This window comes from Verrucomicrobiota bacterium, from assembly GCA_037139415.1.
GTDB lineage: Bacteria > Verrucomicrobiota > Verrucomicrobiia > Limisphaerales > Fontisphaeraceae > JBAXGN01.
Window position 1 is genome coordinate 1 of the sequence record JBAXGN010000020.1, and the last position, 54,594, is coordinate 54,594.

The 54,594-nt window shown below is 56.6% G+C and carries 35 protein-coding genes and 1 pseudogene; 10 read left to right on the plus strand and 26 right to left on the minus strand.

Annotated features, from left to right (window positions below):
• The 3 genes from WCO56_05405 to alaS all read right to left on the minus strand — a co-directional run.
• Positions 1-2,475 (minus strand): hypothetical protein (locus WCO56_05405; protein MEI7728983.1); only part of this gene is annotated, 2,475 nt, incomplete at its 3' end.
• A gap of 865 nt (positions 2,476-3,340) precedes the next feature.
• Positions 3,341-3,883, minus strand: coding sequence for an N-acetyltransferase (locus WCO56_05410; protein ID MEI7728984.1), 543 nt, complete (start codon positions 3,881-3,883; stop codon positions 3,341-3,343).
• A gap of 75 nt (positions 3,884-3,958) precedes the next feature.
• On the minus strand, positions 3,959-6,985 hold the full coding sequence (gene alaS / locus WCO56_05415; protein MEI7728985.1) for an alanine--tRNA ligase: 3,027 nt from the start codon (positions 6,983-6,985) through the stop codon (positions 3,959-3,961).
• 350 nt (positions 6,986-7,335) lie between these two features.
• Between alaS and WCO56_05420 the strand changes: the two genes are divergently transcribed.
• A complete protein-coding gene (locus WCO56_05420; protein MEI7728986.1) occupies positions 7,336-8,358 on the plus strand; it encodes an alginate lyase family protein in 1,023 nt (340 codons plus the stop codon).
• A gap of 5 nt (positions 8,359-8,363) precedes the next feature.
• Here the strand turns inward: WCO56_05420 and WCO56_05425 are convergent, their stop codons facing one another.
• The 3 genes from WCO56_05425 to WCO56_05435 form a co-directional block, all read right to left on the minus strand.
• Positions 8,364-9,842 carry a Gfo/Idh/MocA family oxidoreductase gene (locus WCO56_05425; protein MEI7728987.1) on the minus strand — a complete coding sequence of 493 codons (1,479 nt, stop codon included), beginning with the start codon at positions 9,840-9,842 and terminating at the stop codon, positions 8,364-8,366.
• A 189-nt stretch (positions 9,843-10,031) separates the two neighbouring features.
• Positions 10,032-10,307 (minus strand): hypothetical protein, encoded by a 276-nt coding sequence (locus WCO56_05430; protein ID MEI7728988.1) that lies wholly within the window; start codon positions 10,305-10,307, stop codon positions 10,032-10,034.
• Positions 10,308-10,604: 297 nt separating this feature from the next.
• Entirely contained in the window at positions 10,605-12,431 is a 1,827-nt protein-coding gene (locus WCO56_05435; protein MEI7728989.1) for a chloride channel protein, read from the minus strand.
• A gap of 200 nt (positions 12,432-12,631) precedes the next feature.
• On the opposite strand from WCO56_05435, the gene WCO56_05440 reads away from it, so the two are divergent.
• Positions 12,632-13,816 (plus strand): aminotransferase class I/II-fold pyridoxal phosphate-dependent enzyme, encoded by a 1,185-nt coding sequence (locus WCO56_05440; GenBank protein ID MEI7728990.1) that lies wholly within the window; start codon positions 12,632-12,634, stop codon positions 13,814-13,816.
• Positions 13,817-13,958: 142 nt separating this feature from the next.
• Here the strand turns inward: WCO56_05440 and WCO56_05445 are convergent, their stop codons facing one another.
• The 5 genes and pseudogenes from WCO56_05445 to WCO56_05465 form a co-directional block, all read right to left on the minus strand.
• The gene (locus WCO56_05445; protein ID MEI7728991.1) at positions 13,959-15,131 is read right to left on the minus strand and encodes a nucleoside-diphosphate kinase; all 1,173 of its coding nucleotides are present in this window, start codon (positions 15,129-15,131) and stop codon (positions 13,959-13,961) included.
• Positions 15,132-15,221: 90 nt separating this feature from the next.
• Positions 15,222-15,362, minus strand: a pseudogene (locus tag WCO56_05450) (DUF5679 domain-containing protein).
• 197 nt (positions 15,363-15,559) lie between these two features.
• Complete coding sequence (eboE, locus tag WCO56_05455) at positions 15,560-16,747, minus strand: metabolite traffic protein EboE (protein ID MEI7728992.1); 1,188 nt, start codon at positions 16,745-16,747, stop codon at positions 15,560-15,562.
• 126 nt (positions 16,748-16,873) lie between these two features.
• Positions 16,874-17,107, minus strand: coding sequence for a ferredoxin (locus WCO56_05460; protein ID MEI7728993.1), 234 nt, complete (start codon positions 17,105-17,107; stop codon positions 16,874-16,876).
• 328 nt (positions 17,108-17,435) lie between these two features.
• Positions 17,436-18,803, minus strand: coding sequence for a hypothetical protein (locus WCO56_05465; GenBank protein MEI7728994.1), 1,368 nt, complete (start codon positions 18,801-18,803; stop codon positions 17,436-17,438).
• Between the two features lie 173 nt (positions 18,804-18,976).
• Between WCO56_05465 and WCO56_05470 the strand changes: the two genes are divergently transcribed.
• The 3 genes from WCO56_05470 (at position 18,977) to WCO56_05480 (ending at position 22,295) form a co-directional block, all read left to right on the plus strand.
• On the plus strand, positions 18,977-19,534 hold the full coding sequence (locus tag WCO56_05470; GenBank protein MEI7728995.1) for a DUF1802 family protein: 558 nt from the start codon (positions 18,977-18,979) through the stop codon (positions 19,532-19,534).
• Positions 19,535-19,543: 9 nt separating this feature from the next.
• On the plus strand, positions 19,544-20,119 hold the full coding sequence (locus tag WCO56_05475) for a Maf family protein (GenBank protein ID MEI7728996.1): 576 nt from the start codon (positions 19,544-19,546) through the stop codon (positions 20,117-20,119).
• Between the two features lie 100 nt (positions 20,120-20,219).
• The gene (locus WCO56_05480; GenBank protein MEI7728997.1) at positions 20,220-22,295 is read left to right on the plus strand and encodes a thioredoxin domain-containing protein; all 2,076 of its coding nucleotides are present in this window, start codon (positions 20,220-20,222) and stop codon (positions 22,293-22,295) included.
• A gap of 9 nt (positions 22,296-22,304) precedes the next feature.
• Here the strand turns inward: WCO56_05480 and WCO56_05485 are convergent, their stop codons facing one another.
• From WCO56_05485 to WCO56_05510, 6 genes are all read right to left on the minus strand, one after another.
• Positions 22,305-23,597, minus strand: coding sequence for a hypothetical protein (locus WCO56_05485; protein ID MEI7728998.1), 1,293 nt, complete (start codon positions 23,595-23,597; stop codon positions 22,305-22,307).
• 75 nt (positions 23,598-23,672) lie between these two features.
• Positions 23,673-24,833, minus strand: a complete 1,161-nt coding sequence (locus tag WCO56_05490; protein MEI7728999.1) for a class I SAM-dependent RNA methyltransferase — start codon at positions 24,831-24,833, stop codon at positions 23,673-23,675.
• Positions 24,834-24,905: 72 nt separating this feature from the next.
• Positions 24,906-26,084 carry a DUF4340 domain-containing protein gene (locus tag WCO56_05495; GenBank protein MEI7729000.1) on the minus strand — a complete coding sequence of 393 codons (1,179 nt, stop codon included), beginning with the start codon at positions 26,082-26,084 and terminating at the stop codon, positions 24,906-24,908.
• Complete coding sequence (locus tag WCO56_05500) at positions 26,081-27,976, minus strand: Gldg family protein (protein ID MEI7729001.1); 1,896 nt, start codon at positions 27,974-27,976, stop codon at positions 26,081-26,083. The genes WCO56_05495 and WCO56_05500 overlap by 4 nt, the downstream gene beginning before the upstream one ends.
• Positions 27,977-27,994: 18 nt before the next feature.
• Positions 27,995-28,741 carry an ABC transporter permease gene (locus tag WCO56_05505; GenBank protein ID MEI7729002.1) on the minus strand — a complete coding sequence of 249 codons (747 nt, stop codon included), beginning with the start codon at positions 28,739-28,741 and terminating at the stop codon, positions 27,995-27,997.
• Positions 28,741-29,700 carry an ATP-binding cassette domain-containing protein gene (locus WCO56_05510; protein ID MEI7729003.1) on the minus strand — a complete coding sequence of 320 codons (960 nt, stop codon included), beginning with the start codon at positions 29,698-29,700 and terminating at the stop codon, positions 28,741-28,743. Before WCO56_05510 ends, WCO56_05505 begins: the two co-directional genes overlap by 1 nt.
• A gap of 259 nt (positions 29,701-29,959) precedes the next feature.
• Between WCO56_05510 and WCO56_05515 the strand changes: the two genes are divergently transcribed.
• The 3 genes from WCO56_05515 (at position 29,960) to WCO56_05525 (ending at position 40,843) form a co-directional block, all read left to right on the plus strand.
• Positions 29,960-31,102 (plus strand): hypothetical protein, encoded by a 1,143-nt coding sequence (locus tag WCO56_05515; protein MEI7729004.1) that lies wholly within the window; start codon positions 29,960-29,962, stop codon positions 31,100-31,102.
• Between the two features lie 145 nt (positions 31,103-31,247).
• Complete coding sequence (locus tag WCO56_05520) at positions 31,248-32,207, plus strand: HEAT repeat domain-containing protein (GenBank protein MEI7729005.1); 960 nt, start codon at positions 31,248-31,250, stop codon at positions 32,205-32,207.
• 857 nt (positions 32,208-33,064) lie between these two features.
• A complete protein-coding gene (locus WCO56_05525; GenBank protein ID MEI7729006.1) occupies positions 33,065-40,843 on the plus strand; it encodes an immunoglobulin domain-containing protein in 7,779 nt (2,592 codons plus the stop codon).
• An 84-nt stretch (positions 40,844-40,927) separates the two neighbouring features.
• On the opposite strand, the gene hemB is transcribed toward WCO56_05525, so the two are convergent.
• The 3 genes from hemB to WCO56_05540 form a co-directional block, all read right to left on the minus strand.
• Positions 40,928-41,929, minus strand: a complete 1,002-nt coding sequence (hemB, locus tag WCO56_05530; protein MEI7729007.1) for a porphobilinogen synthase — start codon at positions 41,927-41,929, stop codon at positions 40,928-40,930.
• Between the two features lie 59 nt (positions 41,930-41,988).
• Positions 41,989-42,870 (minus strand): DMT family transporter, encoded by an 882-nt coding sequence (locus WCO56_05535; protein MEI7729008.1) that lies wholly within the window; start codon positions 42,868-42,870, stop codon positions 41,989-41,991.
• A gap of 546 nt (positions 42,871-43,416) precedes the next feature.
• Entirely contained in the window at positions 43,417-45,555 is a 2,139-nt protein-coding gene (locus tag WCO56_05540; protein MEI7729009.1) for a right-handed parallel beta-helix repeat-containing protein, read from the minus strand.
• 344 nt (positions 45,556-45,899) lie between these two features.
• Between WCO56_05540 and WCO56_05545 the strand changes: the two genes are divergently transcribed.
• Positions 45,900-46,136 (plus strand): DUF4160 domain-containing protein, encoded by a 237-nt coding sequence (locus WCO56_05545; GenBank protein ID MEI7729010.1) that lies wholly within the window; start codon positions 45,900-45,902, stop codon positions 46,134-46,136.
• Positions 46,117-46,413 carry a DUF2442 domain-containing protein gene (locus WCO56_05550; protein ID MEI7729011.1) on the plus strand — a complete coding sequence of 99 codons (297 nt, stop codon included), beginning with the start codon at positions 46,117-46,119 and terminating at the stop codon, positions 46,411-46,413. Before WCO56_05545 ends, WCO56_05550 begins: the two co-directional genes overlap by 20 nt.
• Positions 46,414-46,623: 210 nt before the next feature.
• Here the strand turns inward: WCO56_05550 and WCO56_05555 are convergent, their stop codons facing one another.
• The 6 genes from WCO56_05555 to WCO56_05580 all read right to left on the minus strand — a co-directional run.
• Positions 46,624-48,585, minus strand: coding sequence for an alpha-L-fucosidase (locus WCO56_05555; protein MEI7729012.1), 1,962 nt, complete (start codon positions 48,583-48,585; stop codon positions 46,624-46,626).
• A gap of 91 nt (positions 48,586-48,676) precedes the next feature.
• Entirely contained in the window at positions 48,677-49,444 is a 768-nt protein-coding gene (locus tag WCO56_05560; protein ID MEI7729013.1) for an ABC transporter ATP-binding protein, read from the minus strand.
• The gene (locus tag WCO56_05565) at positions 49,437-50,708 is read right to left on the minus strand and encodes an ABC transporter permease (protein ID MEI7729014.1); all 1,272 of its coding nucleotides are present in this window, start codon (positions 50,706-50,708) and stop codon (positions 49,437-49,439) included. The genes WCO56_05560 and WCO56_05565 overlap by 8 nt, the downstream gene beginning before the upstream one ends.
• A gap of 134 nt (positions 50,709-50,842) precedes the next feature.
• Entirely contained in the window at positions 50,843-53,044 is a 2,202-nt protein-coding gene (locus tag WCO56_05570) for a glutamine amidotransferase (protein MEI7729015.1), read from the minus strand.
• Positions 53,045-53,052: 8 nt separating this feature from the next.
• A complete protein-coding gene (gene fabD, locus WCO56_05575; protein ID MEI7729016.1) occupies positions 53,053-53,982 on the minus strand; it encodes an ACP S-malonyltransferase in 930 nt (309 codons plus the stop codon).
• Positions 53,983-54,414: 432 nt separating this feature from the next.
• Positions 54,415-54,594, minus strand: a 180-nt coding sequence (locus tag WCO56_05580) for a hypothetical protein (GenBank protein ID MEI7729017.1), incomplete at its 5' end; no start/stop codon positions are given.

The following is a 54,594-nucleotide window of genomic DNA, read 5'->3' on the forward strand; positions in this document are numbered from 1 at the left end:
ACCACTCCCTGAGATTCGGAGCACGCTATTGCTGGTGATCGTCACCAATCCGTTGATTGCAATCGTGCCACTGATCCAATCCACCGCCCCAACGAACGTGTTGGTCCCTGCGATGGCGGCTCCTGCCCAGACCATATTGGGGCATTGGATTAGTCCGTCGAACAGAATGGTCCCGGAAGCCATTCGATTGGTGCCAGCACCAGAAAAAACCGTGCCTTGAGCAAAGGTACTCCCATCGGCATAGGACAAAGTTCCGGCCTGAATTTCCAACGTGCCGGTGTTTTTCAACGGGATACCCGCAAAATCCGTCGTCCCGATGCCTCCGGATTTACGCAAAACGCCTTCATTTACAAATAACGGAATGCCCGTTACGCGATAGAAGGTGACATCGTTCTGAATGTCGAAGATCGCTCCAGCCAGGTTGGCCACCGTCCCGCCATAAAACTGCAGGGTTCCCCCTGACCAAGCTACCAGACCCGCATTCGTTAGCACTCCATATAAATTCTTAGCACCACTTCCCGAGATTCGGAGCACGCTATTGCTGGCGATCGTCACCAATCCGTTGGTTGCAATTGTGCCACTGGTCCAATCCACCGTTCCGACGAAGGTGTTGGTCCCTGCGATGGTTCCTGCCCACACCATATTTGGGCATTGGATCAGCCCGTCGAACAGAATCGTCCCGGAAGCCATTCGATTAGTACCTGTACCAGTAAACACCGTGCCTTGAGCAAAGGTACTCCCATCGGCATAGGACAAAGTTCCAGTCTGAATTTCCAACGTGCCGGTGTTTTTCAGCGGAATGCTTGAGAGCGACGTAGTCCCAGTGCCACCACTTTTGCGCAGGATACCCGCATTCGAAATCAATGGGCTGCCAGAGGCATAACTGACTGTCACATCGTTTTGAATATCAAAGATCGCGCCGTTCTGGTTTACCACCGTCCCTCCATAGAACTGCATGGTTCCCCCGGATAAGGCCACGAGTCCCGCATTGGTCAGTATCCCATACAAATACCGATAGCCACTCCCCGGCATTCGGAGCACCCCATTGGTTGGCACCGTTACCATGCCATTGGTCGCAATCGTGCCGCTGGTCCAATCCACCGCCCCGACGAACATGTTGGTGCCGGTGATGGTCGCACCTGACCAAACCATGTTTGGGCACTGAATGATACCGTCGAATAGAATGGTTCCAGAAGACATCAGGTTGGTGCCCGCTCCCGAAAAAATTGTTCCGCCGGCGAACGTGCTCCCGCCAGCATACGACAACGTTCCGGACAAAATCTCCAAAGCACCGCTGTTTTTCAGCGGGATGCTTGACAAATAGGTCGTTGCAACGCCGCCGCTTTTGCGCAGAATTCCCGTATTCAAAATCAAAGGGCTGCCAGAGGCATAACTGACTGTCACATCGTTTTGAATGTCAAAGATCGCACTGCTTTGGTTTACCACCGTCCCTCCATAGAACTGCAGGGTTCCCCCGGATAAGGCCACGAGTCCCGCATTGGTCAGTATCCCATACAAATACCGATAGCCACTCCCCGGCATTCGGAGCACCCCATTGGTTGGCACCGTTACCATGCCATTGGTCGCAATCGTGCCGCTGGTCCAATCCACCGCCCCGACGAACATGTTGGTGCCGGTGATGGTCGCACCTGACCAAACCATGTTTGGGCACTGAATGATACCGTCGAATAGAATGGTTCCAGAAGACATCAGGTTGGTGCCCGCTCCCGAAAAAATTGTTCCGCCGGCGAACGTGCTCCCGCCAGCATACGACAACGTTCCGGACAAAATCTCCAAAGCACCGCTGTTTTTCAGCGGGATGCTTGACAAATAGGTCGTTCCAACCCCGCCGCTTTTACGCAGAATTCCCGCATTCAAAATCAACGGATTGCCGGTGGCCAGGCTGATGGAGACATCGTTCTGAATGTCGAAGATACCACTGGCAAGATTCACCAAGGTGCCGCCATAGAATTGCATTCCACCATTGGTCACGGTGACCAACCCCGCATTGGTCAGAGGCCCATTTAAGTACTTGGTGCCACTCCCTGATATGCGAAACACCCCATTAGTCGCGACGGTCACAGACCCATTGTTTGCAATCGAACCCCCGCTCCAAATCACGGTGCCACTGAGCATGTTGGTCCCCGCCAAAGTGCCGCTGGTGAGATTGAATTGACCATGGCTGCTGACCATCAGCGGCCCATTCAGCGTGAAGATGGGACCGCTGAGGGTAAAGGTTTGGCTGCCGTTCGCGCCACCAATCTCCAATCCGCTTACGTTGGCGTTGACATCCAGGTTAACGGTGTACGTTCCGCTGTTGGTTATGAGAACCGTATCCGCAGCTCCTGGCACCTGGTTGGGGCTCCAGTTTACGGCCGCGCTCCATGATCCGCCGCTCTGGTTGGTCCAGCAGACCGTGGTGGCGAACGCCCCTGATCCACTGAAGAAAAACTGGCTGAGGATGAATAGCGCCATCCATACCCGACACGGGGTAGTGGCAGCAACCATGTTCCGGCTTGTGAGCATGATGCGGAGGCTACGCGACTCGGCCAATTGTGTCAAGGAATTGCAGCTTCGAATTGCAGCTTCGAAGGCCAGTTCTTCAGGGCTGCATCAAGCTCAGTTTGGTTCAAGCTGGAAGCGGCGGTTCGGGTGTTCCCATGGCCACGGAATTACCCGAAAGCAAGTGAAGCGATTAAGCCGATTCCCTCAGCCGGATAATGAAAATCCTCTCCCCGAGGGAGAAGATACCGGTGAGACTTCCCTGAACCAAAGACTTTCGCTTTTTGAACCCATGAACCTTTGGATAAAGTGCCTCTGCGACAACTGTTTACAGAAAATGGCGATCAAAATTCAGAGGGTGATAACGGTAACCAGTTGAGCCTGTTTAACTTATAACCGGACAGTTGTGACCTTTTATATTTTATGGCTGAAGCACCAAAAATCGCCGAGGAAATCAAATCCATGGAGTACGAGCCGCTGCTACCCGTGGAAAAGAAACTGATCGCCTGAAGCCTGGGTATTGGCTTTGCGTTGCTGATCATCCTGTTCTTTGTCAGCCGCCTGATCCTCATCGCACACTGATTGGACGCGCTTCGAACGGTTAACCTCGTAACTGTTTCAGGCTCTCGGATTACGTAACACGATCAACCACGCCACGCCACGTCGCACAGGAATGCGTTCTTGCGGCTTGATTTTGGCAGATCGCATAATAGGGGAAATTGCAGGGGAAAGAAACCTTGCTGCTCAAACAATCGCACGACGCCTTTCTAGCGTTGCTCCGCAACCGCTTCTGGAAAAACAAACCCCGCAATTTCAAGGGCCTGAACTAAGCGCCATTCTAGTCCGTCCCTTTGCCATGATAATCATCCAGGTTCTTGGAGAGATAAACGTGTTTAATTTCCTGGCCGAACCCGCTTTTACGGAAAAAGAGCAGCGCGTCGCTGTTGTCTTCATCGGTATCCACCAGCATGATGCGCGCTTCCTTCTGCACGAATAAATCGGTCAGTTGGGTCACCAGCCGCTTGGCCACACCCCGCCCCTTCTGGGACGGTTCGACGCCCAGCCAGAGCAACCATCCGTAGCGCCACGCGCTCTGCGGTTTTTCCATCACGCGCCCGAGCGCAAACCCGAGAATGCGCCCGGCTTTTTCCGCTACGAGACACAGATCGCCCTCGGCACTGAAAAGCTGGGCCAGTTCATGGTCATCCCAGGAACGGTAGAGCGTGGGCAGTTTCTCCGCGGTGAAAATCTTCTGCCCCAGCTCAAACACGGCGGGGATATCTTCCAGCCTCATCTCGCGGATCACGACGGGCGAGGCGCTGGCGCGGGGGCGGCGTCTCCGGGGTTTCTCAGGTTCGTTGGCAACGGCGACTTCGGACATATAAAATCTCCAGATGAAGAATGCTCGCCAGGGCGGCACGGGCCGCCCTGACAAATTTTCTCTCGCGTTGGGAGGTTAGATCAGCGAAGCCGCCTTTTGCAGCGCCTCGTCCACCTTGCTGGCATCCTTGCCGCCGCCCCGGGCGCCATCCGGCTTGCCGCCGCCCTTGCCGCCGACGATGGGGGCAATCGTTTGAACGATCTTGCCCGCTTGAATTTTGGCCGTAAAAGCCGGGGACACGGAAGCCACGATGGTCACCGCATTATTCGCCGCCCCCGCAAAGACAATGACGCCCTGGAACTGGCCCTTCAGCTCGTTGACCATGCTCTGCAGCGTGTCGCCATCGGCATCCACCCGCTCGATCAAAGCTGGCACGCCATTGAGCGTGCGCGCCTTGGCGAGCAAACTGCGGGCCTGCTCCGCCGCCTGCTTCTGCTGCATCGCCTTGAGCTGTTTTTCCAAATCCCGTGATTGCGCGAGCACGGCCTCGATCTTCTTTTCCAGTTCGCCGAGGGGTGAATTGACCTTGCCGGCCACACTCTTGATCAGTTGCAGCTCCTCGTTGGCCTGGCGATACGCCTCCAGCCCGGCCACCGCTTCAATGCGCCGCACGCCGGCGGCAATGGCGGATTCCGCCACGATGCGGAACAGCCCGATCTCGCCGGTGGCGCGGGTGTGCGTGCCGCCGCAGAGTTCCATGGAGTAGCCGTCCAGCGAACCGGCCTTGCCGCCGATCTGCACGACGCGGACGACGTCGCCATATTTGTCGCCGAAAAATTGCATCACGTCTTTGCGGCCCTTGACGTCGCCGTAGGGTACCTCGCTCCAGCTTACGCCGGCATTTACGAGGATGCGCTCATTGACCAGCGCCTCGACATCCGCCACCTGTTGCGGGGTGAGTGGCGCGCAGTTAAAGTCGAACGTCAGCTTCTCCGGTCCGACAAACGAACCTTTCTGCGAGGCCTCGCGGCTGACGACTTCGTGGATGGCCCAGTGCAGCAAGTGTGTGACTGTATGATGGCGTTGGATGGCGTTGCGGCGCGCCTGATCCACAGTCAACGCGATTTCCTGCCCCACGGTGGGAGCGTCCTTGTCCGCCAATAAGTGCAGCCAGGTATTCCCGGACTTCTGAGTGTTGGCGACGCGCCAAAGCTGGCCGCCTGCGGTGATCTCTCCCGTATCACCGACCTGGCCGCCCATTTCCGCGTAGCAGGCCGAGGTGTCCAGAATGACTGCCGTCTTATCCTTAATGTTGACCACTTCCAACACTTTGGCCACCGTTTGCAAATTCTCGTAACCCACATAACGCGTGGGAGCGGTGGTTTCGATCTGGGAAAGTTCGATGACTTCCTTCTTCTGCGAGGCGCGCGCCCGGGCGCGCTGCTCTTCCATGAGCTTGTTGAAACCGGCGACGTCCACCGTCAGTCCGCGCTCGCGGGCCATGAGTTCCGTGAGGTCGAGCGGGAAGCCGTAGGTGTCGTAGAGAACAAAAGCGGCCCGGCCTGGAAACAGGCTGTTCCGAGCAATTTGGTTCTTCGCTGAAGTCAATAAATCTGCCGCATTACTTCTGAAATTCGTCCATGCGGATTGATCTGAACCTGTAATAATCTGGCCAAGTGTTTGGTCGCCGTATCGGAATAGGTTTAAGTGCCTCGCGAGTGTTTCAATTTGGCTAGGCTCTCTCCCAAAGAACTTGAAAAAGTCTAAATGAACGATACTTCTGGTTTCATCAAAAATCGTCTGCAATTCATTCTCTTCTGATTTGACAAAGTCCCTCAATGGAGTCTCTGAAGCGAATCCAGAGCTGGCGCGTTTGTTTAGTGACTCTATTCGAGGAAAACCGGTGTCGCAAACCTCAGTCAGTTCATTTAGACGAGCTAAAACTAACTCAAAGACCTCGATTCCCTCGCTCAACGTCTTGTTAAACGCCTCTTCCTCGATGCGGATCACATCCCGGACGTGCTTCTGCTTGGCGCGAATTTCGGGGAACACTTCGCCCATTGTCTCCGCCAGCACATCCACCAGCTTGTAAAAGAATGGTTCATGGAAGCCCAGTGTGCGGCCGTACCGCACGGCCCGGCGCAGAATGCGGCGCAGGACGTAATTACGGTCGTTGTTGCCGGGCTGGATGCCGTCGGCAATGGCAAAACTCAGCGTGCGGATATGATCGGCCACCACGCGGAACGCCACATCAATACGCTCCTGCTCAGTATCGCCCGTGGAACCCGCCTTAGGCAGCGTGGAGCCATAGCGTTTGCCGGACTGCTTTTCGATCGCGGCAAAGATCGGATGGAAAATGTCGGTCTCGTAATTGGAAATGATCCGGCTGAAGTCGGAGAACCCTTTGGTATTCTGCATGATGCCGGTCACCCGTTCAAAACCCATGCCGGTATCCACGCTCTTGGCGGGGAGCGGGGAGTAGGTGCCGTCCGGATTGGCGTTAAACTGCATGAACACCAGGTTCCAGATTTCAATGCAGGAGGCGCTGCCTTGGTTGACGAGCGAACCCCGGGTGTCGCCGTTGGGCGTCAGGTCCACGTGGAGTTCCGAGCAGGGGCCGCACGGGCCGGTCTCGCCCATCATCCAAAAATTATCCTTTTTGTTGCCGTAGCAGATATGAACCTTGGGGTCCATTCCGGCCGCTTCGAAGATCTTCGCCCAGATATCATAGGCTTCCTGATCGAACTCGCTGGGATCGCCGGGCCCCGGCTTGTAAACCGTCGCGTACAGGCGGTTGGCAGGGAACTTCCAAACGCCATGCACCAGCTCCCAGGCCCATTCAATGGCCTCTTTCTTGAAATAATCGCCGAAGCTCCAGTTCCCGAGCATTTCGAAGAACGTATGGTGATAGGTATCCAACCCCACGTCCTCCAGATCGTTATGCTTGCCACCGGCGCGAATGCACTTCTGGGTGTCGGCCGCCCGGCCTGGAGTGTAAGGGCACTTCACCTGACCGAGGAAAATGGGAACAAACTGGTTCATGCCGGCATTCGTGAACAACAGGTTCGGCGAATCCGGCATCAGGCTGGACGAAGGCACAATGGTGTGCAGCTTCGACTTGAAAAAGTCGAGGTACGACTGGCGAATTTCTCTGCTTGTCATATAAAAATCTTTGAGACGGCCCAATTGGTTTGTATCGGGCGGCCGATAAATCAAAGCGGGAAAGATAGAGAAAAGGCCATGGTTAGGAAAGCGGAGATTTTAAACGAATGCAACCGGCTTATGAACAATCAGTTAGGAGTCCGGAACGAAGAATCGAAATCCCCGGTCTTGCTCGGATCGGGCTTTTGAGAAATGATGGGCACCCAGCAGCAATGCAACACATGCGCATGACCGAAAACACGTTTAAAGGCCCCTCAACCGGATTCGTCGTCCGATGGGCAAGCTTGGTTTGGCTATGCCTATTCGGCGCAGCCGCCCAGACTGCCGAACCACCGTTTATTCACCCAGGCTTGCTTCATACCCAAGCTGAATTCGAGTTTATCAAAACCAAGATCAAGGCGGCTGAAGAACCATGGAAATCCGCTTGGGAAAAATTTCGTACCTCACGCTACACCGCACTAAACTGGCGGTCGCGTACTGAACCCAATGTGGTGCGCGATTTGAAAGGGGGCTGGACTGGAGCCAAAGAACTTGGTGACGACGCCTTGGCGTCCTATGCCCATGCGTTGTATTGGAGTCTCACTGGCGAACGCCCCCACGCCCAGAAGGCGGCGGAAATCCTTAATGCGCGATCCGCCACTTTGAAAACCATCACCGGTCACGACGCCAAACTGTTGGCGGGCATTACGGGATATAAATACTGCAATGCCGCCGAACTGCTGCGGCACTCAAGCGATTGGAGCGCGGAGAATCATGCCCGGTTTGCCTCCATGCTGACGAATGTCTATTACCCGATGATTCGCGATTTCTTTCCGAAAGCCAACGGCAACTGGGACGCCTCCATGATTGTCACCATGATGTCCATTGGTATCTACTGTGACGATCGAACCATCTATAACCGGGCTACGGATTACTTCCTGCACGGCAGCGGTAACGGTGCCATCACCAACTATGTATTCGCCACTGGCCAGTGCCAGGAGAGCACCCGCGACCAAAGCCATACGCAGCTTGGGTTGGCCTTCCTGGCGGACGCTTGCGAGACGGCGTGGAATCAAGGGCTGGATTTATGGGGCGCCAACGGCAACCGGCTGGCGATCGGTTTTGAGTACACCGCCCGCTACAATCTCGGTCTGGACGTGCCGGTGATGGGCAAGAAACCGATTTCCAAAGAGGGACGTGGCAACTTTCGGCCTGTGTACGAAAAGGTGTATCATCATTACCACGATCGCGCCGGTCTGGAAATGCCATTCACCCGTCAGGTGATCGCAAAAATTCGACCGGAAGGCGAACACTGGGATCATGTCTCCTGGGGAACCTTGTTCTTTGCCAACCTGCCAGGAAAGCCCGGTTTGCCAACACCGGATCGAAAGTAGCGCGATCAAATCCTGGGCACGACAAATGGCTCACGGTATTCGCGCCGGGAGAGTTCATTGGCGCGGTCGGCGAATTCATTGACGAACTGCTCCTGTTGCGCGTCAAACGTCACCCACGGTCCAAGTACGGCGGGCGTGGCGTTCAAATCCACACCGTTTCCTCGCAAGTATTCCTGGCAACGGGTGAACGCCTCAAGCGCTGTCTGATCCGCCCGAATGGCTTCCTGAATGGCCCCGGGCGTACTCTGTTTGCCAATCCGATGCGAAATATTTCCCATGTGACAACAGGCAGCGGAGATATGACCTTCCATCGCTTCCGCGTTGAGGCTCGCCTGTTTGCGGGTGCGCACAGCCTCGATGAAATTCGCCATCAGCGCCGTTTCCACTTCCCCGGATTTGCGGCCATCCTGAAAGTCCTTGATTTTCCGGTCCTGCCGGTCATACACCGCCCCGCTGGTGAAATCGCCGGCAAAATAGCCGCCCTCGCACTCAATGATAATGCCCTTGTCGCTATTGCGATATTTACCCAAACCGATAGCCGTACCGGCTTTCCGGTAATTGCGGATTTCGCAGATGATCGGGGCCGGTTGGTAATCAAGAATTGTCAGATGCGTATTGGGCGTTTCGCCATCATCATTAAACCCGAACCGTCCACCGATGCTCATTGCGCGGCGCGGCGGGGTGGCATACCCCAATCCCCACCGGCAAATATCAAGGACATGCAGCCCATTGTTGCCGAGTTCCGCATTGCCAGTCGGCCAACCCCAATGCCAATCGTAGTGTAATTGCCTGCGCGTCAAGAGCCCCTTGGGGGCCGGCCCACACCACAAATCGTAATCCACCGACTCCGGCACCACCGTTGGCGCGCTGACTTTGCCAATGCCATCGCGGGGACGAAAGACCAGCGCATGGGCGTAGCGAATGTGCCCGATCTGTCCGCTGCGTAAAAAGTCGAATACTTGCGGCAGCACTGAGCTGGCGCGCCGTTGCGTGCCCACTTGCACCATCCGACCATATTTCCGCGCCGCAGCCACCATTTGCCGGCCTTCCCAGATGTTATACGAAAATGGTTTTTCGACATAGACATCCTTGCCAGCCTGACAGCCCCATACCGTGCCCAACGCGTGCCAATGATTCGGCGTCGCCAGCACGACGGCATCCACCGTCTGGTCATCCAAAATCCGGCGATAATCGGTATGTGCGGCCACCGTTTCGCCACGCTCCTTGAACTGCTGCACGCCATGCTCCAACACGGTTTTATCCACATCGCACAACGCGACAATCTTCGCGGCAGGAACCTTTTGCAGCAGGCCGATCAATTGGCGTCCCCGCCCACCCACACCGCCGACAACATCAATGCCGCCGAGTCCCACCACCGCCACCCGAACTTGGGAATTGGCGCCAACTGCCTTAACGGTTGTTTCAACGCCCATCGCCAAACCAGGCAGGCCAAGCATTGCTCCGGCCCCCACGAAACTCTTCACAAATTTTCTGCGTGTTATATGCTGCATCGCTTTATCCATGGACTATGGCGTAGCGACAAAGCGGTGTCAATTTTGAAGCCTGCAAAAACTTGCCAAAGGCCGAAACCGGGTTACCCCATAAAAACATCCAGCGTCCTCCCTGACCACACCCATCCGATTCAAGGAGGACACTGAATCCACAGAAACAACTCACATCCCCTGATGGTACTGCATTAGCTGTTTGTTCACGTACACCCAATATTTTGCGCCAAGGAGCGGGTTGCGGCGCTTCTGAATCGTCACCTCAATTCGTTCCCGTTCACACACCGTAAAATCATGTCGTTCCACCACCGGCTCGGAAATCCACCGGACGTTGCGCTTAACCTCCTGGCCATTGACAAAAATCAGCGTCTGTCCCAGAAGCTGATTGAACGCGAAATCAATTCGCCGTTTCGCCACCTCGCCAACTTCAATTGTAAATCTCATAACACTTTATTTGTCCATCCAGGTTTGCGGGCGCTTTCCACAGGGTTCCATTCCCATGCCTTTGACCTGCACCCAACCATGGAATTAAGATAAGCAGGAACCTTGCCAAAGTCGGATTTGCCCGTTTTTGCGCTGCCAATCCATCAGAATGCGCGGATTTCAGTGCGCTGGCGCATTTTTGAAGTGTGGAATGGAATCCAAGGCTGGATAGGCTGCCAGTGGCAATCCAACTTTTAGGCAATGCGTGTCTGAAATCAAACCACTTCGCCGGGGCATAATCGCAAACCCATCTCCACCTCACCCGGAAGATGGACTCGTCGAGATCGCATCCGAGAACATGGTTAAAACCTCGTGGCGCGACAGGGCGCCGATTAACTTCTGTTCCTGCTGATTATTCACCACCGGCACGTTGCGCGCCTCGCTCACCAGCAGTACTGGCAGGACTTCGGATAGTCTTTGGTTGGGCGTCAGGCTGGCTGGCGGCGGCCGCATGACGTCCATGGCGATCACTCCGTCAAGTTCCGGCCCGGCGTTCAAATATTCCTTGAGATCGTGCAGCGACACCATGCCGGTGAAGCGCCCCTCCGCGTTGACGACTGGTAAAAAGTTGAATCCACTGGCGAGAAACCGGTCGGCGATTTCACGAAATGGGGTATTTTCGCGCAACGGCGGCACCGGTGCCTGCATCATGTCCCCCACGGTGAGTTCCAAGGAAGAGCCGGGCTTGGCATTATCGCGTTCCCAATAGAGCCCCTTGGCGCGCAATGGCAGGGTATAAACAGATTCGAGATGCAATCCGCGCGAAACCAAGGTGGCCACCACACAGGCCAACATTAACGGCGGCATGATGGAATAATTGAGCGAAAGTTCAAAGATCATGATAATGGCGAGTAGCGGCGATTGCGTGGTGGCCGCCAGGACGCTGCCCATGCCGACGAGGCCAAAAGCGCCCACTGGCAGCGCGCCGCCCAAACCAATGGCGTGGAGACTCGCCCCCATCAGGCAACCCAGCGCGGCCCCCAGAAATAACGTCGGTGTGAATACCCCACCGGCCATGCCGGCCCCAATGCATACCACCGTGGCCAGCACTTTGCCCAGGAACAGGATGATCAATTGCTCGGGTGCCATGCTCTGGTTAAGCATTTCGCTGGTGCCTTCGTAGCCGTTGCCCAGCACTTCCGGAAACAGGATCGCAATATCGCCGACCACCAAGCCGGCCAGCACGATTTTGACATAGACAGGCAGGGATAACTTGCCGAACCATTTCTCGCTCTGCTCCATCAGCTTCAGGAAAAGCGCACCCGCCGCGCCGGAAAGCACCCCGAGCGCCACGAACCATGGCAACTGACTCAGCCGCGTGAAATCAAAGTTAGGCACCACGTACCATTGCTCGATGCCGAAAAAGCGCCGGGACATCATAGCGGCAATCACCGAGGAAAATACCAGCGGGGCAAACAGGCGCATGGAAAAGTTACCCAATACAATTTGCGCGGCAAACACCGCCCCGGCGATGGGCGCATCAAAGGCGGCCGCCATGCCCGCCGCCGCACCGCAGGCCACCAGCAGACGCAGCCGGTAAGGCGGCCATTTCGCCAGCCGCCCCAGCGCGGAACTGATGGCGGCCACCAGTTGAATGATCAACCCCTCGCGGCCCACGGAGGCACCCGTGCTGATACCGGCGGCAGAGGATAGCGCCTTGACCAACGCCGGACGAAACGGCAGGCGGCCATCACCGGCAATGACGACTTCCAGCAGATTGCCGCGCCCCGGATTGCGCAGCAACCGCAGACCGAAATGAAGGATGAGCCCGGCAGCCAGCGTGCCACCGGCTACCACTAGAAAACGGTGCAGTGGCCCCACCGCTCTGGCCAGCGTCAGGATATCGCCAGTTTTGCCAAACGTGATCCACTGAACCAGATGGCTGAGCCAATGGTACAAAAGATGGACCAAACCTCCAATTATCCCCACGCCGCCGGCCAGCAGCAGGTGCAACGTTTCCTCGGATAGGCGTAGGCGGTCGCGCAATACCAGCACCCCGCGCCAGTGCTTCTGCGTGAAGCCGCGCAGACGTGCCACGATCAGTTGCAATGGTGACGTATCGCCCGCCATGTTCCGAGCTAGCATACCTCTTTCTCTGGCGCTCTGCCAGCGCGTAGATTACAGGATATTTTGCGGATTGCGGTTTTGCCGGGAATCGTCTCTACTAGCCACGGTTGCCGGAGTGGCGAATGGCTGGACGGATATTACGGCGTGGGCGCGGACCAGGAAGCCCGAGTATCCCCTTGCCCGTCCGTTCAATGAAACTCCCGACTGACCAATGTATTATGTCGTCATTTGAAGCACAGAATGTGATCGCGTCGAATGTCCGGAATATTCCCCGTTCCGGCATTCGCGATTTTTTTGACATTGTCCAAGGGATGAAGGATGTCATCTCCCTCGGCGTGGGTGAACCGGATTTTGTCACCCCCTGGCATATTCGCGAAGCGGCGATTTACGCGCTTGAACGGGGACGCACCAGTTACACCTCCAATCTTGGCCTGCCCAAGCTGCGCGAGGCCATAGCCGCCCACCTGCAAAAACATTTTCACGTGGCCTACGATCCCAAGAACCAGATCATCATCACCGTGGGGGTCAGTGAAGCCATGGATATCGCCTTGCGCGCCATCATCAATCCAAGCGACGAAATCATTTACCATGAGCCATGCTATGTCAGTTACTCGCCAAGCATCTCGATGGCGCACGGCATTCCAGTGGCCGTCTCCTGCCGGGCCGAGGATGGTTTTGCCGTGAGCGCGGCACAGATCGAGCGCGTCATCACGCCCAAATGCAAAGCGCTCGTCCTAAACTTTCCCACTAATCCCACCGGCGGCACCATGACCCGCGCGGAACTGGAAAAGATCGCCGCCATCGTGGTGCGTCACAATCTCGTGTTGCTAACGGATGAAATTTATTCCGAACTCACCTTCGAGGGCGAGCACGTCAGTATTGCCGCGCTGCCGGGAATGCTGGAGCGCACGATTTTTTTGCATGGCTTTTCCAAGGCGTATGCCATGACCGGTTTTCGCATTGGTTACGCGTGCGGACCCGCGGCGATCATCGAAGCGATGATGAAGATTCATCAATACTCGATGTTATGCGCCAGCATCATCAGCCAGGAGGCCGCCATCGAGGCCATCAACCATGGGTTGCCGGATACCGCACACATGCGCGACCAGTATCGCCTGCGCCGCAATTTCATTGTCAAGGCGCTGAACGACATGGGACTCACCTGCCATCTACCGCGCGGTTCCTTTTACGCGTTCCCCTGCATTCGCAGCACCGGACTAAACTCCAAGGAGTTCGCCGTGAAACTGCTGGAGCAGGAAAAAGTGGCCTGCGTGCCTGGCAGCGCCTTCGGTCCGTCCGGTGAAGGTTATCTGCGCTGTTGTTTCGCCACCGCCCTGGATCAAATCCAGATCGCCACGGAACGCATGGCGCGGTTTGTGGAACGAACCCGCAAGGCTGGATAAAATGGCAGCCAGTTTCCAAACAAGAAAAGATCAAACCCCGAATCAACGGTTTTCGATCTTGTTTGGTTTTCACGGGACACCGCAAAAAACCTGTCTGCCCTGCATGTTTTCTGGCCATCGCCAGCCAGCGGCTGACAATTCTTCAGGCTTTGCCGTAAAACTCTTCCACCACCGCCCGGAACGTATTCTCAGCGGGCTGAACGATCCCAAACTCGCGCGTGGCACTCTCCACCGAGTCGCTCGCATGTCCCGCGTTGACCATGATGGTGGAACCGAATTCGCGGCGAATGGAACCAGGCGGTGCCTTTGAAGGGTCCGTGGGCCCCAGAACATCCCGAATTTTAGCCACCGCATTCGGCCCTTCGTAAACAATCGCAATGCATTTCTCCGTGCCCGGCTGGCTACGCATTTCCGGCGTGCATTCACTCGGCGCCCGGCCGGACATAAACCGTACGATATTCTCGAACTGGTTGTCGCCATAAATTGGCCCCAACGTCTCGCCCAGTTCGCGCTCGACCAAGTCAGGCAGCTTGATGCCGGTTTCCTTTTCAATCGCCGCCCGCGCCTTGGGTCCGACCACATCCTTCATTTTGGTCCGCAGTATCTCCCGCACGGGCCCATAGAACTCCATGGCCTGCGCCACACTCATCCGGTGTACTTTGATGCCCACGATGTAGAGCCCTGTGCGGCTGAAAAAATCAATCATGTTACCCGGGCGCCCGCTCGGAAAACGGAAGTTGTCCGGCTTGATCAGCACCAGCGTGCGTTCGGGTTTTTCATCGGGCTGATAGGCGATCGTGTCGTTCAACACGCCGCCATCGGTATCCGAATACCGGGCCCACAACTTCAATTTGACGATGCCCTCTTCCGCGTTGGGCGCGGCCAGCACCGCCGGCTCGAAGTACTGCACCTGGTCATGCTCATCCAGGATGATGTCCCCATAGGTATCCCGGATGGTTTCTCCGCCATGGGAACTCCATAAGAAATTGCCCACCACCTTGCGCACCTTGCGCACGGCGTCATCACCCCGAAACAGCAGCATCATGACCCGGCGGCCGCGTTTGGTCTTGGAATCGGGCGATAAATTTTTCAAAATATAATCCCGAATCAATTCCTGCACTTTTTGCTCCTGGGGATTCTGCCCCGAAAGGATGGTCTGAGAATATTCCCTGGCCAATTCCACGCTGGGAGAAAACATGCGTGCCCCCGCCAATTCCAAACCGGTGCGGGTCAAGAGCCGTGCGAGAATGCCGCCCGTTCTGGACTTGCGGAGGGAATAAGGCGTAATGATTACGTATGCGAGTTGTTCAGCCATAAATATCTGTGTTAAACGGATTTTTGCTTATGCCGCTGGGGGATTCTGCGGCGGGAGAGCACTGACTGGTGCGGCGCTATTGGCGGCTTTGCCACCCAAAATTTTAAACATCACCACCCCGCAGGTCGGGCACTTGCCTTTGATGGCTTTGCGCCCGTTTTTCATCGTTTCTTCGACGACATTTGTTATTTCTTTCTTCGCCTTGCACTTTACGCAATATCCTTCTGGCATAAAATCCTTCCTAGCGCTTTTTGGGCGCTGATCAAATTCAATTCCTGAGCATAGTATCCGGCGGCCAGAGCCGTCAATTGTAAAACAAACGCCTTCCGCCCGTTTGCGGGCAGGCAGAAACTGGCAAACCACAAGCAAAAAACTAAAGCAAAACCGGGCAAAAGACAAATAAAATATCAAGGGAGCCATTTTTAGGCTCAGATCGCCAGCACACCCCGTTTGGCAAATTCACCCAGGGTCCACTGGTACTCCGCCGCCAATTGATCCACGACCGCGACCGCTCTCATAGACGCGGGCATCACTTCCCACGTGTACGTTTCCATCTCGAAATGTCGGCATACGCCCGGCTGGGTTGCCATCCGGTCCAACACCTCGCACACATGGCCGACCGTGTTGCCGCCCCAGGTCTGTGGCGGGCTGTGCAGTGGAATGTGGAAATGCACCCGCCATTCCGACAGTTGCTCCCGCGCGACAGGATGATCCACCGGCGCGCATGCCGCCAAGGCCACATCCAAATCCCGATGGCGCGTCAAGGTCCCGTCCTGGCCCCGGACCACCACTTGATGCAGGTACACCTGATCCTGAAATTGGCGCAAGACGTTGCACGCCTCCACGGTGGGGAACACCGCGAGCGCGTTGCTCAGGTGTACCTTGCTGATTTTGATTCCATGCCCGATCAAGCGATCCAGTGCGGCGGTTGCCGACTCGAATTCAATGGCCAGATGACAGCAGTCGTAATTCACCCCCAGAAATTGGCCAAGCCGCGCATCCCCCGGGCGGTGACGGCGCATGGTCTCAAAAAAACGCACCGTTTCCTCACTGGTTTCCAGATAACACAACGGCTCCGGCTCCAACCCCAAATGCAGTATCTTGCCGGTACGGGCTTGCAGGCGTTCCAGATAATCAATGCAGTGCCACAGGTTATCCCGCGCCGCCACGAGTTGGGCCTCCTCCATGATGAAGGATTTGAAGGAAACCGGCACGGTGCTGACGCTGCCCTCAACCCCGGTTGGCAGCAAACCTGCCAGCAATTTAAACAGGGCGCAGGTATATTCCAGCCGTTCCCGGGTGGTCCAATCGGGCGAATACACCTGCTCTTTGACCCGGGTTCCATGGAAACGCCCATATGGGAACCCGTTGATGGTAAAAACGTAACAGTTATTGTGCTCCAACCATCGTCGAAAGGCGTTGACGGTTTGCGGTTCGCTTAGTTCCCGCGCGGCGTCACATCCCAAGCGCAACCCGATGGCATACGGCCCGGGCGGGCAAACCCGATCCCGCACCGCCAAGGTGTGGCGTTGCAATGCCGCAAACGTCTCACCCCAACTCTCGCCCCGATGGATATTGGTGCAATACGCCAGATGCCGGTCATCACTCAGTCGCATGAGTCACATTAGACCTTGTTTTCACACGTTGCCCAAGCGGCTTTGGTCATGGCTGGCAAGGTGGCAAAACAAAAGCCCGCCGACCGGGTGGGTGGCGGGGTGTAAAAGGCGCTAACGGATGCCAGACTAGGCGCCGTCGTTGCCAATGGCTTCGACCGGGCAGCCTTCTTTGGCTTCATTGCACTGAGCTTCTTCTTCAGGATTCTCAGGTTGCTTGAAGATGTACGAGAAACCGCCTTCTTCGTTGCGTTTGAAGTTATTGGGAGCCGTTTCGCGGCAGAGATCGCAGTCAATGCATTGATTGTCCACGTAAAACTTGCCAGCGGCATTAATCGGATATTTATTTGATTTGTCTGCCATATTCGTTACAAATGTTGGGCGAATCATGGCGAGCTTGCGATAAATAGCAAGTCCCTTTTGGAATAATTTTTATTTTTTTGCCAAGGCCAGCGCCCGACCGGTTTCACGAATTTTATTACCGCCCGGTTTCCACCGCCTGGGTGACCGTTTGCAACGGACTCAGATTATATCTGAACTTGACGGTGACCTGCTTGCCGATTTCTTATAACTGCACCTCGATGGGTTTGCTGACCGTCTGGACGGGAGCCAGATTGAAATCAACTTTAATGGTTACTTTTTTGCCGGTTAGATTTTGAGGTACTCGCCATGAGTACGAGCAGGTGCCACTTCAACCATATTCCAGATTCCCTGAAGCTATTACCTTCCCGCCGTCCATCACCGCGAAGGTGGGTTTAGGCGGGCGATCCACGGTCTTGTCCTTCATTTTGTAAAAGCTGGAGTAAACTTCGCCGGCATTGCCTTCCACGCTAGCGCCAATGCGCAAAATGGGCTCGGCTTTTTGGACGGTCCGCTCCCCATCAGTGCTGGTCGGAATACCAATGGTTTTGGCTGCCGTCACTTTTACCTCCAAGGGGCCACCACAATTCAGGACCGCAGGTTTGCCTGCTTCAACCGCCAGCGCTGGTTTGACGCTCCGAAGATAGGCGCTCACCATGATCTCTCCATCTGCCGCTTTTCCAGTCAAAGTCGTCTGGTACACCCGGTAATTGCCGGGCGGCAATTGCAGACGCCCATTGGCGGCATTGGCCTGCATCAGTTCCCATTGGCCCGGCGTGCTTTCACGCGCCAGCGTGACGCTGCGCACCTGATCGCCTTGCGGCTGCATTTGCACCTCCGTCAACGGGCTGTTCCACAGCTCAACCAACAGAGTTTTGCTATCAGCCGTCAAGGCGGCCCGATACGGCTGGGTGCCAAGGTAAAGGACTTGGTTAAACGGCATGCTTGAGTCATTCAGGATCGAGCGGCTAAAACTCCCGGAGCCGTCCTTTTCCTGCAGGAAACAGTCGGCCATGCTGAAGTACCAGCTTTCACCAGATATGGTCTTCGTCATGCGTGGTTTCCAGGTATCCCCGAGTTGGCCATTGGCATCCCCGTCCACCAAACCCACCCGTTGTTGCACCCCATTCAGGCTTACCGTGGTCTCCATATACCAACCGGCTTTCAGCCGCAGATACCCCAGATACGTGGAGGTGGAGGATAGCGTCCGGTCATTCGCCAACGCCGTCCGGTACACAAACATTTCCGCGTAATACACGAGCTTGTTTCCGCCGACTTGCGAGAGGGACGGCACTGTAAAAGAACCTTGATCATACGAGGGTGACGAGACCCGTCCCGTCGTGGGCGCAGCGCGTTTAATCGCCGCGTCATCGGTCAAATCGCCATTATTATTACTGTCCACGATCAGGGTATCGTACCCCTGCCCGGTGCCACCGGATTCATCCAGACGGAAGGCCACGGCACGGTCACTGGAAACGGCGCGCAATTCGCCATAAAGCGGCCGGGAAGAGGTGGCGCGAGGCTCTTTACTCACGGAGGATGGCTTGGCAAGTTGCAGTTGCCCGTACGCGCCATAGCCGGGAAACATCATGGCCTCTTGCGCGTTCAGGGTTTTGAATTGCAATGGAAAATCCTTGGATTCAGCAGGACCTGTTCCCACAAGGAGCGCGGTGACCAACGTCAATGTCGCTTTTTTCATAATTTCCCTTTCCGAAGTTTGACTTGAGGTACACTCCGCCAAAACAATGCGTTTGTCAAATTCAATAATGCCAAAAAATCAGATCGCCGGGAGGTGTAAATCCTTTCCGGCCCGTATCCGCCCTTTCCGTCTCCGCACTCGACAAACCGGCTTTTCCGTTGTTTATTAATACCATGCGAATTGCATTCAAAGAATGGGCCATCGTGGTGGATGCCCTGGGACACGGGGAACAAATCATCATCCTGCGCAAAGGCGGCATCGCCGAGAGCCAAGGCGGGTTCAAGCCCGAGCACCCGCAATTCCTGCTGTTCCCCACCCTCTTCCATCAACAACGGGATAACGTCCTCCTCGCTGCCCAACGGCGCTACGATGAAATCGCCCCCACGCTGCCCGGGCCCGACCGTTTGCATCTCGAATATCACGGGGAAATCGTGTATTGGGAACGTCTCGATTCCCTGGCCATGGCCGAACGCCTGCGCGGCCAGCACATCTGGCGCGATGAAGTGATCGCTGAACGCTTCGACTGGGGCAAACAAAAGAACATCTTTGCCATGGCCGTGCGGGTCTATCGCCTGCCCCAACCCGTGGACCTGCCCATGCTGCCTGCCTACGGCGGTTGCAAATCCTGGGTGGAACTGGACCAAGACATTCCTCTTAGCCAGGCGCATCCGGTTCTTTCCGACTCCGCCTTTGCCGCACACCTGCAACGCCTGTCCTTCACCCACAAGTAAGCGCCTGCCATGAAACTGCCATCCCTGATCCTGGCTTCAGCCTCTCCACGTCGCGCGCAACTCCTGCGGGAATTGGAGCTGGAATTCCAAGTCGTGCCCGGCAACGCCCCGGAGGCCGACTACCAGCACATGACCCCGCGCGAACTCTGCCAACTGAACGCCTATCGCAAAGCGCGGGTCGTTGCCAAACGGTTTCCCGACGCGCTCGTGCTCGGGGCGGATACCGAAGTCGCCCTGGGTGCCCGCATCTTCGGCAAACCGGCCAATCTGGCGGAGGCCCAACGGTTCCTGACCGAATTGCAGGGTAAAACCCATGAAGTCGTCACCGGCGTTTGCCTGGCACATCTGCGGTGGCATCGCGTCCAACTCTTCGCGGTGGGCACCAAGGTCACCTTCCGCAAACTTACGCTGGCGGAAATTGACGCCTACCTCCAGCACATCCAACCGTTGGACAAAGCTGGCGCTTATGCCATCCAGGAACACGGCGAATTGATTATCAAAAAAATCACCGGTTCATACAGCAACGTCGTCGGCTTGCCGGTCGAACGCTTGATCCAGGAACTGCGGAAATTCGCGCGGCGTTAACGACTGTCAGTCCTCGGGGAAGTTGGCACAGGGAATAACCCTGAAATGATTTTGGCGGGGACGGAAACCAGACGTACCTTACCAGAGGATTGGCAGCCTGATGCAATTTGATAAGATCATGACCAAAAGCTTGCGACCGCCCAACCACCTGGCACGGGAGAAATCGCCGTATTTGCTGCAACACCAATACAATCCGGTGGATTGGCATCCCTGGGGCAACGAAGCGTTCGAAAAGGCGCGCACGGAAAACAAACCCATCTTCCTGAGCATCGGTTATGCAACCTGCCATTGGTGCCATGTGATGGAACGGGAATCGTTTGAGAACCCGGAGGTCGCTGCTTTCCTGAACGTGCATTTCGTCAGCATCAAGGTGGACCGCGAGGAACGGCCCGACGTGGATAAGATTTACATGACCGCCATCCAGGCCCTGACGGGCCAGGGCGGCTGGCCCTTGAGCGCGTTTCTGACGCCCGATCTGCAACCGTTTTTCGGCGGCACCTATTTTCCCCCGGAAAACCGATATCACCGGCCGTCGTTCATGAGCGTGTTGAAACAACTGCATCAGGTATGGGAAGAGCGGCGCGGCGACGTGCTGCAGACCGGACGGGAGATACAGGGGCAGTTGACCACCTACCTGCGCCAGCGCGCCCCCGAAAGCGCGCAACCATCCCCCGCCCTGCTGCAACAGGCCGGTACAATCTTCAAGCAGGACTATGATTCCACCCATGGTGGCTTCGGGCGCGCACCCAAGTTCCCCCAGCCGAGTATTCCGGCGTTTTTGCTGCGTTACGGCGTGCGTTTCAACGATCTGGAAGCCGTGCGGATGGTGCTGTACACGTGCGAGCGCATGGCCGCCGGCGGCATTCACGATCAGTTGGGCGGAGGGTTTGCCCGCTATTCAGTGGATCAGGAATGGCTGGTGCCGCACTTCGAGAAAATGCTGTATGACAACGCCCAACTGCTGGACCTTTACCTGGACGCGTATCTCATCAGCAACGAACCCAAGTTTGCGACGGTGGCGCGCGGCATTGTGGCGTATCTGCTGCGTGACATGACGCATCCTGACGGCGGCTTTTTCTCCGCCGAGGACGCGGACAGCGAGGGCAAGGAAGGAAAATTCTATTGCTGGACACACGCGGAAATAGCGACGCTGCTATCCCCCGAGGAGTTCAATGTGGCGGTAAAATATTACGGCGTCACGGAGGAAGGTAATTTCGTGGATCACAGCGATCCGCAGCCGCTGCCAAACCAGAATGTGCTGAGTGTGGCGGATGCCAATGTGGACACCGCCGATCACCCCCTGCTGGCCTCCGCCAAGGAAAAGTTATTTACGGCGCGCAGCCGACGCGTGCGCCCGTTTCTGGATGACAAGGTGCTGGCGTCGTGGAACGGGCTGATGCTGGGCGCGCTGGCCCGCGCCGCAATCGTGCTGCACGAGCCGACCTGGCTGGCCGCCGCGGAAAAGAATGCGGCGTTCATCCGCAAGTATCTTTGGGATGAACCCAACCGCACGTTGCATCATCGCTGGCGCGACGGCGAGCGGGACGAGGTGCAGTTGCTCAGCGCGTACGCTTCCCAGTTATCAGGCCACCTTGGCTTGTACGAAGCCACGTTGCAGCCCCGTCATCTGGAGTTTGCCATCCAGCTTGCCGATGGCCTGTTGAAACGGTTTCACGATGCCGAAGCTGGTGGTTTCTGGCAAAGCACCGGGGCTGGAGAACTCATTGTGCGCGTGAAAGAAGATTACGATGGTGCCGAGCCCTCCGGGAACAGTGTGGCGGCGCTTGCGCTGTTGAAGCTGGGCGAGATTACCGGAAACCCGACGTACACGCAGGCAGCAGAAGGCACCCTGCGCCTGTTTGCAGAGCGCCTGCAACGGTTGCCACAGGCTGTGCCTCACCTCTTATTGGCTTTGGATTACTCGCTGGAGGAACCACGCCGGATCGTATTCGCGGGAATCGGCGGAGAAGTGCTGGCGGAACCATTATTCCTGGCCGCACACAAGGTATATCAGCCCAACAAAGTTATCCTGGGCACAGGAAAACCCGTGGAAACGTTTGCGCAAGGTTTGAAATCGCTCGATGGGAAACCAACCGCGTATGTATGCACCGGCACGGCGTGTCAACCGCCAACCCACGTCCCTGAGCAACTGGTGAAACTGTTGCGCCAAGCCTGATCAGAACCGTCAACCCCGGGCGATAATCGCCTCGATATCTACAAGGTACACCTGGCGTCCGCCTTCGTGGGTGGAATCCAGACAGACCCGTTTGCCGTCGCGGCTGGCACACGGATGCGTGTCGCAGCGCCACTCCCCTTGGAACTCTTTGGGCGAGAGCAAATGCCCCAATGGCACGCGGCGTTCCGTGGGAATGTGGAACAGGTAGGGATGCTGCAACCGCTGTTTATCGGGATAGGTATCATTCAGCACCCACTGATCATTGGTCCCCGGCACATAGGTGTTATGTCCATTGACCGTCATCACGTCTTTGCCGACGACTTCCACCTGATCGGTATGATCCCGATACAGGTAAAACCGCTCGCCATTCGAAGGATGCCAGGCCCATGCCATCACGTGTTTGGCATCGCGCCAGACAAAGTGGGAGGTCTTGCCATGCGGATCGAGAATGTACCAGTCCGAACCATCCGGGTTCATGGTGAACATGCGGGTGGACCAACTCTTGCCCTCCTTGTCCCCACGCCAACGATGCAGGAACAGGAAGCGGCAGCCATCCGTATTGAACAGCAAATGATTGAACCAATGCTTGGCATTGTTGGAGAAACCGCCGGGGTACGGAATCTTGGCGGCGTGCGCAAAGGAGAACAAAAGCTCATGCTTGCCGGTTTGCATGTCCATGCGCCAAATGCCGGCGCTTTCGGGCGCCAGATCGCTGGCGTTCGGGTCGGGCAAGCCGGCATAGCCGTAACCGGGCCGGGTATCATTCAAGCGGCGGAAATCCGGAGCCACCCCCCAGCGGCCATCCGGACTGAGACAATAGACCGGATGCGGCAGCGTGCGTTTTTTGCCCGACTTGACATTCAGCACATGACAAACAAATTGGTTATCCACGAGATCATTCCAGATCAATTCGCTGGTCGAACCCGGCAGCCACTGCAACATGCAGCCCTGCTGCCAATTCCAGGCGCGGCTCTCACCCAGCTCGATCCAGCGATCCTGATCCTGCGTATCAATCATGCCCACTTGGATCACATCGCCCGCCACCGGCGAACGCCCGGCAAAATCCACCTGATTGGCCAACACGAAACGGTTGGTTGGATCAAACAGTTGCTTGTCGTAGTAACCGCGCCAATGGAATTTCGGCCCCCGAGTTATGGCACGAATGGGTGGGAGTTTCTCGCCGGGCTCCGCAGCGCGCAGCGACGGGCGCAGGATTGGCATCGCCGGCAAAGTGAGGGCGATCGTCTTCAGAAAGGCGCGTCGTTTCCATCCACCGCTGGCATGAACCGGAATTGTTTTCATAGTGTGGTGGACACAATTACCCCCGAAAGGCATCCGGGTGCAACCTCGAAATAGGGCAGACTGCGCCTGCCGATGCTATGCCGTTTGAACGCGGCGCAAGTCCACGACGCATTCGACGTGCTGGGTCTGGGGGAACATATCCAGCGGATAAACCCCATTCAGCGTGTAGCGGCCGTCTTCGCAGAGAAGCTTGACGTCGCGGGCCAGAGTCGCCGGGTGGCAGGATACGTAGATGATCTGATGCAAACCGGTCGTGCGCAGTAGGGCCAGGCTTTCCGGGGGACAGCCGGTACGCGGCGGGTCCAGAATGATGGCGGTCTCGTCGGGCGGGAAGCGTTTGAGCAAATCCGGCAGCAGATCCTCGGTACGCGCGGTGATGAATTCGCCGTTGGTGATGCCGCGTTTGGCCATGTTATTGCGCGCGGCCCGCACAGCCATGAGATCCACTTCCACCCCAATGAACGCAGTAACAAGGTCCGCCAGTTCAATACCGAAGAAACCCACGCCGCAATAGGCGTCCACCAGATTCTTCGCGCCACCGTCATGCAGACGGTCGCGGACGGTCTTCACAAGACCGGGAAGCAGGCGGAAATTGTTCTGAAAGAAAGAATCCTGGGGCAGTTCCCAGCCTTCGGGCATCATGCGGAGCACGACCTTGATGCCGCCGCGCGGCGGCGGATTGGCACGCACCTGCCTGATTTGCGCGCTGATTTCCGGCTCGGCGATAGGGCATTCCTCGATGTCCACCACCAGTTGGCTGTCGCAGCAGACATAGCCGATATCCAGCTTTTGCAGCGGCTTATTCCAGCCGCTGCGAATCATGATGCGATTACGATAGCCATACGGGCTCGGACATCCCTGCACCGGATGGACGAGCGTCCCGGCAAAGCCGCCAATACGCTGGAACAAATCGGTGATTTGTTTACGCTTCAATTCAAGTTGGGCGGCATAGTCCAGATGTTGGTACTGGCAACCGCCGCACACTCCAAAATAGCGGCACTGCGGTTGGACGCGGGCCGGAGAAGCGGTCACCACGCGCAGCAATTTGGCGCGCGCGAACCGTTTCTTGACCTCCACCACCTCGACCTCGACCTGTTCGCCCAGCGCCACGAAAGGCACAAACACGACGAAGTCGGCCACGCGCCCGACACCCTCGCCGCCAAAGGCGATATCATCAATCGTGATGGTGAGGCGGGTACCGGGAGAGACGGCAGGTGTGGCTGGGGTATTTTCCATGCTAGGATCCTAAGCAAAACCGGCGGTCGGACTGAATCCGGCCGCCAGTTCAGCACAGGGGTGGGAGTAAAATTACTTTTTATCGTCCTTCTTTTCTTCCGGCTTGGGCTCCTCTTTCTTGGGGGCCAGCATTTCAGGACGCGGCTTGAACAGGGATTCCACTGTCCATTTGGCGACCACGTAGTTCCATTTTTCGAGGCTCTTTTCCTTCTGCAGTTTCTCCTCGGACTTCTTCAGGTTGTCCTTGAATTCCTTGTCCAGCCTGTCTTTATCCTCTTTCTTCTCGTCCTTGCCGGGGGTGCGCTCCTTCGGCAGGTTGGCGGCGACAGTAAAGCTGGTGTAATAGCCATTGTCGTCACTGGTCTTGTTACCGAACTTGAGGACATAGGTGAAACCGTCAAACGTTTCCAAGGTAATCACGGTGGGCTTATCCAAACCGGTGGTCTCGGCTTTGGTGGTGGCAGCGACGACATCCGTAAGGCTGGCACTGCTCAGCGCCGTCGAAGCACTGGAGACCTTGACCGAATCAATCTGCTCATCCTTGCCGGCATCCGCCAATTTCCATTCGCCCGCCTCAGTTTCGCGCGTGACCTTCCAACTATTGGTGGCGTTGGTGGAAACCAAAGTGATGGCTTTGACCTTCTCCACTTTGATCAGGTCCTTGGACAGCCATTGCTCGGGCTTCGGTTCAAGGTTGCTGAAAGCTTCCGTAAGCAACGATACCGAAGCGGTCTCGCCGTTCACCATCACATACCGGCCATCGGGCCATTCGCCACCACCCATCCCACCCATGCCGCCGGGAGATTTCTTCATGTGTTTCTTGCCCAGCAACAGCGTGTGCAGCAGCTTGCCCGACTTATCCTTGAACTCGACCTGCGTGCCGGCGCTCGCGCCCTTGCCCGGCGGCAGCAATTCCAGCCGGCTCAACTGGCTCTGGCTGACTTCCACCGGCTGGCCACCCTTGAGTTCCCACATCTTCTGGAGGAACTCCTTGATGTCGCTGTAATTGGCGGCGAACCCCTCGCGCTCCTGAACGCACCAAAGGTCATCCTGCTTGACGAGATTCAATTCGCCCGAGCCGCCCTTAACAGTGATCTTCGCCACGTCATTCAGCGGAAAGTCCGTAATGAGCTTCTCCCGCGGACGCGCGGTCTGATTCCAGGAGTTCTGCTCCTTTTTGTACATGACGAGTCCCGCAGCGCCGAGAATAGCGCCGGCCAGTATGATTAAGAGGAGTTGTTTTTTGTTCATTTGGCGGCAGTACGTTTACGGTTATAGACGGCCAGTCCGAGTCCAAAGATCGTCACCAGCGCCGGCATCCCGGCGATGTTGACCCACTTGAGCTTGTTGGACATTGCTTCTTCCTCGCTGCGCAATTCCTTGCGCACCTGCTTGAGGCGCTTGCTGGTTTCCACTTCGCTCTTGCGATATTTTTCAATTTCGGCCTTTGCTTCCGGCGGCAGCACGAAGCGCTGTTTGGCGTCAGGCTTGGCTTGCAGCTCGCTGATCTTGCGGCGCAATTCATTCTTGTCGGTTTCCAGCTTGGCCAGCTCCGTCTGGAAGCGCTCGGCAGCCTTGGCCTGCATATCGCGGATCAAGGTGAAATAACGGGCCTTGGTGGCGCGGCTGCGGGCATTCACCAGGTTGCTGTCGCCGCTGTAGAGTTCCACGGTGTTTTGCAGCAGGCTCAGATTCCCCGCGTTGGGGATCATCACGCGCTGGCCGAAGAAGTTACCCTGCTCAGCGTAAAACTGCTCGTGCAGCATATCCACGTCGCCAAACAGGATCACCTGATTGTCCGCCTTGCAGACTTTCAGCGAGTCATCCTTCTTGGCCTCGGGCTTTTTCTCGTCCTTCTTGTCGCCCTCGGGTTTGTCCTCGGGTTTGCCATCGGGAAAAGCGGTCTTGAACTTGCCGGAGAGGCGCACCGCGACGTTATATTCCTTACCCGACGACTTGAAGTCTTTGGCCACCTGCTCACCCGACATTTCCGCCATGAACCGATCCACCAATTGCGAATTGGGCGAACTCTTCATCAGCACATCCTGCTTCAGGCCCTCCACCGGAGTGCCGGTGAAAGCGCCCGCAAAGGCCATGACCACGTTATCAATCTGGCTGGTGATAATCTCATCCTGTTTGAGATGCTGGGCGTCGAACGCAGGTAACAGATGCGCCACGCGGGGATGGAAACGCGGATTGCGCAGCCCCATATCCACCAGCACCTTGCTGGAATCGAACTCCATTCCCCACGTCTTGAGCAATTTCTCCAGGTTGGAGCCGCTGGATTGCTGCCCGCGCATCGGGTCAGAGCGGCCTTCCATCGCGCAGAACGGATCGAGGAAACAGACCAGCTTGCCGCCGCGCATGATGTACTGGTCAATGGCGAACAGGGTTTTATCGGAGAGGTTCTTCGGATGAATCAGCAACAGGACCTTGATGTCGTTGTCCAAAGAGTCGAGGTCCGAATTGAGCTGTTTCACCGTGAAATCGCGCTCCAATTCGCTGATGAACATCCACGGCGGCTGTTGCTGCGGCTGCTGCCCCATCTGCATCATCATGGGGTTCATCGGCGTGCCGAAAATCGGCGCACCGCTGATAATGCCGATCGTGGGCCGCTGCGGATTCATCACGCGAGAGATGGCCCGGGAGAGATCGTACTCCAGGTACTTATCGCGCTCCGGTGTCAGGAAAGGCAGCGCCACCTTCTCGTCGAGGTAAGCGATGGAGACACCCAAGTAGATGGCTTCCCCGCCCATGCTGAGGCTCTTGCCCTCGACGCCGTCCATGTTCGCGAAGTCTTCCGCGTCCGTGTCCGGTTGCGGATCGAGCTTTTCCACCTGGAGTTTGCCGCCGGAAAGCTTCTTGTACTCCGCAAGCACGTCGTCAATGCGCTGCGCGTAATTGCGCAGCGGCACCGGCATGTTGTTGTCGTTCTGCGTGCAGTAGAACCGGACTTTGACGGGGCCGTCGAGCTTGCCCAGGATGGCTTTGGTGCCGGCGGAAAGCGTGTACGCCTTCTCCTCGGTCAAATCCATCCGGAACCGCCACAGGCCCACCATGAAGTTAATGGCGACCACGATCAGCAGCATGATCGCCACGCCAACCGTCGAATACAGTACCGTCTCAAATGATTTATGTTTCATTGCTCGTGGAAAGTTAAATTAATGACCAGAACGCAAATTGCGAATCACGACGCCCGTCGTAAACAGGGAGAAGCCGATGATGGACAGGAAAAACACGATATCCCGAATATCCAGCACGCCTTTCTGGAAGCCTTCAAAAGGCGGCATGACGCTCATGCCCGCAATGGCTTGCACCAGGGCCGGATTCGCCCACTTGACCAGCATGTTCGTCACCGGCGGCCAACCCGCCAGGATGAGGAACAGGCAGATGACCACCGACAGGATGAAGCTCACCACCTGGTTGCGGCTCATCGCCGAGGTCATTGAGCTGACGGCCAGATAAGCGCCGGCCAGCATCAGGCTGCCGACATAGCCGCAGAAGATGATGCCGTTATCCGGGGTTCCCAAACGATTCACCGTGAGGATCACCGGGAAGGTCAGGACCAGGGCGAGCGCCAGAAACGCCCACGCCGCGAGGAATTTACCCACGATGGCCTGCCAGGGAGTGATTGGCATCGTCAAGAGCAACTCCATCGTGCCCATGCGGCGCTCCTCAGCCCATAGCCCCATGCCCACCGCCGGCACCAGGAACAAATACAACCACGGATGCCACATGAAGAAAGCGGTCAATGATGCCTGATCGCGTTCAAAAAAACCACCCACCATAAAGGTGAAAAATCCCGACAACAGCAGGAAGATGACGATAAACACATAGGCCACCGGGGAGTTGAAGTAACTCGCCAACTGCCGCTTGGCCACGCATTTGATATTATTGAGGGCGTTCATTATTTGGTCTCCTTGGCCGTATCCGGCATGGTGATATTGCGGAAGACCTCATCCAGGCGGCCTTCCTCGGTGTGTAATTCTTCGACTTTCCAGTTTTCCCGGGCGATGACTTCTGCCACGGCCCGCGCCAGCTCACCGTTGGCGTCCGGCTTGGGATAGACGCGCGCGATCACGAGACCGCCGTCTTCCTTGACGATGGTCGCCTTGCGGGCCGACCGGGCTTCGTTCAATTTCTGCACCACCACGTTGGCGGCCACTCCCTGCAAGCGCACGGTCACCGCCCCGGCGATTTCCGATTTGCGTTTCAACTCATCCGGCGTGCCATTGGCGACCACTTGGCCGCGGTCAATAATCATGGCGCGCGAGCAGGCGGCTTCCACTTCCTCCAGGATGTGCGTGGAGAACACAATCGCCTTGGTCTGCCCCATGCGCTTGATCAGGCTGCGCACTTCGTGCTTTTGGTTCGGGTCCAGGCCGTCGGTGGGTTCGTCCAGGATCAGCACCGGCGGATCGTGGATGATGGACTGCGCAAAGCAGGTGCGGTGCCGGTACCCCTTGGAAAGGGTATCCACGCTCTGCTGGAGGACATTCTCCAGGAAACACATCTCGACCGCCCGGCCGATCGCCTTCTTCTTCTCGTCGCCGCGCAATCCGCGAATTTCGGCGGCGAAATTCAGGAAGCTATAGACGGTCATGTCATTATAGGACGGCGCATTTTCCGGCAGATACCCGATCAACGCCTTGGCCTGAAGCGGCTCCTGCGTAATATCGTGCCCGCCCACCGTCACGGTTCCTTCCGTCGGCGGAATGAACCCGGTGATCATGCGCATGGTGGTGGATTTACCGGCCCCGTTCGGCCCCAGGAAACCCAGCACTTCGCCTTTCTCCACGGTGAAGGAAATGCCGTTCACGGCCCGTTTCGCGCCGAACGACTTCGCTAAATTTTGTACTTTTATCATGTTTGTCTCACAATCACACCGGCTTCCCGGTGTTGTTTGCCATACCATCCCGCCACTCTACCCTTTTCAGGCGAGCCACACAGGCTCGCCATTTTCACCCTTCTGTCAAGAACTTACGTGCAATTTGACACTCTCCACAAGAAACGTTCAAAAAAAGTTCAAAAAAATATCCCGGGTATTTTCGGCAGGACATCCCGCCCCGGAACTGCTAGATTACATTGCCAGACGGCGTTAATCGGGCCATGATATTCCTTTAGTTGTGACCGTTGCACCACACATGGAGACCTTGCGACAGTGGGCCAAAAGCCCGCTGGGCTTGGCCTTTATCCTTTCGATCCTGTTCCATTTGGTTTCGTTTGGCATCTATCGGGCAGGCAAAAAAATCCATTGGGACGGGCAGGATAAACTGCTGGCCATGCTCGTCCCCAAGCCGAGCAATACGGAAATGCCTTTGCTGAAACTATATCAGTCGCTGCTGTTTCCCCAGCCCGATCCCCGGCTGGCGCAACAGCGGCCCCCGCCACAGACGCCGCAGATGTTCATCTCCGTGGACCCCTTGCAGGCGACAGCGGAGGCTCCGAAAAACCCCAAATACTACTCCGCCCTGAACTCCCAGGCCGCCAACCCGGTGAAAAAAGCCAATTCCGACGAGGTGAATATAGACGGTCGCCAAAAAAACATGATGCAGGCGATTGATATTCCCGTGCCCGTCGTTTCCCCGGAATTGCGTCGCGCCGAGCCGCCGACCAAAGCCAGCCCCCAGAATCCCGAGCCACCCCAACCAAAGCCGGTTGAGAAAACCGAACCCGAACAATTGCGGCCCGAATTGAAGCCCAAGCCCAAGGGTGGCGAAACGCCCGGGCAATTGGCGTTGGCCAAACCGGTGGATGTCGCCCGCCCGAACGACGGCCAGGCCCACACCGAGGATGGCAAGGATGACCGCGCCCAAAAGGCCACCCCGGACCGCAAACCCGTCCGTCCGCGCACCGTGGCGGAAGCCAAAGCGCATCTGGCGAACAACCAGATTGCCGGCGAACGCATTCAACAACCCGGCGGTGTGCCCAACTTTGGCATCGTCTCCTCGCTCGACGCCAAGGCCACCCCGTTTGGAGCGTATGACGCCATCATCATTGCCGCCGTGCAACAGCGCTGGTGGAATTTGCTTGAGGACGCCCATTACTCCTTGGACCGCCATGGGCATGTATCCGTTGACTTCACGCTGCATGCCGATGGCACGGTGCGCGCGGTCACGGAAGCGGAGAATACCACCGGCGTGCTCTGGGGTGCCATCTGCCAGCGGGCCATCAGCGAAGTCTCCCCGTTCAAGCCTTGGACGCAAGAGATGCTGCAATTCTACGGCACCAACCAGCGCCACGTCCGCTTTACTTTCTATTACTATTAGCAGGTCCCGGTTCCTGACTGAGTCTCTCTTGCCCCCGCTGCCCGGCGAGAAAAACACTACGCATCGCCGTGTATCAACCAACCCGCAACTATGTAACGCGCTTTTTTCATCGCCAACCGCGCGGTTTCGGGGCAGAATCCCGCGCATGAAAACCACGACGAAAGTATGGCTGGGCGCAGGCGCGGTGCTCGCTCTCGTCGTGGCGTTGATCGGCTACAAAATCAAGACTGCCGAACCCAGTTATCAGGGGAAGAGCTTGAGTGAGTGGTTGGGGGAATGTAACCCATACGAAGTTCCTTCGGTAGATGGTTCTTACCCCTCAACAAACAACGCATTTGCTTCAGCCATGCGAGCCATGGGCACCAATTCCTTGCCAATATTGATTGAATGGCTGCCCCCGAGGAATCCAACGGTGCAGAATTGGCTTATAAAAGCAAATAACAAACAAGATTTCATTCGCTTGCCAACTGGCTCCGACCCACGCACAAGCAGTTATCAAGCAGTTGCGGCAATAGCTGCCCTGGGACCATCCGCCAAACCAGCGATCCCGCAACTCGTCGAGTTGTTAAATCACACCAATGTCACAGTATATGCCACTGCTGCCTTGGTAGCCATTGGACCAGAGGCGCACCCAGTGATTTTGCAGGCATTGCGTCATACGAATAGCGCAGTCCGGGTGGCGGTCATTTGGGGGCTTGGGCAAATGCCGGGTGATAAAGAATTCGCTGTGCCCTCCCTGATCTCCCTGCTTAATGACAATGATACAGGGGTTCGTCGCCGTGCTGCTTTCCTGATAGGATGCATCCAAAGGAAGCCGGAAATAACCATTCCTGCGCTGCTTAAAGCTTTTCCGGATCCTGATCCCCATGTAAGCAGCCATTTGGCATTTGCACTTAGCCGATTCGGCACCAACGCCGTCGCAGCCTTGCCAGCATTACGGCAACTCCAGGCGCAAACCAATCTGGATTTTATAGAACAATTTTATATAAAGAATGCTCTCAGAAAAATCTCCCCCTCCGAATATCCACCCGCCACCAATATCGTTCGGACTCGACGCGGTCGGACGGCGCAGCCAGCCCCAAAGACGGAACCGGCCCCGCAATAAACTTCTCGGGTAACCACCCCGGCGACAGCCGATGGAAGCCATCCGCAGATCATCCTGCCCAGGGTGCCCTTCCCAACCCGCGGAACACCCGAAAGACCCACGACACCCCCGTTTTTGATGTTTTTTGCGGTTTTTTGAGGGTTGGGGACGGGTCATTTTCAAAAAGGGCCGTCACGGAAACATTTCTTGACGCAAAAATTTCTTTCCGTGGCGGAAAAATTTCCTTTCCCGACGGAAATCTTTCGTTTCTCGACGCAGAAATTTGGTTTCTTGACGTAGAAAAATGATTCCTCGGCGGAAATATTTGGTTTCCCGACGTAGAAATTCCGTTCCTTGACGGAAGTTTTTGGTTTCCCGACGGAGAAATTTGGTTTTCCGACGTCAAGAAATGTTTCCGTGGCGTCAAGAAACCATTTCGTGACGCCATGAAAATCTCCAATGCCGTCACGGGGGTTTTCCTTGATGGAAGGGAAAGTCTCCGTGACGTCAGGGAACGTTCCGTTGACGCCGGGGAGCGGCATTTTTGTGGCAGCGGCAGGTTCCGTGACGCCACGGCGGACCCTTTGGATGCCACGAGATTAAGCTTAGGCGGTCATCCGGGGTTCCCGGATCGCCACAAGCGTAAACCCGATCTCGGGCACTGAGGCAAGGGTGCCGAAGCACCCGCCCCACGCGCTACTCCCTGCCGGGTCGCTCTCGACCAAGGCGGCTACGGGAGGGGAGTTTCTGCCTTCGCAGATGGCTGAAGTATGAAAGGAGGTTTCCGGGACGAATTCCGGGCTGCGTACCGCTTCGTTGCTTTCGTAAAACAATTTTCCCGGCTGGACTCGCCTGGTGTTCCAATGTTACATTGAGGCATGTCCCGTTGTTTGCGGCAAATTGTCTATTTCATGCTGATCTGGATCGGATGTTCCGTCCAGGCGGATAACTTTTTCCCCACCAATTCGACTTGGCGATATTTCATTGGCACCACCGAGGCTTCCTCCCCCGTGGATGCCTGGCGGCAGAACACGTACAACGACGCGAGTTGGAGCGAAGGCCAGGCGCCGATCGGGTATGGAGACCCGGGGATCGTCACAGGCGTGCCCACGAGCGAGAACGGCGGCTACGTGAGCATGTTTTTCCGAAAAAGTTTCAACGTACCCAACCCCACGGCGGTCAGCCGGCTGGATCTGGCAGTGCGGGTGGACGACGGTTATGTGGCGTGGATCAACGGGGTGGAAGTGGGGCGCTACAACTTTTCCACAAACGCACCGGTGTACAACGCTACGGCCACAAATAACATTGAGCCGACCTGGATTACGAATTCCATTACCACGAATGTGGCGGCGTATCTGGTCCCAGGCAATAATGTGATCGCCATCCAGGTGTTCAATTACAGTCAGCCAAGCGTGGATTTGTTATTTGATGCGCAGTTATCCACGCCGGGCAATGCGGCCTCCCCAGTGATCACGGATATTGCCCCGCCAGCCGATGCCATCCTCAACCAGTTGAGTCAGATCACGGTGACGTTCAGCGAGGGTGTGACGAATATTTTTCCGGCCAGTTTGCTGATCAACCAGGCCCCTGCCACAAATATGCTGCGCGTGGCCAGCAATCAGTTCACTTTTCAGTTTACCACGCCCGCCGCTGGGAACGTGGATATGACTTGGAACTTGACGACGAATATCACCGACCTAGCCAGCAATGCCTTCGCCGGTCTGACTTGGTCTTACTTGCTAGATTTCTCCGCGAGCTCGAATCAGCTCTATATCAATGAATTTCTAGCCGCGAACAAGAATTCCATCCGCGACGAAGACGGGGATGCCTCGGATTGGATCGAGATTTTCAACGGCGGGGCGCTGACCGCCAACCTCACGGGCTGGGCGCTAACGGATGAGGCCACGAATCTGGTAAAGTGGCGCTTCCCAAATATCACACTCGCACCGCGCGCGTACCTAGTGGTGTACGCATCGGGGAAGAATCGCACGAATGCGAGCGCGAAATTGCACGCGAATTTCCAGTTGGATAAGGGGGGGGAATATCTGGCGTTGGTGGACCCGCAGACAAATGTGGTTTCGGATTTCGGGGGCGTGTATCCGCCGCAGAGCACCGACGTTTCGTATGGGCGCGTGCGCGGGGACTTGGCGCACTTCGGGTATTTTTCCATGCCGTCCCCCGGCGGGCCGAATATGTCCTCGGGCGGCGGGTTTACGACGGACATTGTGTTTTCGCGCGGTAGCGGAACGTTTACGAACACCTTCCAGTTGACGCTGAACACGGCTGATACGAACGCGCAGATCCGCTTTGTGGTCGGCTCAACCTTGCCGACGGAGAGTTCGCCGCTGTATGCGGGGCCGATCACCGTCTCGAACACCACCGTGGTGCGGGCGCGCGCGTTCGCCGCCGGGTTGCTGCCCGGTGAAGTCAAGAGCCGCAGCTATATTCAGATGGAAACCGCCACGAATACCGCCGCGTTTAATACGGATGTGCCGATTGTGCTGCTGCACAGCTACGGCGCGGGCGTGCTGCCCACCAACGGGGATTCTTTTGTCATCGTGCAGGTGTACGAACCGAAGAATGGCGTGGCGATGTTCACGAATGCGCCCGATCTAGCCATGCTCGGGATTTACCATGTGCGCGGGAAAAGCAGCTACTCGTTCCCGAAGCGGAACTTTTTCGTCGAGCTGCAGGATGAATACGGGGATGACAAACATGTGTCATTTGCGGGGTTGCCGGATCAGTCCGATTGGGTGCTGTATTCCATTTATCAATTTGATCCCTCCATGATGCACAATCCCATGGCGCACGCTCTGTTCCGACAGATGGGACATTATTCCGCGAACACCAGCTTTGCGGAGCTATTTTTGCACATCGGTACCAACAACCCCGCGATTGCACCACTGACCTTCTCCAGCAACTATAACGGACTGTACGTCATCGAGGAGAAAATCAAAATTGGGAAAAATCGGGTGGAAATTGACAAGCTGCTGCCCGAGCAAACCAACGCGACGACCATCACCGGCGGGTATTTATTCGACGTGGACGATCCGCCCACCACGTTTTCAGTCGCCGGGGTCAGCAATGTGCGATCCGTGGACCCCTCGCACATTGAGATGAACAGTGCCGAACGCACCGCCCAGAAGAATTACTTGAATAGTTACTGGACGGCCTTCAACACCGCCCTGAATGGGACCAACTGGCTCAACCCCACCAACGGCTACCGCGCGTTTGTCGATACACCTTCCTGGATTGATTTTCATTTAAACAATTTTATCGTCTTCAATGTGGACGGACTGCGGCTGAGTTCGTATTTTTACAAGCCGCGCGGCGACAAATTATACCAAGGGCCAATGTGGGACTTCGACCGCACCCAGGGTTCGACCGATCTGCGCGCCTATAATCCCCGGCTCTGGCGCAGCGGGTATTCGGATTGCGGCACGGATTTTTTCAGCAGCGGCAACACCTTTGGTAATGCGTGGTACAAGCGATTGTTTTTGGACCTCGACTTTTTCCAAGCGTGGATTGACCGCTACCATGACCTCCGCCGCGGCGCGTATTCCACCACAAATGTCTGGGCCATGATTGACAGCTTCGCCAATCAGGCCCGTAACGGCCAGTCCCGCGACGTTGTCAAATGGACCATCAATAAACCGCGCTATGGAACCGTGAATCAGGTCGGGCTTTCCTATACTTTCCCCAATCCCGGCATGTATCAGGGCGAGGTGGACTTCCTGAAATACTGGTACGCCAACCGCTTTGACTTCCTCGACAGTCAACTGGCGCGCCCCCCAGCCCTGAGCCGCGCGGGCGGACCGATTACCAATTTGACTCTGACCGTGACAACGCAGGTTGGGCAGATTTATTACACGCTCAACGGCACGGACCCCCGCGCCTCCGGCGGCGCGATCAGCACCAACGCCATCCTTTACACAAATGCCATCGTACTCACGAATAATGCTCGCGTTGTGGCCCGTACATACGACACCAATTACTATTACGTGTATCTCGGCAGTAACGCTCCCCCCACCAACAGCCCATGGTCCGGCACCGTGGAAGCGACCTACGTTGCACAAACCCCGCAATTCGTGGTAACGGAAATCATGTTTAATCCGGCAGCGCCGACGAATGGCAGCACAAATGACGCCAGCGCGTATGAATACATTGAGCTGAAAAATGTCGGCACGAACATGTTAACCCTGGCGGGCTTCCACTTCACGAACGGGATTTACTTTGATTTCTCCACGGGCACCGTCAGCCAATTGGCCCCCGGCGGCTATGTGCTGCTGGTGCGCAATCGCAACGCGTTTCTCAGCCGTTATCCGGGCGTGACGAACATTGCCGGGGAATATTCCGGGAGTTTGAATAATAGCGGCGAACGGCTGTTCCTGGAAGGGCCGCTGAAAGAGCCGATTCTGAATTTTAGCTATGATAATTCCTGGCAGGCGATGGCGGATGGCAACGGTTTTTCACTGGTGCTCAGCAATGAATATGCTCCGTTTTATTCCTTAACCAATCGCGCCAGTTGGCGCTTGAGCAGCACGGAGGGAGGTTCGCCCGGACAGGTGGACGCGGTCGTGCCGAGCATTAGCCCCATCCTAGTTAATGAACTGCTGTCCGCACCCCTGACCGGCGGGGTGGATACCGTGGAATTATATAACCCTAACGCCTCGGCGGTGGACATCAGCGGCTGGTATCTCTCGGATGCGTTTAATAATCCCCGCAAGTACTGTTTTCCTGCCAGCAGCATTCTGCCAGCCAACGGCTACCTGGTGGTGAATGAGACCGCATTTAATGTGGGCAGCAACTCCTTTGCCTTTTCATCCAATGGCGACGATGTCTGGCTCTATGCCGGCAACACCAACCATTTGCTGGGCTATTATCACGGGTTTTCCTTTGGTAACTCCGAGCCCGGTGTGACCTTCGGGCGATATGTGACCAGCACGGGCGAAGAACAATTTGTGCCCCAAGCCACCGCGACACTGGGTACAAACAATACGGGCCCGCGTGTCGGCCCACTGGTGTTCACCGAGATCCATTATAATCCCACATTGCCGGGAGATGCCTACGTGGAAATCATGAATATCACGACCAATGTGGTCCCATTGTACGACCCCGCTGCCCCTACCAACACCTGGAACGTGCATGGCCTGGATTTTTACTTCCCCACCAATGTTTCGCTAAATCCCGGCCAGACACTGCTGGTCACGGGAACTAATGCCGCCACGTTTCAGACTGTGTATGGCGTGAACAGCAACACCCTGGTGTTCGGACCATTCGCTGGCGGTCTGCAAACCAACGGCGAAACCTTGAAGTTGGAACGTCCCGGAACACCCACGACTAACGATGTTCCCCATTACACGGTGGATGAGATCAACTACGATGTGGTCGCACCTTGGCCGGCCTACGCCACTAATGGGAGCAGTTCATTGCAACGAGTGAAGCCGGAAGCCTACGGCAATGATCCAATAGCCTGGAAACTGGCGACGATCTCTCCGGGGATGGCCCCGCCCGTATTGGTGCAATCCCCAATATCGCAAACCAGCAACGCAGCAAGCAATGTGAGTTTGAATGCCGTCGTGTTGGCACCGTTAGCCCCGCGTTATCAATGGTATTTCAATTCCGCTCCGCTGACCAATGCCACTAACGCCACATTGAGCCTCGCCAACATTAGCTGCACCAACGACGGCCAGTATCTGGTGATCGCCACAAACCCGGTTGGGGCCGTGACCAGTACCGTAGCCACATTGACCATTCCAGGTACCGCGCTGCCCAGCATTGTCACCTCCCCTCAATCACAAACGAATGACATGGGAAATACGGTCACACTCGCCATGGTGCCCTCTCTGTCTTGCAATCCACTTCGCTTCCAATGGCTCTTCAATAACAATCCCCTGGCTGGCGCCACCAATGCCTCGCTGGTGATAACGAATGTCCAACTGACCAACAGCGGCTCTTACTCCGTTATCATGAGTAATGTGGCGGGGAAAGCGACCAGCGCAATCGCGACGCTGACCATTCTGTCGTTACCGGTTATCACGGGGCCTCCGGCCAATCAATCCGTTTACCCGGGCCAAAGCGCGAGTTTTGGTGTGACTGTCACAGGCTCACCCCCCTTGATGTATCAATGGTATGGCAAGGGCATCCTGCTGGCTGGAGAAACCAACACAACACTGCTTTTAAGTGATGTTCAGTGGGAGCAAAGTGGAAACTATCAGGTGGTCGTGAGTAATACCTATGGCAGTGTCACCAGTGCGCCGGCAACGTTGACCGTTTGGATCGCCCCGGTAATTACCAGCCAACCGCAGAGCCGGACCAATCTGGTGGGAACCACCGCCAGCTTTGCCGTAACTGCCAATGGTGCGCCTGATCAATGGTATCAGTGGTACAAATCCGTGACCAGTAACCAGTGGTCAGGCATCAATGGCGCGACCAATTCTCAATTATCAATTTCCAATTGCCAATTGAGTGACGCCGGTAGCTACTCAATGGTGGTCTCCAATGTCCTCGGTTCAGTAACCAGTGCAGTGGCGGTATTGACAGTGTGGCAGGCACCAGTGATCACCACCCAACCCCAGAACCAATCGAATCTCCTGAGCGCAACCGCCAGCTTTTCGGTTTCCGCATACGGTTCGCCCGAGCCATGGTATCAATGGCGGTTCAATGCCACCAATGTGCTGGCCAACCAAACCAACTCTACCTTGACCCAGACCAACATCCAGACAACGAACGCCGGTAATTATTCGGTGGTGATCACCAACACGGCAGGCGTGGTAACCAGCGCCGTGGCGACACTGACAGTCCTGACTCCCCCAACCATCACCCAACAACCGGTGGGCACATCCGTCTATGCGGGACAAAGTGCCACCTTCACGGTAACCGCCATCAACCCGGCTCCGATTACCTACCAGTGGTTCGGCTTGGGCGCAGGGCTATCCGGACAAACCAACGCCATCCTGACCCTTACCAATGTGCAGGCCGCACAGGAAGGCGAATACTTTGCCCTGGCGGCCAATGCGTATGGATCAGCCACCAGCAGCGTGGCCCTGTTGGCGTTGCGCATCCTGCCGCCTAGTTCGGCTCCCGGATATTTTTACTTTGCAAACAGCTCTGGTAGCCGCATCTTTCACCCCACCGACACGGCGGGCGGGGCGACAACAAACACTTCGTCACTTAAGAGTAATACCGTCCCCTTTGGCAATCTGCGAATATCGGTCTATTACGGTGTGGGTGGCGGACCGTTGCAAACCAACCTGAACGATGTGCGCGCCTGGAACTGGAACGGCTCGAATAGCGGCAATGCGGGGATTTCCGGCAACGCATTGCTGGCGGAAACGGGCAAGGGAATCATCGGGTTTGGCACTTTGTTTGGCGGGCAGTTTTCCGCTGGAAACACAACTCTTACCGCCTATCGCACAGATGCCGCCGCCACCTACCCGATGCAGGTGCGCGGCTGGGATTGCAACGCGGGCGGGGGAAGTCCGACTTGGGAATCGTTCCAGCAAAAGCTGACGGCGGGAACCTTGCCCATCGGCACGCTCTACGGACTTTCTCCGATCTTTAACCAGACGGCAAATGCGTCCACGTCATTGTCAATGCCGTATTGGCAATTGACGACGGTGATGGCACGTTCACCCGTAATTGCCATCCAACCGCTGAGCCAGACTAACCTGATGGGAACGACGGCAAACTTTAGTGTGTCGGCGACCGGCAATCCGGCACCCTGGTATCAGTGGTACAAATCAGTGGTCAGTAACCAGTGGTCCGTCATCAGTGGCGCGACCAATTATCAATGGTCCATTTCCAATTGTCAGTTGAGTGACGCTGGCAGTTACACGGTTGTCATTACCAATGTAGCCGGCTCCGTGACCAGTGCTGTGACGGCCTTGACTGTCCTGGGTTCGCCACAGATTACCGCCTTAACCTCAACCAACCAGACCGTGCTCTGGGGCAGCAACGCGGTGTTCACGGTTTCCGCCTCCGGTTCCACGCCACTCTATTATTACTGGTATCTTAACTCGAACTTTGCTTCGGTGGTCAGCGCGCAAGTGAGCGTGACCAATCCGGCGGTGAGTTGCGGCAACCAAGGGGATTACTATAATGTCGTGGTCAGCAATGCGTATGGCACCGCCATCGCTGGGCCCGCCTATCTCGGCGTCATGGACAGCCGGTTGCCGGCCTTCACCCCGGCCTTGGTGCATGTCACCAACACCGTGGACAAAGGTTCCAATGCGACCCTGACTGTGGGGGTATTGCACACCTGCAATGAGGCGTATCGCTGGTATTTCGGCCCCGATTTGTTGCCGACGCAGACAACCCCGACCTTATCCCTGACCAATGTGGGGCTGAGTCAGGCGGGCACCTACTCGCTGGCGCTGTCCAATGCCAACGGAACTGCTTTGGGTACCGCCATGACGCTGGTCGTGCATTACACCGTGACGAAGCCCACCATCAAGGTGGAGGAGAACAAGTTCACGCTGGCGGTGGAGGCCGAGCCGGGCCGGGCCTATTGGCTGGAGGTGCGCGATTCGTTGTCTTCCGGTACTTGGACCGTCATTCGCGGGGTAACCAATACCAGTGGTTCCACGCAGCTTTTGGATACCAATGCGGCCGCCCAGCATCGCTTCTACCGAATCGGTAGCGCTTTGCTTCCATAAGATCCGGATGTACTCACGTTGCCACCAGCTATGGTTGGCTCGACACCCTTGGCGATCCACCCTCTGGCTTTGAAACTGGCGCGTTCACTTCAGCCATTTGGCCGCATCCACGGCTGCGTAGGTGATGATGATGTCCGCGCCGGCGCGACGCATCGCCAGCAGACTTTCGAGCATCAGGTTTTTCTCGTCCACCCAACCATTGGCTGCCGCCGCCTTCACCATGGAATACTCGGCACTGACGGCATACGCCGCGGTGGGCAGGCCAAACGTGGCTTTGACGCGATATAAAATATCCAGATACGCCAGGGCGGGTTTGACCATGACCATGTCCGCCCCTTCGGCAATATCCATGGCCACCTCGCGCAAGGCCTCCTCGGCATTGGCGGGGTCCATCTGATAACTGCGGCGATCTCCAAAATGAGGCGTGGATTCCGCCGCGTCGCGGAACGGCCCATAAAACGCGGAGGCAAACTTGGCGGCATAGGAGAGAATGGGTGTATCGGTCAACCCACCAGCATCCAGCGCCTCGCGAATGGCTTTGACCCGGCCATCCATCATGTCGCTCGGGGCCACGATGTCCGCCCCGGCTTCCGCATGGCTCACGGCGGTGCGGGCCAGCAATTTCAGGGTGGGATCGTTGACTACCCGCCCGGTGCGATCATTGGCGCGAATGACGCCACAATGCCCGTGGCTGGTGTATTCGCACAGACAGACATCGGTGATGACCAGTAATTCCGGCAGCTCCTTTTTCAACCGACGTATTGCCTGTTGCACAATGCCGTCGGCCGCATAAGCGCCCGACGCTTTCTCATCCTTCTGATCCGGCAAGCCGAACAATAACACCGCCGGTACACCGTGCTCCATGGCATGAGCGGCTTCTTTGACCAGTTCATCCGGTGACAGTTGGAACACACCGGGCATGGATTTGACCGGGATGCGCAGGCCGCGCCCGCTGCGCACAAACAGCGGCAACACCAGTTGTTCAGGACTTATGCGTGTTTCACGCACCAGACGCCGCAGGGCTGGCGACTGGCGCAACCGGCGCGGACGTTGCACGGGAAACTGACCGATGATCGGCGATTTCATGACCAAAGTGTACCCGACTTTGGACGGGGCGCAACGTTAGAAAAGTCAACCACCACTGATCATCCGCCAGCCCGCCCCCCATTTTTCCACAGGCCACCGACCAGACCGGCGACAATGGCGACGCTGCCCCACAGTTGCCCCCAGTGCAGCGTTTCTCCCAGCCACAGCATGGCGATGATCACTCCGGCAACCGGTTGCGCGAAGATCGTCAGTGCCGTGATATTAACCGGGGTTTCACGAATCACGACAAACCACAGCGCGTATCCAAACACCGTGCAGACCAGGGACAGATAGAGGAGCATCGCCCACGCTGAAAGCGGCAGTTGAACTGCCAGCGGAATGACCGACATCCCGTCCCGGGCCAGATTCAGCAGCGTGCCCGCAAACAAGGCGGTGGCCAATAATTTATAGGGACTCGCCCGCTCCAGGATCGGCTTGCCGATGACCGAGTATGCCGCCTCCGCCAGAAACGAGGTCAGCACCAGCCCATTGGCGGTCAGTTGGTGCCATTGAAAACCGGATTCCCAGACTTTGGAAATGAGCAGGACGCCCACCATGCCGCAGAGGAACCCGAACCAGCGGCGCGGGGCAATGTGCTCCCGCAACAGCAGCGCCGCCGCCAGCGCGCACAACAACGGTTCCAGCGCCATGAGCACCGCCGCATCGCTCGCCTGCCCCATTTGTACGCCCATGGTTTGCAGGCGCGGCCCGAGGCTGAAAACCAGCACCCCAATGCCGCCCGCCTTCAGGAGATCGAGTCCGCGCGGGGCTTTGCCAGGGAGCCACGGCCACAGCAACGCGCAGGCAACCGCAGCGAGCCCGTAACGAAACAGCACGATGCCTCCCGCATCAAGCCATGGCGAGAGGGCTTTGAACATGGTCAACGTGGCTGCCCACAGGCAGTTCATGCCGACCAGCAGAATAAGATAAACCGGTTTCAAACCGGACCGAGAGTAGGGAGTGAGTGCGTGGACTGCAAGTGTTGTCGAATGCTCATCAGTTATCAGGGGGATTTCAAATCTCAGATTTCAAATTCCATAGGAGGAAGGGGACGGATGGGAGCGAGCAAAAAGCCAAAGCATTACAAATTGATGCGTGGATTTGGGAATTACGTAGCCGCTCGACGTTATTCGGCGCTAATATTCTACTCGCAAATACCGTGAGAAGCTCTGGCTTTCAGCGGCTATTCTATCTCCTTGCTCCAAGCGCCTATTTTCTTGTCCTGTTCGGCCTCTCATTTTTATGCCGGTTCATTTTTCTGCAAAAAATTTCAGGCTTCGGATTTGCTCGTTGTTCGCTTCAATTGGCTTCGCGGGCTGCAGTCTTCGGCCTTATTCCATCCAGTTAATCCTGTCTTCATTTCTCTGCAAAAGTTTGGTTTCGGCTTTCGGCGTCTTCGGATTTATTATGGCGTACTAGTTTTGTCCTAGTTTTATTCCCGCAAAAATCCCTTGAACAATACCAGCCAGTTGGCGTCCGCAAGCGCCCTATTTGTTCCTGACCGGCTTATTCGACTGCTGGAGATCGGTGTTGGAATCAAAAACACCTCCGCGCTTGCCGTCCTCACTCTGGCCGCTGGTGCGGGGCGGGATGCTGGTGCGGTATTCGTCGCGTTGCAGGCCGATCTGCTCAAAGGGAACCGGCTTGAAGGACCCCAGCTTTTTATAGATGAGTGAATCGCTCTTGAGTTGAAAGTTGAGCCTGGCGGCATCCACAAAGCTCGGATCTTCGGTCCCCAAGTCCAGGTTATCGCGAACCGTGCTGTACTGAAGTTCCTCCTTTTTCCCGCTCAAGTGCAGGGTCTGTTTGCAGCGCACGGTCACGTTGTTGGTGATAAAATTTTCGAGCGGCAGATCGCGGCGGGCGGTGAGCAGCTTTGGCAACAGCGGGTAGCGGGTACTCCAAGGCGGTTCCTGGACTTTGGCGGCCAGCAAGCGGGTGGTGAGATTCTTATTGGTGGCATAGCCACGGGAGACGCCGCGCGAATCAAAGTGAATGGCGCGCTCGGTTTCGATGATCAGGTTGTTCATAATCATGTTCTCATGGCCGCCGCCAATGAACGGCCCATAAAACAACCGATAGACCACGTTGCCATAAATGGTGTCACCGCTATCCCCGTCATCCATGTAAAAGGCGTTCGCGCGCGGGCTGTCATGGACGAAATTATAACGCACCAGGTTGCCCTGACTGGTCCAGTCGTTGTAGGTATAGAACGCGCCCATATCGCCCGAGGTGAGCACGACGCGATACACTTCATTATATTCGAGCAGGTGATCATTCCCGCCGTACAGCACTCCGGCGTGCGGCAGGTCATGAATCAGATTATGCGCCGCGCGGCAGCCCACCGCATCGGTGCCGCCGTAGGCCCCGATGTGAATCCCGGCCGCATAGGTTTTCTTGCGCAGCCCCAAGTGATGCAGGTGGTTATTTTCCGCAACGTGGCCTGCGGGAGTCAGCGTCTTGCGGTCGCCGCCACTCAGGTAAATACCGCCGTGCCCGAGCATGTAGAAATCTGAGCTGCGCACCGCGTGCCCAAGGCCGCCACGCACCGTCACTCCGGAACCGGCGAGATTGCGGAACGTGCAACCAGCCACCAGGTTGCTGGCGCCGCCGCTGATCTCCACCCCGTTATTCATCCCGCCTTCCACCACAAACCCGCGCAAGGTCACGTGTGAGACCTCCTTCAGAATGATCAGCGGCTGATCAAGATCGCTCACATAAATATTGGCGCGACTCAAGTCGCCCGGCGGCCAGAAGAACAGGGTCTTGGAATTGAAGTCAATGCACCATTCCCCAGGCTGATCAATTTCCTCCAAGAGGTTCACTGCGCACCATGGTTCCTTGCCGTCGCCTTTCTCCCCGGCCTTGGCGTATTTGCTGCCAATGCCGGCGTTGACCGGTTCGGCGAAGGTGATCTCACGATTGGCCGCATTGATGGATTTCACGAGCACGGTCTGGGGTTCCCAAGGGACGCGCCAGTACCCTTCCAGCCACACACCCTTGTCCACCGGCCAGCGCGCCAACCGATCCTCGCGCGCGATGAACACCCCGCCATGCCGAGTCGGCCCGTTGGACCAGTCACCCTTGTCGAGTACCTTTTCCATGGTGGTGGAATCCTGATTAGGCCAGCGCGAGAGCGGCATGTTCTGATCGTTGAAGTACAACTCGATAATCCCGCCACCGTTGTTGAACACTTTCGGGTAAGGGCCGCAGTGAGCGACGCCCAGCGCGGCCAAGTTGAGTTGCACCAACTTTCCCCGGGCCGCCGGATCGAGACGCTTGACCAACGCGGGATTCACCACCGCAGTAAAGTCAGTTGGCTTGACCTGGCGTCCGGCGTGCAGTCGCACTTCGCTGCCGACCGCTGCCCGATAGACGATGGGAGCAGTGGCTGTGCCGGAGTCTCCGGCGTTCAGTTCAAAGGCTTGCGAGCGCACATGGATTCCCGGTTGCAGCCAAACCGTCACGCCCCCCACAGGCAAGGCCCCCGCTGATTTCAGCGCCCGAATGGCGTCGCGGGACTGCTCCAGTGTCGCAAACGGCCTGCCCCGGGAACCGTCCCCTGCCCCCTGCCCGCCGGGCGCGACATAAAAATCGGCAGCCATGACCGCTGACGAAATTGCCATAAGCACGAGTACGATTAAGGTTTGCATAGGTGTATTTATTGTATGGGGAAACGCGGAGAATTCATAGTCAAAACAGGACATATCCACTCGATCAAAATTCCAACCCATGCCGCTTCGTTTTACAGCAACCATTATTGCCATTCGACCACAGTCTTTGCTGGCATGAGTCGAAAAATGGTTAAAATTGAGAACCCCAGCATGGTAAACTAATCGGGAAGAGATGCGGCTGAATTTAACCGTAAAGAACTGGGGAAGCAGAATCGAAAATTCCATCGGCTGAAAAAATGATGAATGACAAAATTTGACAGTCCCATGGTTCTATGATACCCCATGGGCGCTGAGAAATGCCGCCCGTGTTGCTAATCGGGCCGTACCGGTTCTTTTTCTACGCCGGAGATCGGGAGGAACCGCCCCATATTCACGTGGAGCGGGACCAGCAAATTGCCAAATTTTGGCTCGCCCCAGTCCGGCTTCAACGCAGTGGCGGTTTCAGTAGCGCTGAATTGAATCGTATTCAACGGCTGATCGCGCAAAACCAGGAATTGATGATGAGAAGTTGGCATGAGTACTTTGATCGCTGAACTACGCCCGGTAACCGCCGAAAAGGTGCGGATAACCAATGAATCGCTCACAGTAGAGTTGACGGATGGGAGAATCCTCTCCGTGCCGCTGGCGTGGTTTCCGCGCTTGCAGCACGCCCGTGCCAAAGAACGAGCGAATTGGCGTTGGATTAGCAAAGGGGAAGGCATTCACTGGCCAGACTTGGACGAGGATATCAGCATGGAGAACCTGGTTTTGGGTCAAGCCTCCGGAGAAAGCCAAGCCTCGTTCAAACGGTGGCTGCAACAACGAAAGTGATCCGCCAAGGGACGCGGCAACCAATGGGGATACCGAGTCTGACGATTCAGGTTTTGCGTTCTTTAGCGGCTCATACCCTAATGCCAACATCGGTTTTAGGGTTGAAGCGCAGATTATGCGGAGGGGGATAGGGACAGGGAGCGCCCCGTGATTCGGCGAGCTGTCTCTCGTTGTCCCCCCCACATTTCCCTGCTCCTGCAGACCGATGGTTCAATTGGCCTTGGTCAACTTAACGAAGCGCAGATTCATTGCTTTCCAGGCATCCGCGTTTTTTGGACGCACGCTGACCACCTGTTCGCCGGTCTGCTTGATTTCCAACTGGCCAAGTGTAACTTCCTTGAATTGTTCCCAAGCCTCGGTCTTTTCCGGTTTGCCGCTGACCTGTTGGCCAGCAACGGCCACTACAAATTCCGCACCGCCGGTGGTGGTGGCGCAACTGGCGCTCACGGTGAATTTGCCGGACTGGGGAAATTGCACCTTCCAGGAAGCCCATTCATCGCCTTTATCCCAGAACCCAATGTTGGGCTTGCCGCCCTTGTTTTCCGTTTTGATCTGGCTCCCGTGCATTTCGGCGTCGTCAGCACCCAACATATAGGCGCCTTTGGCATCCGGACCGAGCGGCGCAACGGCCACCACAAACGGCACGTTCTTGAGTTCAGTTCCGGTAATTTTCAGGGCGGTGGTGAACTCGGAAATCTTTTGCGCTGGGAGCGTCACAACCAGTCCTTCCGCCGTCTGTTTCCATTCCACCTTGCCATCAAAACCGAGTAGGCTGACACTGGTAAGGTTATTGATATTTTCACCGGCCGGTTTGGCGAGCGAGCGCACCAGCAATTGCCCATCCTCAGGCCAGCCCAGGGCAATCGCGTAGAGCGTCGCTCCTTTGGTGGTGAAACGAATTTCGCGGGCGTTGTACTTGAAGTCTTCCTTGAAATTACCGCCTTTGACCCTAACCACGCTTTCGCCAAAGACCAGCCAGGGACGCGAGCCATAAATAGCCTCGCCGTGAATGGCGGTCCAAGCAGCTAATTGTTCCAGCATCTGCTCGACTTCTGGATCGAGCGAACCATCCGGGCGCTGCACAACATTCAGCAACAGGTTGCCGTTTTTACTGACGTTATCCACCAGCATGTGAATCACCCAACTCACCGGACGGAATTTCCAATTGCGGTTGTAATACCAGTCGCCAATGGAAGTGTCCGTCTGCCACGGATACGGGTCAATTTTCGGCATGATACCGCGCTCGAGATCCTCAATCCAGCGGCCCTCCGACTTCTGCTTGCAGTTGTAAATCGCTTCGCTCTTGCCGCCATGGCGAGCGGCATCCTGGTTGTAAAGATGGGCGATCATGCTGAGCCCGACCACGTGGTCCTTGCCGAACGCGACGCCACCGTCGCTGTAGAGCAGGTCGGGATGATAATTATCCACCAACTCCTTGATTTCGTTGTACCACTGCTGGTGCCAACGCGGATTTGTACTGTACCAACTTTTGTCGCCCGGTTCCGCCGGGAAATGATACAGCTCCTCGTATTTCGGATTCGCGCCATCGTACGGCACGCCAGCCTTGGGGCCGGTCTTGTCCGCCCGATGGCTGCTCTGAAACCAGGTGAAGCTGGCACCCAAATGTTCCGAGACGCCAAAACGCAGACCGAGTTTCTGGGCCGCTTTCTGCCAGTCGCCGACCACGTCGCGCTTCGGCCCCATGTTGACGGCGTTCCATGAATGCAGCTTGGAATTCCACAGGAAGAAATTATCGTGGTGCGTTCCCATGCTGACGAAGTACCTGGCCCCGGCCTTTTTGTACAGTGCCATCAGCCGATCCGGATCCCATTTCTCAGCCTTCCACAACGGGATGATGTCCTTGTAGCCAAATTCGGAAGGATGCCCGTAGTGCTCCAGATGATACTTGTAATGCTTGTTGCCCTCCTCGTACATGCCGCGCGCGTACCAATCGCCATCCATCGGCACGGCTTGTGGTCCCCAATGGGCCCAGATGCCGAACTTGGCGTCCCGAAACCACTCCGGGCAGGAGTAATTGATCAACGATTCCAGCGAGGGCTGGAACGGTCCCGGTGCCACCGGCAAATTAAGTTTTTCCTCCGCCGCAACGGTTGTTAATGCGCTAAGGGCGGCCACCACCACTCCGCTGAACATCCAAAGATTTCGTTTCATACGCTGGTATTTTTGTTTCACGTTATTTAATGGACGATGAACATGCCAAAAAAGTGGAATGATTCAAATAGCTATTCTTGACCACCTGATGTCAATTTTTGATTTCCGCAACCTGCCCATTTAGCCGGGATGCCGATGAATCCGCAATAGCCCCATCCACGAGATGAATGGTGCGCATGGCCCGGGCGGCGACGGCGGCGTCATGGGTGGCAATCAAAAGGGTGGCATTACGCTCGGCGCGCAACTGGCAAAGCAGTTCGATGATTTCCGCGCCCGTATGGGAATCCAGGTTGCCAGTCGGCTCATCCGCCAAGAGCAGGTCCGGCTCGTTCATCAAGGCCCGGGCGATGGCCACCCGCTGTTGCTCGCCACCGGAGAGCTGCCGGGGCCGGTGATTCATCCGCTCCGCCAGCCCAACCCGGGCCAGCCAGTCGCGAGCATTCTTTTCAGCCTTGGCAACGCTCATGCGGGCCAAGCGGGCCGCCAGGCAAACATTTTCCAGCGCATCCAAGTCGGGCAGCAGATGATACGCCTGAAACACGAGACCGATCCGGCGATTCCGGAAATCCGCCAAGGCGGCTCCCGGCAGGGAGTTCAGCAGGGTACCGTTGAATAAAATGGTACCCGTGGTGGGGAGATCCAGCCCGCCCAACAAATGCAGCAGCGTACTTTTTCCCGCACCGGAAGAACCGCGCACCGCCAAAAAGTCGCCACGCGACACCGTCAGGTTGACGCCGCACAGCACGGCCACACGCTTGCCGTCAATGTCGTAATCCTTGTGCAGGTCGCGGACTTCCAAGAGCGGCTGGGCAGGCGAAATATTGGCAGTAGCGGGCATGGAGAGAGAGGAATTATTCATAACGCAACGCCTCCACCGGATGCAGCGCCGCCGCGCGAAGCGCCGGCAACACACCCGCCAGCACACACAGAACCATGGCACTGCCGCAGATGGCCGCCACATCCCCTGGCATCGTGAGCGCGGGTAACTCCTGGAAGGTATAGATGGAGGCTGGGAACAGGTCGAACCCAGTGGCTTGGTTCATGAATCGCAGAAACTCATTGCGCCAGCTCAGCAGCGTCAAACCAAAACCCAACCCCGCCGAAACCCCAATCACGCCAACCATCACACTCTGACTGAGGAACACCCAGGCAATCTGGCGGTTGGTGCTGCCCAATGCCTTCAAAATGCCAATTTCCCGGGTTTTTTGAAACACAAACGCAATCTGCGTACCCATGATGCCGAACGCCGCCACGATCATCACCACAAACAGCACCACGAACATCGCGTTTTTCTCCACCGCCAGCGCGGTGAGAATACCCGAGTTTTCCTCAAACCAGGTGGTGATGCGGTAGTTCCGCCCCAAAATCGGCTGCAATTGCTGGCGCACCACATCCGCCTGAAATGGGTCGTTCAACATCACCAACACTCCATGAACCGAATTATCCAGATCATAAAGGTCCTGCGCGTTTTCCAGCGAAGTGGCGATGACCGAAACATTGTACTCGTAATGTCCCACATCGAAAATGCCGGTAATCGTATAATCATCGGGCAGCACCGCCTGCTGATTCTCCTTGCCCCGGCTCGCCTTCATCTTCTGCAAATTGCGCGGCGAATAAATGGCCAACCGATCCCCGACGTACAACCCGAGTTGGGACGCCAGTTCGCGGCCAATCACCACGCTGCGCCCTTCCAGATTGAACTTCCCGAACTTCACTGAGCGCGGCAGCACGGACACCGTGGCCTCGCTCACCGGGTCCACCCCGCGCACCCACGGCGCGGCCACCAGCGGGTTCCCCTTCCCCGGCTGGGTTTCCACCAACACTTGGCCCATCACAAACGGCGTCACCCCCTTGATGCGTGGATTCGCCGTCAGATTGGTCATGACCCGCCCATAATTCTTCATGGGGCCATCGGCTTGGAATACTTTCAAATGCGCGTTGAACCCGAGGATTTTATTGCGCAACTCAAGGTCGAAACCGCTCATCACGCTGATGACGACAATGAGCGTGCCCACGGCAAACATCACGCCAATCACAGCAATCAGCGTGATGACGGATACGTAGGTTCCTTTCGGGCGGAAATACCGCAGCGCCAGGAATAATTCATACGGCAGTTTCGACATCACCCAGAGAGTCCGGTTCCCCCCGCCAACTTGCAAGCTGAAATTCAGGCACAGAATAGTTTCCGCTTTAAGGGCCTCGCTATGTGAGAACTGCGAGGTGAGGTTGTTTCAGCAGGCAGGCTGTCTGCAGCCGCTTATATAAGGTTCATCCGGCGGCGCATGATCCACTCGGCCAATAGGATGAGAATGAAAATAAAGGCGAACCAGGGGCCGGCCTGCGCCAGACTGGCCTCGACGGAGATCTTTTTGCGACCAAAACCGGTGGAGACGCGCTTGACGAATTGATCCGTCTCGGTTTCGCGGTAGAACGCGCCGGAGCCCCGTTCGGTTAGTTTTTTGAGGAAGGCTTCATCCATATCCAGATGAGCGCCTTCATCCACCAACGGGGCGATGCGCAACACTTTCTCATAGGTTTCCAATACATTTTCGCCGCGCATGGCGGTGAGTTTGAAGAAGTAATTGCCGCGCTCTTTGAGCCGGACTTTGGCGGTCCAGGTGTTGACTTGGCCTTGAAGCGGTTCAACGGAGACCGGGGTACCAAAGGTTTTCGCCGTTAGGCTGGCGGTAAAACGAATCCCTTCGCTGGCCGTCTGACCGGCGACACGAATCTCGGGCGAAGCCTGTTCCCCGGGGCGATACGCATCTTTGTCCCACTTGACCGAGAAGAAGCGCCCGCCCTCTTCCTTGCCGGTGAGGTTACGCACCGCTTGCCGCCAGAACATGCCATGGGCGGCTTTTAACATTTCAGAACGCACCATCCACTTCCATAACGTATTGGAGGCCAGAGCCAGAATACGGCCTTTGCCAAAGTTTTGCATGGCCACCACCGGGACGGAGCGATTACCAAGGCGGGTTTCCAGCAGGACCGTTGCGCCAGGTTTCAGGTCGCCCAACTGGTGGAGGCTTTCAATCACGGCCCCTTCACGCACCACTGTTTCTTCGACGCTGCCCAGCATCGGATGCCCCATGGCGGATGGTGGCACCTTGATGGGATACATGCCGGTCAGCATGTCGGGCTCGTTATCGGCGACTTGCCAAGGGAAGAGCGCGGCCATCTCGGTCTTGGCGTAACCGCCCAAACCATACGACTTGTTCCCTCCCATGAAAATAACCACGCCGCCTTCTTCCACGTATTTAACCAGAGTTTTGATTTGCTCGGGCGTCCAATCTTCCGCAGGGAAAGAACCGAGCACGATGCAATCATAAAGCTGGAGCGTCTTGAGATTAGCGGGAAAGCCTGCCTCCAGATCTTCATCGCCGGGAAAACGCTCGCCTTGCAGGGTGAACTTCTCGCTCATGGTACGAAAGAGCGCAGTGAAGGCAATGCCGGGATCACGCGCCAGCTCGGAACGCAACATCTTGAAGTCCATGCCGAGTTCGCGGGAGAAATACAGCAGATGCAGCGATTTCTTTTGGGCTTCCACGGCAAAGTGCCGGACGTTGTTCAACTCGGTCACTTCACCGCGCACCGGCTGGACTTTGACGCGAAAATTACGCAGGCCAAGGTCGCGGTTAGTGGCATTAAACCGGGCGCGCGCCCGACGATTCTCCAAGTTCAGGTTCTTGGTATCCAAGACCCGCCAATTGCCATCCACTTGTTCCTCAAGGGTGACGGGCACACTCCGCAATTCACGCACAAATGTCTTCGAGGTCCCCATCCGCGCCTCAATGTCCACGTTCACCTCAAACTCGATGCCTTTCTCGACCGATGGCGGATGCGATACATCCACGATGGCAACGTCACTCCATGTTTCCGGCGGGGCGGATATTCCGATGGCAAACAATGGAATGGGAGGAAGCAGATTGCCTTCGACTTTTTCATCGCCGCCATCCGTCAACAGCACCGCGCCCAAATACGCATTGATATCCTTGCGCTCCGCCAGGGCAACCAGCACCCCGCCGATGTCGGTCCCGCGCGGGGCTGGTCCCTTGGTGCCATCCCCTGCCTTGACCGGTTCGGTGTTGAAATCCAGTTCGTCAATCTGGATATCCGAGGGGAAATCCTTTTTGAGTTTTTGAACCAGACTTCGGGCGCGAGTCAGCCGGGATAGTTTGCCGTCATCCACCACCTCCATGGAAGACGAGGCATCCACCAGGGCGAGAATTTTGCCGCGGGCATTCTCCTGCTTTTCAACCATCCAGACCGGCTCGAACAGCGCCGTCAGCAGCAGCAGGGTGAGCAGGATTTTGGGCAGCAGCAACCACCGCGCGCGACGCTCATCCACGCGGGTCAACATGCGACGATGGATGTACCAAAGCCACACCGCAACCGCCGCAATCAGCAAACCGCACCAGAGTGGACTCAGGTGCGGTCGCCATTGTAAGGTTGCGAACAAATGGCCTCCTATGCGCCCAGGGCCTTGACCGTGGCTTCCAGGCTGGCGACATCCGACACATTCAGCATCTGGGCGGTTTTATCAATGCGTTTCATGAAGCCACTGAGCGCGGCCCCCGGGCCGAACTCAATAAAACGCGTGTAACCCTGCGCCAACAAGCAACGCATGGATTCCTCCCACCGGACGGATGAAGTAACCTGCGCGACCAGCAATTCCGCAATCTGCGCCGGGGCGCCATGCGGCTGGGCGGTGACGTTGGAAATGACGGGGACGAGCGGGGCAACCAACCGAATGGCGGCCAATTCCGCTTGCAACTTGGGTTGGGCGCTTGCCATGAGCGGTGAATGATACGCGCCAGCCACGACCAGCGGCAACGCGCGCTTGGCGCCTTTGGCTTTGGCCAGTTCGCACGCCTTGGTGATATTGCCCGCTTCGCCGGAGATGACGAGTTGCCCCGGACAATTCAAGTTTGCGAGAGTAACCCCAGCCGCCTCGCACACCTCGCGCGTGGCCGCCACTTCCAGACCAATGATGGCCGCCATGCCGCCTTTGGTCACATCACAGGCTTCCTGCATGAAACGGCCACGCTGCCGGACCACGCGCAGCCCCTCCTCAAAACTCATGTCGCCCGCCGCCGTCAAGGCGGTGAACTCCCCCAGCGACAACCCGGCGGTGGCCTCAAAGGCCAGCGAAGGCACGCGCTCCTTGAGCAATTGGTACGCCACCCAACTGACCAGGAAGATCCCCGGTTGGGCATGTTCGGTCTTGGTCAGTTCCGCTTCCGGTCCGCTGAAGCAAATGGATGCCAGATCGTAGCCCACCGCGGTATTAGCGCGGTCAAACCATTGCTTGGCTGAAGGGAATGCTTCCGCCAAATCCTTGCCCATGCCCACCACCTGGGCACCTTGTCCTGCAAATAGTAATGCTGTTTTGTTCATACGTTGCGGTCAGTAAACCACAACCGCCAATCGAATGAGAATAAAAAAAACACGGGATTCAGCTTGAAAGCCGAAGTCGGAACAGGCGGTCCGCGAATGGGAAAAGGAACAACGTTTGCAGAAATATACACCAGCAGAAACAGATAACCGAAGCAGATCGGAACTTGGATTCGGGAGTTGGAATGGCAGGTCCAAAAGCAGTCCAAAATTTCACCGCCGGGGTGCGCTGGGCTATCGGACGCCTTTCCGGAGGTCCTGCCCCGTTCCCCTCATGACCACTCCGGCGAAATTCTGCCAATCCCGTTCGGGATTGGAACCCCAAACCCAGCAATCCTGAAAATCGTTGCGGCAAGGGGAGTGGCGGAACGTTTGGAAGGCCACTGCTGATTTTTACAGTGCCTTTCGGAACCTTTGGAAGGCCACTGCCGATTTTTACAGTGCCTTTCGGAACCTTTGGAAGGCCACTGCTGATTTTGACAGTGCCTTTCGGAACCTTTGGAAGGCCACTGCTGATTTTAACAGTGCCATTCGGAACCTTTGGAAAGCCACCTGGGATTTTCCTAGCAGCCTGTCGGACTTAACAATGCGGATTTTTTGCAGGTTTTTGAATAA

What these genes read in the sequence shown, in the direction of transcription:
- WCO56_05410 (MEI7728984.1), bottom strand. Translation starts at nt 3,883, where the DNA reads ATGTCCGAAGTCGCCGTTGCCAACGAACCTGAGAAACCCCGGAGACGC.
- alaS (MEI7728985.1), bottom strand. Translation starts at nt 6,985, where the DNA reads ATGACAAGCAGAGAAATTCGCCAGTCGTACCTCGACTTTTTCAAGTCG.
- WCO56_05430 (MEI7728988.1), bottom strand. Translation starts at nt 10,307, where the DNA reads ATGAGATTTACAATTGAAGTTGGCGAGGTGGCGAAACGGCGAATTGAT.
- WCO56_05435 (MEI7728989.1), bottom strand. Translation starts at nt 12,431, where the DNA reads ATGCTAGCTCGGAACATGGCGGGCGATACGTCACCATTGCAACTGATC.
- WCO56_05440 (MEI7728990.1), top strand. Translation starts at nt 12,632, where the DNA reads ATGTCGTCATTTGAAGCACAGAATGTGATCGCGTCGAATGTCCGGAAT.
- WCO56_05445 (MEI7728991.1), bottom strand. Translation starts at nt 15,131, where the DNA reads ATGGCTGAACAACTCGCATACGTAATCATTACGCCTTATTCCCTCCGC.
- eboE (MEI7728992.1), bottom strand. Translation starts at nt 16,747, where the DNA reads ATGCGACTGAGTGATGACCGGCATCTGGCGTATTGCACCAATATCCAT.
- WCO56_05460 (MEI7728993.1), bottom strand. Translation starts at nt 17,107, where the DNA reads ATGGCAGACAAATCAAATAAATATCCGATTAATGCCGCTGGCAAGTTT.
- WCO56_05465 (MEI7728994.1), bottom strand. Translation starts at nt 18,803, where the DNA reads ATGAAAAAAGCGACATTGACGTTGGTCACCGCGCTCCTTGTGGGAACA.
- WCO56_05470 (MEI7728995.1), top strand. Translation starts at nt 18,977, where the DNA reads ATGCGAATTGCATTCAAAGAATGGGCCATCGTGGTGGATGCCCTGGGA.
- WCO56_05475 (MEI7728996.1), top strand. Translation starts at nt 19,544, where the DNA reads ATGAAACTGCCATCCCTGATCCTGGCTTCAGCCTCTCCACGTCGCGCG.
- WCO56_05480 (MEI7728997.1), top strand. Translation starts at nt 20,220, where the DNA reads ATGCAATTTGATAAGATCATGACCAAAAGCTTGCGACCGCCCAACCAC.
- WCO56_05485 (MEI7728998.1), bottom strand. Translation starts at nt 23,597, where the DNA reads ATGAAAACAATTCCGGTTCATGCCAGCGGTGGATGGAAACGACGCGCC.
- WCO56_05490 (MEI7728999.1), bottom strand. Translation starts at nt 24,833, where the DNA reads ATGGAAAATACCCCAGCCACACCTGCCGTCTCTCCCGGTACCCGCCTC.
- WCO56_05495 (MEI7729000.1), bottom strand. Translation starts at nt 26,084, where the DNA reads ATGAACAAAAAACAACTCCTCTTAATCATACTGGCCGGCGCTATTCTC.
- WCO56_05500 (MEI7729001.1), bottom strand. Translation starts at nt 27,976, where the DNA reads ATGAAACATAAATCATTTGAGACGGTACTGTATTCGACGGTTGGCGTG.
- WCO56_05505 (MEI7729002.1), bottom strand. Translation starts at nt 28,741, where the DNA reads ATGAACGCCCTCAATAATATCAAATGCGTGGCCAAGCGGCAGTTGGCG.
- WCO56_05510 (MEI7729003.1), bottom strand. Translation starts at nt 29,700, where the DNA reads ATGATAAAAGTACAAAATTTAGCGAAGTCGTTCGGCGCGAAACGGGCC.
- WCO56_05520 (MEI7729005.1), top strand. Translation starts at nt 31,248, where the DNA reads ATGAAAACCACGACGAAAGTATGGCTGGGCGCAGGCGCGGTGCTCGCT.
- WCO56_05525 (MEI7729006.1), top strand. Translation starts at nt 33,065, where the DNA reads ATGTCCCGTTGTTTGCGGCAAATTGTCTATTTCATGCTGATCTGGATC.
- hemB (MEI7729007.1), bottom strand. Translation starts at nt 41,929, where the DNA reads ATGAAATCGCCGATCATCGGTCAGTTTCCCGTGCAACGTCCGCGCCGG.
- WCO56_05540 (MEI7729009.1), bottom strand. Translation starts at nt 45,555, where the DNA reads ATGGCAATTTCGTCAGCGGTCATGGCTGCCGATTTTTATGTCGCGCCC.
- WCO56_05545 (MEI7729010.1), top strand. Translation starts at nt 45,900, where the DNA reads ATGCCGCCCGTGTTGCTAATCGGGCCGTACCGGTTCTTTTTCTACGCC.
- WCO56_05550 (MEI7729011.1), top strand. Translation starts at nt 46,117, where the DNA reads ATGAGTACTTTGATCGCTGAACTACGCCCGGTAACCGCCGAAAAGGTG.
- WCO56_05555 (MEI7729012.1), bottom strand. Translation starts at nt 48,585, where the DNA reads ATGAAACGAAATCTTTGGATGTTCAGCGGAGTGGTGGTGGCCGCCCTT.
- WCO56_05560 (MEI7729013.1), bottom strand. Translation starts at nt 49,444, where the DNA reads ATGAATAATTCCTCTCTCTCCATGCCCGCTACTGCCAATATTTCGCCT.
- WCO56_05565 (MEI7729014.1), bottom strand. Translation starts at nt 50,708, where the DNA reads ATGTCGAAACTGCCGTATGAATTATTCCTGGCGCTGCGGTATTTCCGC.
- fabD (MEI7729016.1), bottom strand. Translation starts at nt 53,982, where the DNA reads ATGAACAAAACAGCATTACTATTTGCAGGACAAGGTGCCCAGGTGGTG.